Source organism: Enterobacter sp. S-33 (genome assembly GCF_028735835.1).
Taxonomy (GTDB): domain Bacteria; phylum Pseudomonadota; class Gammaproteobacteria; order Enterobacterales; family Enterobacteriaceae; genus Enterobacter; species Enterobacter vonholyi.
Genome location: NZ_CP117838.1, coordinates 2974208 through 3031878 on the forward strand (window position 1 = coordinate 2974208; position 57671 = coordinate 3031878).

Annotated in this window: 50 protein-coding genes, 4 tRNA genes and 1 other annotated feature (2 of these 55 running past the window's edge); of the genes, 28 read left to right on the top strand and 26 right to left on the bottom strand. The window is 55.6% G+C overall.

Translation table 11 applies throughout. The features are described from left to right. Positions 1 to 684, top strand: partial view of a DgsA anti-repressor MtfA gene (gene mtfA / locus PUP35_RS14160; RefSeq protein WP_274240308.1) — the 3' portion only. It extends 114 nt beyond the left edge of the window; the window shows 684 of its 798 coding nt (coding positions 115-798); the start codon falls outside the window, past its left edge; it ends in the stop codon at positions 682 to 684. On the opposite strand, the gene PUP35_RS14165 is transcribed toward mtfA, so the two are convergent. Then, positions 681 to 1892, bottom strand: a complete 1212-nt coding sequence (locus PUP35_RS14165; RefSeq protein WP_274240309.1) for an MFS transporter — start codon at positions 1890 to 1892, stop codon at positions 681 to 683. The genes mtfA and PUP35_RS14165 overlap by 4 nt on opposite strands. A gap of 138 nt (positions 1893 to 2030) precedes the next feature. Here PUP35_RS14165 and PUP35_RS14170 point away from each other — a divergent pair, with 138 nt between their 5' ends. The 6 genes from PUP35_RS14170 (at position 2031) to PUP35_RS14195 (ending at position 10237) form a co-directional block, all read left to right on the top strand. After that, positions 2031 to 3773, top strand: a complete 1743-nt coding sequence (locus PUP35_RS14170; RefSeq protein ID WP_274240310.1) for an IucA/IucC family protein — start codon at positions 2031 to 2033, stop codon at positions 3771 to 3773. Further along, positions 3773 to 4720: a GNAT family N-acetyltransferase gene (locus PUP35_RS14175; RefSeq protein WP_274240311.1), complete on the top strand. Its 948-nt coding sequence runs from the start codon at positions 3773 to 3775 to the stop codon at positions 4718 to 4720. The genes PUP35_RS14170 and PUP35_RS14175 overlap by 1 nt, the downstream gene beginning before the upstream one ends. Further along, positions 4717 to 6459: an aerobactin synthase IucC gene (iucC, locus tag PUP35_RS14180; RefSeq protein ID WP_274240312.1), complete on the top strand. Its 1743-nt coding sequence runs from the start codon at positions 4717 to 4719 to the stop codon at positions 6457 to 6459. The genes PUP35_RS14175 and iucC overlap by 4 nt, the downstream gene beginning before the upstream one ends. Then, a complete protein-coding gene (locus tag PUP35_RS14185; protein ID WP_271369460.1) occupies positions 6456 to 7781 on the top strand; it encodes a lysine N(6)-hydroxylase/L-ornithine N(5)-oxygenase family protein in 1326 nt (441 codons plus the stop codon). Before iucC ends, PUP35_RS14185 begins: the two co-directional genes overlap by 4 nt. Before the next feature lie 26 nt (positions 7782 to 7807). Then, entirely contained in the window at positions 7808 to 9997 is a 2190-nt protein-coding gene (locus PUP35_RS14190) for a TonB-dependent siderophore receptor (protein WP_274240313.1), read from the top strand. 164 nt (positions 9998 to 10161) lie between these two features. Beyond that, a tRNA-Asn gene (locus tag PUP35_RS14195) sits at positions 10162 to 10237 on the top strand. Positions 10238 to 10429: 192 nt separating this feature from the next. Here PUP35_RS14195 and PUP35_RS14200 read toward each other — a convergent pair. Then, entirely contained in the window at positions 10430 to 10819 is a 390-nt protein-coding gene (locus PUP35_RS14200; protein ID WP_115875756.1) for a RidA family protein, read from the bottom strand. Positions 10820 to 10960: 141 nt separating this feature from the next. Between PUP35_RS14200 and PUP35_RS14205 the strand changes: the two genes are divergently transcribed. Further along, on the top strand, positions 10961 to 11881 hold the full coding sequence (locus tag PUP35_RS14205; protein ID WP_274240314.1) for a LysR family transcriptional regulator: 921 nt from the start codon (positions 10961 to 10963) through the stop codon (positions 11879 to 11881). Positions 11882 to 11935: 54 nt separating this feature from the next. Here the strand turns inward: PUP35_RS14205 and cbl are convergent, their stop codons facing one another. Next, entirely contained in the window at positions 11936 to 12886 is a 951-nt protein-coding gene (gene cbl / locus PUP35_RS14210; protein ID WP_111966052.1) for an HTH-type transcriptional regulator Cbl, read from the bottom strand. 96 nt (positions 12887 to 12982) lie between these two features. Further along, positions 12983 to 13900: a nitrogen assimilation transcriptional regulator NAC gene (nac, locus tag PUP35_RS14215; protein WP_111966053.1), complete on the bottom strand. Its 918-nt coding sequence runs from the start codon at positions 13898 to 13900 to the stop codon at positions 12983 to 12985. Between the two features lie 320 nt (positions 13901 to 14220). Between nac and PUP35_RS14220 the strand changes: the two genes are divergently transcribed. Then, positions 14221 to 14296, top strand: a tRNA-Asn gene (locus PUP35_RS14220). A gap of 117 nt (positions 14297 to 14413) precedes the next feature. Here the strand turns inward: PUP35_RS14220 and ldtA are convergent. The 3 genes from ldtA to PUP35_RS14235 all read right to left on the bottom strand — a co-directional run bounded on the left by ldtA (position 14414) and on the right by PUP35_RS14235 (position 18544). Next, the gene (ldtA, locus tag PUP35_RS14225; RefSeq protein ID WP_271369721.1) at positions 14414 to 15310 is read right to left on the bottom strand and encodes a L,D-transpeptidase; all 897 of its coding nucleotides are present in this window, start codon (positions 15308 to 15310) and stop codon (positions 14414 to 14416) included. Between the two features lie 61 nt (positions 15311 to 15371). After that, positions 15372 to 18065 carry a cation-transporting P-type ATPase gene (locus PUP35_RS14230; protein ID WP_274240315.1) on the bottom strand — a complete coding sequence of 898 codons (2694 nt, stop codon included), beginning with the start codon at positions 18063 to 18065 and terminating at the stop codon, positions 15372 to 15374. A 47-nt stretch (positions 18066 to 18112) separates the two neighbouring features. Beyond that, positions 18113 to 18544, bottom strand: coding sequence for a universal stress protein (locus PUP35_RS14235; RefSeq protein ID WP_127731568.1), 432 nt, complete (start codon positions 18542 to 18544; stop codon positions 18113 to 18115). A gap of 396 nt (positions 18545 to 18940) precedes the next feature. Between PUP35_RS14235 and PUP35_RS14240 the strand changes: the two genes are divergently transcribed. The 3 genes from PUP35_RS14240 to PUP35_RS14250 are packed head-to-tail and all read left to right on the top strand — an operon-like array spanning position 18941 to position 24050. Further along, a complete protein-coding gene (locus tag PUP35_RS14240; RefSeq protein WP_274240316.1) occupies positions 18941 to 20026 on the top strand; it encodes an efflux RND transporter periplasmic adaptor subunit in 1086 nt (361 codons plus the stop codon). Continuing rightward, positions 20026 to 23088 carry an efflux RND transporter permease subunit gene (locus tag PUP35_RS14245; protein WP_274240317.1) on the top strand — a complete coding sequence of 1021 codons (3063 nt, stop codon included), beginning with the start codon at positions 20026 to 20028 and terminating at the stop codon, positions 23086 to 23088. Before PUP35_RS14240 ends, PUP35_RS14245 begins: the two co-directional genes overlap by 1 nt. Then, positions 23085 to 24050 carry an acyltransferase gene (locus PUP35_RS14250; RefSeq protein WP_115875764.1) on the top strand — a complete coding sequence of 322 codons (966 nt, stop codon included), beginning with the start codon at positions 23085 to 23087 and terminating at the stop codon, positions 24048 to 24050. Before PUP35_RS14245 ends, PUP35_RS14250 begins: the two co-directional genes overlap by 4 nt. Here the strand turns inward: PUP35_RS14250 and pagP are convergent. Continuing rightward, positions 24047 to 24622 (bottom strand): lipid IV(A) palmitoyltransferase PagP, encoded by a 576-nt coding sequence (gene pagP / locus PUP35_RS14255; RefSeq protein WP_045403108.1) that lies wholly within the window; start codon positions 24620 to 24622, stop codon positions 24047 to 24049. The genes PUP35_RS14250 and pagP overlap by 4 nt on opposite strands. A 254-nt stretch (positions 24623 to 24876) precedes the next feature. Between pagP and shiA the strand changes: the two genes are divergently transcribed. The 3 genes from shiA (at position 24877) to PUP35_RS14270 (ending at position 29509) form a co-directional block, all read left to right on the top strand. Next, the gene (shiA, locus tag PUP35_RS14260; RefSeq protein ID WP_274240318.1) at positions 24877 to 26190 is read left to right on the top strand and encodes a shikimate transporter; all 1314 of its coding nucleotides are present in this window, start codon (positions 24877 to 24879) and stop codon (positions 26188 to 26190) included. Positions 26191 to 26263: 73 nt separating this feature from the next. Next, positions 26264 to 27718 carry an AMP nucleosidase gene (locus PUP35_RS14265; protein WP_274240319.1) on the top strand — a complete coding sequence of 485 codons (1455 nt, stop codon included), beginning with the start codon at positions 26264 to 26266 and terminating at the stop codon, positions 27716 to 27718. Between the two features lie 18 nt (positions 27719 to 27736). After that, positions 27737 to 29509, top strand: a complete 1773-nt coding sequence (locus PUP35_RS14270; protein ID WP_274240320.1) for an aminopeptidase P family protein — start codon at positions 27737 to 27739, stop codon at positions 29507 to 29509. 136 nt (positions 29510 to 29645) lie between these two features. Here the strand turns inward: PUP35_RS14270 and PUP35_RS14275 are convergent. Together PUP35_RS14275 and emmdR are read right to left on the bottom strand one after the other, a co-directional pair. Continuing rightward, positions 29646 to 29721 (bottom strand) — tRNA-Asn (locus tag PUP35_RS14275). A 103-nt stretch (positions 29722 to 29824) separates the two neighbouring features. Beyond that, positions 29825 to 31279 (bottom strand): multidrug efflux MATE transporter EmmdR, encoded by a 1455-nt coding sequence (emmdR, locus tag PUP35_RS14280; protein ID WP_303080055.1) that lies wholly within the window; start codon positions 31277 to 31279, stop codon positions 29825 to 29827. A 161-nt stretch (positions 31280 to 31440) separates the two neighbouring features. Between emmdR and PUP35_RS14285 the strand changes: the two genes are divergently transcribed. After that, positions 31441 to 31516: transfer RNA gene (locus tag PUP35_RS14285), tRNA-Asn, on the top strand. A gap of 53 nt (positions 31517 to 31569) precedes the next feature. Continuing rightward, positions 31570 to 31905, top strand: a complete 336-nt coding sequence (locus PUP35_RS14290; protein ID WP_115875766.1) for a gamma-glutamylcyclotransferase family protein — start codon at positions 31570 to 31572, stop codon at positions 31903 to 31905. A 47-nt stretch (positions 31906 to 31952) separates the two neighbouring features. Here PUP35_RS14290 and PUP35_RS14295 read toward each other — a convergent pair whose 3' ends face one another. The 4 genes from PUP35_RS14295 to dacD form a co-directional block, all read right to left on the bottom strand. After that, entirely contained in the window at positions 31953 to 32288 is a 336-nt protein-coding gene (locus PUP35_RS14295; RefSeq protein ID WP_008499467.1) for a DUF496 family protein, read from the bottom strand. 158 nt (positions 32289 to 32446) lie between these two features. Next, positions 32447 to 33505: an FUSC family protein gene (locus tag PUP35_RS14300; protein ID WP_133294755.1), complete on the bottom strand. Its 1059-nt coding sequence runs from the start codon at positions 33503 to 33505 to the stop codon at positions 32447 to 32449. A gap of 92 nt (positions 33506 to 33597) precedes the next feature. Next, complete coding sequence (gene sbmC, locus PUP35_RS14305; protein ID WP_149367481.1) at positions 33598 to 34071, bottom strand: DNA gyrase inhibitor SbmC; 474 nt, start codon at positions 34069 to 34071, stop codon at positions 33598 to 33600. Positions 34072 to 34190: 119 nt separating this feature from the next. Continuing rightward, positions 34191 to 35357, bottom strand: coding sequence for a serine-type D-Ala-D-Ala carboxypeptidase DacD (gene dacD, locus PUP35_RS14310; protein ID WP_274240321.1), 1167 nt, complete (start codon positions 35355 to 35357; stop codon positions 34191 to 34193). A gap of 198 nt (positions 35358 to 35555) precedes the next feature. Here dacD and sbcB point away from each other — a divergent pair, with 198 nt between their 5' ends. After that, the gene (gene sbcB / locus PUP35_RS14315; RefSeq protein WP_407719099.1) at positions 35556 to 36992 is read left to right on the top strand and encodes an exodeoxyribonuclease I; all 1437 of its coding nucleotides are present in this window, start codon (positions 35556 to 35558) and stop codon (positions 36990 to 36992) included. 122 nt (positions 36993 to 37114) lie between these two features. On the opposite strand, the gene plaP is transcribed toward sbcB, so the two are convergent. From plaP to PUP35_RS14330, 4 genes are all read right to left on the bottom strand, one after another. Then, positions 37115 to 38473 carry a putrescine/proton symporter PlaP gene (plaP, locus tag PUP35_RS14320; RefSeq protein WP_023312362.1) on the bottom strand — a complete coding sequence of 453 codons (1359 nt, stop codon included), beginning with the start codon at positions 38471 to 38473 and terminating at the stop codon, positions 37115 to 37117. Continuing rightward, complete coding sequence (gene yoeI / locus PUP35_RS22030) at positions 38463 to 38525, bottom strand: membrane protein YoeI (protein ID WP_111966150.1); 63 nt, start codon at positions 38523 to 38525, stop codon at positions 38463 to 38465. The genes plaP and yoeI overlap by 11 nt, the downstream gene beginning before the upstream one ends. A gap of 219 nt (positions 38526 to 38744) precedes the next feature. Beyond that, positions 38745 to 39674: a LysR substrate-binding domain-containing protein gene (locus PUP35_RS14325; protein ID WP_115875771.1), complete on the bottom strand. Its 930-nt coding sequence runs from the start codon at positions 39672 to 39674 to the stop codon at positions 38745 to 38747. 41 nt (positions 39675 to 39715) lie between these two features. Beyond that, positions 39716 to 40540, bottom strand: coding sequence for an SDR family oxidoreductase (locus PUP35_RS14330; protein WP_271369710.1), 825 nt, complete (start codon positions 40538 to 40540; stop codon positions 39716 to 39718). A 175-nt stretch (positions 40541 to 40715) separates the two neighbouring features. Between PUP35_RS14330 and hisL the strand changes: the two genes are divergently transcribed. From hisL to hisIE, 9 genes are all read left to right on the top strand, one after another. Beyond that, complete coding sequence (gene hisL, locus PUP35_RS14335) at positions 40716 to 40766, top strand: his operon leader peptide (RefSeq protein WP_001364200.1); 51 nt, start codon at positions 40716 to 40718, stop codon at positions 40764 to 40766. Continuing rightward, positions 40742 to 40865, top strand: a sequence feature (His leader region). It overlaps the preceding gene by 25 nt. Before the next feature lie 45 nt (positions 40866 to 40910). Continuing rightward, the gene (gene hisG, locus PUP35_RS14340) at positions 40911 to 41810 is read left to right on the top strand and encodes an ATP phosphoribosyltransferase (protein WP_000886595.1); all 900 of its coding nucleotides are present in this window, start codon (positions 40911 to 40913) and stop codon (positions 41808 to 41810) included. A gap of 5 nt (positions 41811 to 41815) precedes the next feature. Then, positions 41816 to 43120, top strand: coding sequence for a histidinol dehydrogenase (gene hisD / locus PUP35_RS14345; RefSeq protein WP_274240322.1), 1305 nt, complete (start codon positions 41816 to 41818; stop codon positions 43118 to 43120). Beyond that, the gene (gene hisC / locus PUP35_RS14350) at positions 43117 to 44178 is read left to right on the top strand and encodes a histidinol-phosphate transaminase (RefSeq protein ID WP_115875773.1); all 1062 of its coding nucleotides are present in this window, start codon (positions 43117 to 43119) and stop codon (positions 44176 to 44178) included. Before hisD ends, hisC begins: the two co-directional genes overlap by 4 nt. Beyond that, on the top strand, positions 44175 to 45242 hold the full coding sequence (gene hisB / locus PUP35_RS14355) for a bifunctional histidinol-phosphatase/imidazoleglycerol-phosphate dehydratase HisB (RefSeq protein ID WP_271369709.1): 1068 nt from the start codon (positions 44175 to 44177) through the stop codon (positions 45240 to 45242). Before hisC ends, hisB begins: the two co-directional genes overlap by 4 nt. Beyond that, the gene (gene hisH, locus PUP35_RS14360; protein ID WP_115875775.1) at positions 45242 to 45832 is read left to right on the top strand and encodes an imidazole glycerol phosphate synthase subunit HisH; all 591 of its coding nucleotides are present in this window, start codon (positions 45242 to 45244) and stop codon (positions 45830 to 45832) included. Before hisB ends, hisH begins: the two co-directional genes overlap by 1 nt. Continuing rightward, positions 45832 to 46569, top strand: coding sequence for a 1-(5-phosphoribosyl)-5-[(5-phosphoribosylamino)methylideneamino]imidazole-4-carboxamide isomerase (hisA, locus tag PUP35_RS14365; protein WP_271369708.1), 738 nt, complete (start codon positions 45832 to 45834; stop codon positions 46567 to 46569). The genes hisH and hisA overlap by 1 nt, the downstream gene beginning before the upstream one ends. Beyond that, positions 46551 to 47327 carry an imidazole glycerol phosphate synthase subunit HisF gene (gene hisF, locus PUP35_RS14370; RefSeq protein WP_274240323.1) on the top strand — a complete coding sequence of 259 codons (777 nt, stop codon included), beginning with the start codon at positions 46551 to 46553 and terminating at the stop codon, positions 47325 to 47327. The genes hisA and hisF overlap by 19 nt, the downstream gene beginning before the upstream one ends. After that, on the top strand, positions 47321 to 47932 hold the full coding sequence (hisIE, locus tag PUP35_RS14375) for a bifunctional phosphoribosyl-AMP cyclohydrolase/phosphoribosyl-ATP diphosphatase HisIE (RefSeq protein WP_271369707.1): 612 nt from the start codon (positions 47321 to 47323) through the stop codon (positions 47930 to 47932). The genes hisF and hisIE overlap by 7 nt, the downstream gene beginning before the upstream one ends. A 39-nt stretch (positions 47933 to 47971) precedes the next feature. Here the strand turns inward: hisIE and wzzB are convergent, their stop codons facing one another. Next, positions 47972 to 48952 (bottom strand): LPS O-antigen chain length determinant protein WzzB, encoded by a 981-nt coding sequence (gene wzzB / locus PUP35_RS14380; RefSeq protein WP_182930939.1) that lies wholly within the window; start codon positions 48950 to 48952, stop codon positions 47972 to 47974. Positions 48953 to 49144: 192 nt separating this feature from the next. On the opposite strand from wzzB, the gene PUP35_RS14385 reads away from it, so the two are divergent. After that, positions 49145 to 50149 carry an NAD-dependent epimerase gene (locus PUP35_RS14385; RefSeq protein ID WP_182930940.1) on the top strand — a complete coding sequence of 335 codons (1005 nt, stop codon included), beginning with the start codon at positions 49145 to 49147 and terminating at the stop codon, positions 50147 to 50149. A 48-nt stretch (positions 50150 to 50197) separates the two neighbouring features. Here the strand turns inward: PUP35_RS14385 and ugd are convergent, their stop codons facing one another. The 7 genes from ugd to PUP35_RS14420 form a co-directional block, all read right to left on the bottom strand. Further along, positions 50198 to 51364 (bottom strand): UDP-glucose 6-dehydrogenase, encoded by a 1167-nt coding sequence (gene ugd / locus PUP35_RS14390; protein WP_133294762.1) that lies wholly within the window; start codon positions 51362 to 51364, stop codon positions 50198 to 50200. 226 nt (positions 51365 to 51590) lie between these two features. Next, positions 51591 to 52997, bottom strand: coding sequence for an NADP-dependent phosphogluconate dehydrogenase (gndA, locus tag PUP35_RS14395; RefSeq protein WP_028013772.1), 1407 nt, complete (start codon positions 52995 to 52997; stop codon positions 51591 to 51593). A 167-nt stretch (positions 52998 to 53164) separates the two neighbouring features. Then, positions 53165 to 54535 (bottom strand): colanic acid biosynthesis phosphomannomutase CpsG, encoded by a 1371-nt coding sequence (gene cpsG / locus PUP35_RS14400; protein WP_274240324.1) that lies wholly within the window; start codon positions 54533 to 54535, stop codon positions 53165 to 53167. Positions 54536 to 54602: 67 nt separating this feature from the next. Further along, the gene (cpsB, locus tag PUP35_RS14405; protein WP_210867535.1) at positions 54603 to 56030 is read right to left on the bottom strand and encodes a mannose-1-phosphate guanyltransferase; all 1428 of its coding nucleotides are present in this window, start codon (positions 56028 to 56030) and stop codon (positions 54603 to 54605) included. Positions 56031 to 56036: 6 nt separating this feature from the next. Beyond that, positions 56037 to 57050: a hypothetical protein gene (locus PUP35_RS14410; RefSeq protein WP_274240325.1), complete on the bottom strand. Its 1014-nt coding sequence runs from the start codon at positions 57048 to 57050 to the stop codon at positions 56037 to 56039. Further along, positions 57034 to 57636, bottom strand: coding sequence for a DapH/DapD/GlmU-related protein (locus PUP35_RS14415; RefSeq protein WP_252093225.1), 603 nt, complete (start codon positions 57634 to 57636; stop codon positions 57034 to 57036). The genes PUP35_RS14410 and PUP35_RS14415 overlap by 17 nt, the downstream gene beginning before the upstream one ends. A 2-nt stretch (positions 57637 to 57638) precedes the next feature. After that, positions 57639 to 57671 carry the final stretch of a glycosyltransferase family 4 protein gene (locus PUP35_RS14420; RefSeq protein ID WP_210867538.1) on the bottom strand. The gene runs 1002 nt beyond the window's last position, so the window shows 33 of its 1035 coding nt (coding positions 1003-1035); its start codon lies off the right edge, out of view; it ends in the stop codon at positions 57639 to 57641.

The following is a 57671-nucleotide window of genomic DNA, read 5'->3' on the forward strand; positions in this document are numbered from 1 at the left end:
CTGGTTCAGCTTGCGGATCGTTTTTTACAGCAAAAACGCCTGGTTCCACTGCAGGGTTTCGAGCTGGATCCGCTTAAAAACGCCCGCATCGCCCTGCTTTTCTGTCTTCCGGTGCTTGAGCTCGGCATTGAGTGGCTGGACGGTTTCCACGAAGTGCTTATCTATCCCGCACCTTTCGTGGTGGATGACGAATGGCAGGACGATATCGGGCTGGTGCATAACCAGCGCGTGGTGCAGTCCGGACAAAGCTGGCAGCAAGGGCCGATTATCCTCAACTGGCTCGATATTCAGGACTCGTTCGACGCCTCCGGTTTTAATCTGATTATCCATGAAGTGGCGCACAAGCTGGATACCCGCAACGGCGATCGCGCCAGCGGCGTCCCGCGGATCCCGCTTCGCGAGGTCGCGGGCTGGGAGCACGACCTGCACGCGGCGATGGATAACATCCAGGATGAAATAGACCTGGTGGGCGAAAGCGCGGCCAGCATTGACGCCTATGCGGCAACCGACCCGGCAGAGTGCTTTGCGGTGCTCTCCGAGTACTTCTTCAGCGCGCCCGAGCTCTTCGCGCCCCGTTTCCCGGCCCTCTGGCAACGTTTCTGCCAGTTTTATCAGCAGGATCCGCTACAGCGCCTGCGGCAGAATGAAGCGTCCGGCGGGTATTCGTCCCGCCAGGTCCATTAAGCTTTTTCAGCAGGGGTACGCTCGGTTGACCATACCCCTATGCTCAGGGCTAAAAACAGCAATGCCATTCCCCACGCGGCCACCGTTAAAGACTGCTCCCCGTAAAAGCGCGTCACGACCGGCACAATCAGCGCGCTGACGCCGTAGCCTAACGTGTGGCTGGTGGCGATGACGCCCGCCCCTTTCCCCGTGGTCAGCCGATCGTTCAGCAGCAGCTGGTAGCCCGGCGTGGCCATCGCCGCCCCGAGTGACGTGATAACAATCCCCACGTAGAACAGCGCTAAACCGGCGACAGACATCAGCCCAAGCCCGGCCACCATCAGCACCGCCGCGATGCAAAGCAATGTCACCGGGCTGAAATGCTGCGGGCGGACCACCAGAAACTGTGCCGCGAGCGTGGCCAGCGCGGCCACGCTCAGCAGAAGCGCGACATGATGGCTGATCTCCCGGGCGTTACCGTCCAGCAACGGGCTAAGATGCGGTGACAGGCCAATCTGCATCAGGCTCACCAGCGCCGCCAGCAGCAGCGCCAGCAGCAGGAACGGCAGCATGGAGGCCTGCAGGCGGGTTGCCTGATGGGCTACCGGCGGCAGCGGCGGGTCAGCGACTTCGCGAAGCACCAGCAGCAGAGCGATAAGCGGCGCAACCGCCATCAGCCAGAGCGGCGCCACCGGATTAACGCTGAGCATCAGCGCCGCCAGCGGCGGGCCGAGCAAACGCCCGCAGCTGAGGCCGGAGCTTATCGTCGCCAGCGCCGCCATTCTTTTCTCCAGTCCCGCACGCTGAATCGCCCACGTCTGGGCCGCAGGCACCAGCCCCGAGACCGTCAGTCCGTAGAGCAGGCGCGAGAAAATAAGCCCCGCCAGCCCCCAGACCGCATCCAGCCTTCCGGCCGCCATCGCCCAGACCATCAGCGCCATCACGACAAAACTGGCCAGATAGCCGCCCAGCGAGGCGAGCATCACGTACTTACAGCCCTTTCGCTCGCTTTGACGCCCCCACCAGGGCGATGCGGGTAAAAAAAGCATGGATCCAAACATCAACAGTCCGGCCCAGACCGAGAGCGACAGCCCGGTCAGGTTCACCAGCTGCGGGAGCATCACCAGCAGGCCGTTTTGCCCGATACCTAATAAACCCGCACATAACGCCAGGGGCCAGTTGGCTTTTGAGGTGACGTTTTCGGTCAATATTTCAGAGTCAGCGCGCATGAGAATGTGAACATAGTGTCAATAAATGTGTGGAAATTATGAAGTTTATGAAAACAAATATTGCAAAAATGGTTGCGACTGTAAACAGAATGAATATCATAACGAGAATTATTATCAATCATGGAATGAGGTACATCTATGCGTACTCTGCTCCGCGCCGCCGGTACAGACGTTGCAGCCCAGTGTTTTTTAAACGCCCTGTTGCGCGAAACGAAGGACTGGCGCTATCTCCCCGCTACCGATGCGGATGCGCTATCTGAGATCCATATCCCGCTTTCCCAAACCCAGGCGCTTCGGGTACCGGTACGCTATTTCTCTCCCACCCAGCACCATCAGTACCGTTTCCCGGCAACGCTGATTCATAGCAAGAGTGATAACGGTGACGCCGTCACATTCTCTCAACTGGTTGATTTAATTCTTGAAAAACCGTCCGTAAAAGGCTCGCTGGATGCCGATACGCTGGCGCGTTTTAAGCAGCGCGTTCTCGAAAGCCATGCCCACACCTGGCAGGCGATTGATTTACGCCACAACTGGGCAACACTGCGCGATAAGCCGCTGACGTTTGCCGACGCGGAACAGGCGCTGCTGGTCGGCCACGCGTTTCACCCGGCACCAAAGTCGCACGAGCCGTTCAACGAAGCCGAGGCGCGCCGCTACCTGCCCGATTTCGCCTCCCGCTTCCCGCTGCGCTGGTTTGCCGTTGAGAGCACGCTCGTTGCTGGCGACAGCCTGAACGTCTCCCTGCGCGAACGTCTGCTGCGCTTTGCGGCCCAGAGCGCGCCCGAGCTGCTCGGCCATTTCACCGACACCCGCTGGCTGCTGCCCATGCATCCGTGGCAGGCCGACTATCTGCTGGAGCAGGACTGGTGCCAGCGTCTGGCAGAAAACGGTTCACTGCAGGACCTGGGTGAAGCGGGCGCGCAGTGGCTGCCCACCAGCTCGTCACGCTCGCTTTACAGCGAAACCAACAGCGACATGATTAAGTTCTCTCTCAGCGTGCGCCTGACCAACTCCGTGCGCACGCTGTCGGTGAAAGAGGTGAAGCGCGGCATGCGCCTGGCGCGTCTGGCAAAAACGGAACGCTGGCAGGAATTACAGGCGCGCTACCCGACCATGCGCGTGATGCAGGAAGACGGCTGGGCAGGACTGCGCGATGACAACGGCGCTATTCAGGAAGAGAGCCTGATGGCCCTGCGCGTTAATCTGCTGTTCGATACGCCAGACACCCAGACCAACGTGCTGGTGAGCCTGACGCAGGCCGCGCCGGACGGCGGCGACAGCCTGCTGGCCGCGGCGGTGCGCCGTCTGAGCCAGCGTCTTGATCTCCCGCTCGCCCAGGCCGCCCGCTGCTGGCTGAACGCCTACTGCGACCGCGTATTGCTTCCGCTGTTCAGCGCCGAGGCGGACTACGGTCTGGTCCTGCTGGCGCACCAGCAAAATATCCTCGTTGAGATGCAGCAGGATTTCCCGGTCGGGCTGATCTACCGCGACTGCCAGGGCAGCGCGTGGACCGAAAGCGCCGACGCGTGGCTGAAAGAGGCGGGCGAAACTGAGGTGGAAAACCGCTTTGGCGAGAGCCAGCTGCTGCGCTACTTCCCTTACTACCTGCTGCTGAATTCTACCCTTGCCGTCACCGCCGCCCTCGCCGCCGCCGGTTTCGACAGCGAAGAGAGCCTGATGTCCCGGGTGCGCGACGCGCTGGCAGAACTGCGCCGCACGGCGAAGCAGACCCGCTGCCTCGACTACGTGCTCGACAGCCCGACCTGGAACTGCAAAGGCAACTTCTTCTGCTACCTGCACGATCGCAATGAAAACACCATCGCCGATCCGGCGGTGATCTATTTCGACTTTAGCAACCCGTTCTACAAGGAGAAGGCGTGATGGCTATCGCGAATATCGTCCATTCCGGCTACGGCTTTCACTGCACCGCAACGGATCGCGCCCTGCCGCTGGCGTTGGGTCTCGACGGCAGCGCGGTGCTGGAGCGTCTGAAGGGGATCCCGGACGGCTGGCTGGTGGAAGCCCTGGATCAGCTTTTTGTGGCCGCCCCCGCGCTGACCGGCATTACGTTGCCGTGGGCGGACTGGCAGGATGAACCCCAGGCGCAGGCGCTGTTTGGCCTGGCCCACGGTGATTATCTGGCGCGCGACGCCTTCTGGCAATTGCCGCTGTGGCTGAAGGGCGAACGCCCGCAGGCGAGCGGCGGAATGCAGTTTGACGAGAGCCGTCAACTGTACTTCCCGCTGCGCCCTCGCCGCCCGCAGGGTGAGGTGTATCGCCGTTACGATCCGCAAATTAAGCGTACCCTCAGCTTCCGCGTGGCCGACGTGGCGCTGGACGGCGAGCGTTTTACCCGCTGGATGAATAACCCGCGCGTGAACGCCTTCTGGGAGATGGCGGGCCCGCAGGCCGAGCAGGAAAACTACCTGCGCCGTCAGCTCGACTCGCCCTACTGCTACCCGGTTATTGGCAGCTTCGACGATCAACCGTTTGGCTATTTTGAACTCTACTGGGCACCGGAAGACCGCATTGGCCGCCACTACCGCTGGCAGCCGTTTGACCGCGGGCTACACATGCTGGTGGGGGAAGAGAACTGGCGCGGCGCGCAGTACATCCGCAGCTGGCTGCGCGGTCTGAGCCACTATCTGTATCTCGACGAACCGCGCACCGCGCGCATCGTGGCCGAGCCGCGCTTCGACAACCAGCGCCTGTTCCGTCACCTTTCCTCTGCCGGTTTTGACACGGTGAAAGAGTTCGACTTCCCGCATAAACGCTCGCGCCTCATTATGAGCCAGCGTCACCGCTTCTTCAGCGAGGTGGGCCTGTGAACGCGCTCTGGGAAAAAGTGAACCGCGAGATGGTGGCGAAGATCCTCGCCGAGCTGGAATACGAGCGCACCCTGCGCGCCGAGCCGGTTTCGTCGGACGGCTGGCGCATCGCCATGGGCAACGCGTCCTGGCAGTTTTGCGCCACGCGCGGGATCTGGGGCTGGCTGCATATCGACCCGGACAGCCTGACCACCGCCAGCGGTGCCGCCGTGGAGGCGGAGAGCGCGCTGCTGCAGCTGGCGACGGTGCTGGAGATGAGCGACGCGCAAACGGCAGAGCACATGGAGGACCTCTACGCCACGCTGCGCGGCGACATGCAGCTGCTGCAGGCGCGTGACGCGCTGGATGCGGACGCGCTGATCCACCTCGATCCGGACGAATTACAGTGTCTGATGCGCGGTCACCCGAAGTTTATTTTCAACAAAGGTCGCCGCGGCTGGGGGCTGGACGCGCTGCGCCAGTACGCGCCTGAGTACCGCGGACGTTTTCGTCTGCACTGGGTTGCCGTTCAGCGGGAGCATCTGGTCTGGAGCAGCGACGCCGATTGCGATATCAGCGCCCTGCTGGCGAGCGCCATGGACAACGCCGAGCGCGCCCGCTTTGACGCCCGCTGGCAGGCGCTGGGCCTCGACGAGAGCTGGCTGCCGGTGCCGCTGCACCCGTGGCAGTGGCAGCAGAAGATTGCCATTCATTTCCTGCCGCAGCTGGCGCGCGGTGAGATGGTTGAGCTGGGCGAGTTTGGCGATGAGTACCTGGCGCAGCAATCCCTGCGCACGCTCACCAACGCCAGCCGTCGCGCGCCGTTTGACATTAAGCTTCCGCTGACGATCTACAACACCTCCTGCTATCGCGGTATTCCGGGCAAGTACATTGCCGCCGGGCCGCTGGCCTCGCGCTGGCTGCAGCAGCAGTTTGTCGCCGACGCTACGCTTGCCCGCTCTGGCGCACAGGTGCTTGGCGAACCCGCCGCCGGATACCTGTCGCATCCGGGCTATGCGGCGCTGCCGAAAGCGCCGTACCGCTATCAGGAGATGCTGGGGGTGATCTGGCGCGAGAACCCATCCTGCTATCTTCAGGACGGCGAACAGGCGGTGCTGCTGGCGGCGCTAATGGAAACCGACAACGACGGGCGCCCGCTGATCGACGCGTGGATTAAACGCTCGGGGTTAAGCGCCGAAGCGTGGCTGGAAAAGCTGTTTGAGGCAACGGTGATCCCGTTCTATCACCTGCTCTGCCGCTACGGCGTGGCGCTGATCGCCCACGGGCAGAACGTGACGCTGGTGATGAAGGACTACATTCCGCAGCGCATCCTGCTGAAGGATTTCCAGGGCGATATGCGCCTGGTGGAGGAAGATTTCCCGCAGGCCCAGAGCCTGCCGGAACAGGTGAAGGCCGTCACGGCGCGCCTGAGCGCGGATTACATCATCCACGATCTGCAAACCGGCAACTTTGTGACGGTGCTGCGCTTTATCTCGCGTCTCACGCTGCAAAGCGGCGTCAGCGAAACGCGTTTCTATCAGATCCTCGCCGGGGTTCTGCACCGCTATATGGCCGCGCACCCCGAGCTTGCGGAACGCTTCGCCAAATTCGATCTCTTCAAGCCGCAGATTATTCGCGTGATCCTCAACCCGGTCAAACTGACCTTCTCCGAATACGACGGCGGCAGCCGCATGCTGCCGAACTACGTCACCGACCTAGACAACCCTCTTTTTCTGGCCTCCAGGGAGTCAGCGCAATGAAAACCTATGATTTCATCGGCATTGGTATCGGCCCTTTTAACCTCAGCGTCGCCGCGCTGGCGGAAGGGCTGGACGGCTTTAGCTCGCTGTTCCTCGAGCGTAAACCACACTTCTCCTGGCACCCGGGAATGATGGTGCCGGACTGCCACATGCAGACCAGCTTCCTGAAGGATCTGGTCAGCGCCGTTGAGCCGACCAACCGCCACAGCTTCCTGAACTACCTGGTGCAGCGCAAAAAGTTCTACCGCTTCCTGACCACCGAACAGCGCACCGTTTCGCGGGAAGAGTTTGCGGACTACCTGTGCTGGGCGGCAGACAACCTCACCAACCTCGCCTTCAGCCAGCAGGTGCAGCAGGTGAGCTTTGATGAGAAAAGCGGCCTGTTTGAGGTGGTGACCCAGCGCGACCGCTTCCTGGCGCGCCACGTCTGCGTGGGGATTGGCAAACAGATCAACCTGCCGGACTGCGTCACGACTCAGGACGATACCTGCTTCCACGCCAGCGAGATGATGCTGCGCACGCCGGACCTTACGGGCAAGCGCGTTACCGTCGTCGGCGGCGGCCAGAGCGGCGCCGACCTGTTCCTGAATATTTTCCGTGGCGAATGGGGCCAGCCGCTGAGCCTGAACTGGGTCTCGCGCCGCAACAACTACAACGCGCTGGATGAAGCCGCCTTTGCTAACGAGTATTTCACGCCGGAGTACGTGGACAGCTTCTCTACGCTCGGTGCAGAGGCGCGTCGCCAAATGCTTCACGAGCAGAAGATGACCTCCGACGGCATCACCACCGAGTCCCTGCTGGCGATTTACCGCGCCATGTACCACCGCTTTGAAGTGCTGCGTGAAAAACCCTGGGCGCACCTGATGCCGTCCCGCTCGGTGACGGCCCTGACGCGCCTGGAAAACGGCCAGCGCCTGAGCATACAGCATCACCTCGACGGCGGCCGCGAGCAGCTGGAGAGCGACGTGACGATCTTCGCCACCGGCTATCGCGCCGTGCAGCCTGCGTTCCTCGCGCCGCTGTCTCACCGCCTGCATCTGGATACGGACGAAGCCTTCTGCATCAACAACGATTTCACCCTCGAATGGGACGGCCCGCAGAGCAACCGCCTGTTTGCCGTGAATGCCGGGATGCACCGTCTCGGCATTGCCGAACCCCAGCTCAGCCTTATGGCCTGGCGTGCGGCGCGAATTCTGAATCGCGCGCACGGCGACGAGCCGTTTGAACTGGCTACCACCCCTGGCGTTATCCACTGGCGAAGCACCACCAGCCCGGAGAACAGTCAGGTTTTTAAATCCTTAGCAAAAACCACCGAGTACTGACACACACAATCAGGGTCAACATAACAATGAAACGTTCTCATCTTTGGGTTTTAAATCCTTGCTTGCTTGCAATGCTTTCTACCTCTGCGTGGGCGGAAGAACAAAAGGAAGAAAATATCGTTGTCTCCGCCAGCCGCGCGCACCGCAGCGTGGCGGAGATGGCGCAGACTACCTGGGTCATTGAACGGGCTGAAATTGAACAGCAGGTTCAGGGCGGGAAAGAGATTAAAGAGGTGCTGGCACAGCTGATCCCGGGCATGGACGTCAGCAGCCAGGGGCGTACCAACTACGGCATGAACCTGCGCGGCCGCTCCATGATGGTGATGGTGGACGGCGTGCGCCTGAACTCGTCCCGCAGCGACAGCCGCCAGCTGGACTCTATCGATCCGTTCAACATTGACCGTATCGAAGTCATCTCCGGCGCCACGTCACTCTACGGCGGCGGCAGCACCGGTGGCCTGGTGAACATCGTCACCAAAAAGGGCCAGCCGGAGACCGAGGTCGAGTTCCAGACCGGGACAAAGAGCGGCTTTAATAGCCATAACGACCACGATGAGAACGTGTCGGCAGCGGTCAGCGGCGGCAACGATAACGCTTCCGGTCGTCTGTCGGTGTCGTATCAGCGCTACGGCGGCTGGTATGACGGCAACGGCAACGAGGTGATCATCGATAACACCCAGACCGGATTACAGTATTCTGACCGTATTGACGTGATGGGCACAGGCACCATTAACATCGACGATCATCAGCAGCTGCAGCTGACTACCCAGTACTACAAGAGCGAGTCCGACGGTAAGCATGGTCTGTATCTCGGGAAGAACTTCTCGGCGGTCACGGGGGATGCGACCGCGTACAACAAAGGTAACCTGGACTCTGACCGCGTGCCGGGTACCGAGCGCCATCTGATCAACCTGCAGTATTCCAATACAGACTTCTGGGGCCAGGATCTGGTCGCGCAGATTTACTATCGAGACGAGAGCCTGACCTACTACCCGTTCCCGACCCTGACCAAAGGCGTGGTGAGCAGCATCGGCGCGTCGCAGCAGAAAACCGATTTTTACGGCGGCAAGCTGACGCTGAACAGCAAGCCGGTGGACGATTTAACGCTGACCTGGGGTGTGGATGCCGACCACGAAACCTTCGACGCCAACCAGCAGTTCTTTAACCTGAGCAAGGCCGCGGCGAGCGGCGGCATGGAGCTGGATAACGCCTACAACGTGGGTCGCTACCCGGGCTACAGCATCACCAACCTCGCCCCGTTCCTGCAGGCCAGCTACGATATTGACGCCATCACCCTGAGCGGCGGCGTGCGCTACCAGTACACCGAGAACAAGGTAGACGATTTTGTCGGTTACACCCAGCAGCAGGCCATCGCCACCGGGAAAGCAGCCTCCGCCGACGCGGTGCCGGGCGGTAAAACCGATTACAACAACTTCCTGTTTAACGCCGGGATCCTCGGTCGCCTGACCGAACAGCAGCAGCTGTGGTTTAACTTCTCCCAGGGCTTCGAAATTCCGGACCTGGCGAAGTACTACGGCTCCGGCACCTATCAGCTCAACAACGGTCACTATCGCCTGCTGAACAGCGTCAACGTGAACGATTCGACGCTGGACGGTATCAAGGTCAACGCTTATGAGCTGGGCTGGCGCTACACCGGCGATAACCTGCGCACGCAGGTCGCGGCGTATTACTCGCTCTCGGATAAAACCATCACCATCAACAAGACGGATATGACCATCAACCTGGAAGACGACAAGCGTCGTATCTACGGGGTGGAAGGTCAGGTGGACTATTTCTTCACCGACAGCGACTGGAGCACGGGCGCGAACTTTAACGCCATCAAGTCAGAAACCCGCGAAAACGGGAAATGGGAGAAGCTGACGGTTGACAGCGCCAGCCCGTCGAAAGCCAGCGCGTGGGTCAACTGGGCGCCGGGCGACTGGACCCTGCGCGTGCAGAGCACGCAGACCTTTGACGTGTCAGACTCCGACGGCAAGAAGATTGATGGCTATAACACGGTCGACTTCCTGGGCAGCTACGCCCTGCCGGTGGGTAAAGTCAGCTTCAGCGTGGAAAACCTGCTGGACAAAGACTACACCACCGCCTGGGGCCAGCGCGCGCCGGGGCTGTATAGCCCAACCTACGGTGCACCGGGTCTGTATACCTATAAAGGCCGTGGACGGACGTTTGGTCTGAACTACTCCGTACTGTTCTAATCCTGCGCGCCGCCTGCGGGCGGTGCATTTCACTGTGTAATTTCAACGCAAATTTACTATAAAATCAGCGATTTGCTGAAATTGTCGACAAACGAATGAAAAGTGCGTTTTCACCCTTTGACAAGGCGCAGTGAGGTCGCTACTATGCGCCTCGTTCACACGATTCCTCTGTAGTTCAGTCGGTAGAACGGCGGACTGTTAATCCGTATGTCACTGGTTCGAGTCCAGTCAGAGGAGCCAAATTTGAAAAGCCTGCTTTTGAAGCAGGCTTTTTACTTTTCTGCGTTCGGAAAATTTGCCGGGTGGCGGCTTCGCCTTACCCGGCCCAGGGGACCCTGGGGCACGGTAAGCGCAGCGCCTCCGGGCAATAAACCGCTGCTCTCATCATTTTTCCTCTGTCTTATTTTCGACTGGCGGAAAGACCAGTAATACTCAGGGCAGCCTGGCAATCACCTTAATTTCAAACTGGAACCCGTACAGCCACGTCACGCCGACCCCGGTCAGCGTAGGGTAAGGCGCTTCCCCCCAATATTCTGGCAGGATACTCCAGATTGCGTCGAGGTTTGACTCGGGATCGACGACAAAGAGGGTCACGTCAACCACGTCATCGAACGTGCAGCCCGCAGCCGCGAGGACAGCAATAAGATTATCGAAGGCCAGCCTGACCTGCGCTCTCAGATCGGGCTCAGGCGAACCATCCTCACGACTACCCACCTGCCCCGAGACGAACAAGAAACCGTTGGATTTGATGGCCGGTGAATACCGATTGCGCTCATAGAGCGCCTGGCGTCCGAGGGGAAAAACAGCTTCGCGTGTTGTCATGTTTGTACCTTTGAAATAGGGCGAAATCAGCCCGTTGCACATAAAGACACTTTACAGGTGCAGGTTCGGACGGATAAACAAGCGACTTTGTCCATCATTGTTTGTAATATCCAAACAATCGGTGAAAAGAGAGGACAAGGGATGGATCGTTTCGACGCGATGCGCGCCTTTGCTCGCGTGGTGGAGGCAGGCAGTTTCACAAAGGCTGCCCAAACGCTTCATATGAGCAAAACTACAGTGACGCAGCTCATTCAGCAGCTGGAAGCGCGCCTGCGCGTCAAATTGCTCCATCGCACCACCCGCAGGCTCGGCGTTACTCCTGATGGCGCGGTCTACTACGAGCGCGTCATCCGCCTGCTGGCGGATATGGAAGATGCTGAAAACAGCCTGTCCAGTGCGACGATGACGCCCAGGGGACGCCTGCGGGTAGATGTGCCGACTCCTCTCGCCCGCCTGGTGCTGGTGCCCGCGCTACCGGCTTTTCACGCACGCTACCCTGAAATCCAGTTCGACATGGGCGTGAGTGACCGGGTGGTGGATCTGATCGGCGACAACGTGGATTGTGTCGTGCGGGGCGGCGAAATCAACGACCAGTCCCTGATCGCACGCCATGTCGGTGATTTGCAAATCGGTATTTACGTCGCACCGAGCTATGTGGAACGCCTCGGCGCCCCTGCGCACCCGCGAGAGCTGGAAAATACCGACCATCGCATAGTGGGATTCTTATCCTCACGCACCGGTAAGATTGATCCTCTGGTACTGCGCTGTGAGAGTGAACATATTGAAATCACGGGAAACTATGTGCTTGCAGTGGATGATGGCAACGCCTATCTCGAGGCTGGGCTAGCGGGATTAGGCGTGATTGCGCTCCCCGTCTATATGGCGGCAGCGCATCAGACTGCTGGCTCTTTAATTCCGCTATTTGAAGACTGGCGTATTAAGCCAATGCCCCTGTACCTGGCATTTCCGCCTAACCGCCATGTCAACGCCAGACTGCGCGTTTTTATTGATTGGATCGTTGAGTTGATGCAGCAGCATGTCCCCACTACTTACAACAAGTGACGACATCCCTGCCCCCTGATTCGGCCAGCGCAGCGCCACCGGGCAAACCCGCACCTAAATCTGATAATCAATCGCCACTTCTTCCGGCTCCATGACCTGACGTTTAATCTCATCCACCGACAGCCCGGCATTGCACAGCTCGATAAAGCGCCACACATAGTTGCGCTGCAGCTGTCCGCGCTTCAGGCCAAGCCATACGGTGTTGGCGTCAAACAGGTGACGCGTGTCAAGACGCACCAGGTTACCGTCTTCGCGTTCTCCGCTGGACTGTTCCGCCACCAGCCCAATGCCCAGCCCCAGCTCGACGTAGGTTTTGATCACGTCAGAATCCTGCGCGCTCAGCACGATGTCCGGCGTTAATCCTTTACGGTTGAAGGCTTCATCAATACGCGAGCGTCCGGTGATCCCCTGGCGGTAGGTAATGAGCGGCCATTTCGCAACGTCTTCCAGCGTCAGGGGAGAGACCTGATTGAGCGGATGATCGACCGGGAGTAATAAGCTGTGGTACCAGCGGAACCAGGGGAATGCCACCAGCAGCGGGTCGTTGCTCAGGCGTTCGCTGGCGATACCGATATCCGCCCCACCGTTTTGCAGCAGCACTTCAATTTCCTGCGGCGTGCCCTGAATAAGCTCCAGACGGACGTCAGGGAAAAGTTCGCGGAACGCTTTAATCACCGGCGGCAGGCTGTAGCGCGCCTGGGTGTGGGTAGTGGCAATAGTGAGCACGCCCGAGGCGTCGTTAGTGAAGAGATCCGCCAGACGACGCACGTTGCTGGCCTCGTTGAGGATCCGCTCTGCGATGGTGAGCAAAGCCTTACCCGGCTCCGTCATGCCGAGCAGCCGCTTGCCGCGACGGATAAAGATCTCTATGCCCAGTTCCTCTTCCAGCTCGCGGATATGGCGGCTGACGCCGGACTGGGAGGTATAAAGCATATTGGCGACCTCGGTCAGGTTGTAGTCCCGCCTGGCCGCCTCACGGATGATTTTAAGTTGCTGGAAATTCACGATTCACTCCGGCGCATCTGACATAGCTCTATTGTTAGAGTCTGCCGCGCTGCAGAACAAATAATAAAAACCAGCATCTTATGCTTTTATGGAATATCAGCTCACGAGCTGGAGTTCACGGTTCTCAAGCGACGGCTTGCTTACCAGCGACATCAAAATTTCTTTTACCGCCTGCGCCTGCGGCGACAGCGAACCGCGAGCAGACATGTTCAGCGACAGCGGCAGGCTCATGGAAGGCGTGGTGATCCGCGCCATCCAGCCGTTTGCCGCGCTGCACAGCGAGCGGGCTGCGGATTCCGGCAGCACGGTCACCCCCATCCCGCTGGCAATGGCCGCGGTGAGCGTGGAGATTGAGTCAATTTCACCGATGATTTTGGCCGTCAGGCGGCGCAGGGAGAACGCTTCGTCCACGCGCACGCGCACGGCGCTGTAGTCGCGCGGCAGATAGAGGTTCATCTCTGCCACGGCGGTAAGGTCTACGCTCTGACCCGGACAGTCGCGGGTGCCCACGAGGTAGAGATCTTCTTTCAGCAGCGGCTGGCTGGTGATCCCGGCGACCGGGGAGCGATCGTAAAGAACCGCCATATCTAACTGGCCGTTGAGCAGTTTTTCATTCAGTACGGAACCGCTGTTTTCGTGCAGATAGACCAGAACTTCAGGCAGCTCGGCGCGGACGGCCTGCAGCAGCGGCATGGTAATAGAGGACGCGGCCGTTCCCGGCGCCAGGCCGATAGAAACGTGCCCGCTCAGTGTCTGGCCTACGTTGTTCACCGCCAGCTGCGCCTGTTCACACTGGCGAAGAATGGTGCGTGCGTGGGTATAGAGGATTTTGCCTGCTTCCGTTGGCGTAACGCCGCGTTTGGTACGAATCAGTAGCTGCTGATCCATCTCGCCTTCCAGAGTAGCCACCTGCTGGCTCAGCGCAGGCTGCGCGATATGCAGCACTTCTGCCGCTTGAGTCAGGCTGCCGATATCGACGATTTTTACGAAGTATTTCAGTCGTCTTAAGTTCATTTTGCCCCCTGTTCGAAATGCTGTGCCGGAACCGGCTGTCGTTGTTGAACAGGTTTTGCAATATGAATGCCACTTTTACCAGGCGGTCTGAATTGGGCGCTAAGCGCCTGAAAATAAGGAAACCTAATCATGGAGGGGGGTTTTATTACCGAAACAGCAGTTTATGATCTGCCCCATTAGGGGTATACCCGCACCATGACGGTGCATTCCGCTGCCAAAAACATCACTTTGCCGATTTTGTCAGCAAACGATCAAAAGGCGTAGATCCACCCTTTGACAAGGCGAACGCAGGTCGATAATATGCGCCCCGTTCACACGATTCCTCTGTAGTTCAGTCGGTAGAACGGCGGACTGTTAATCCGTATGTCACTGGTTCGAGTCCAGTCAGAGGAGCCAAATTTGAAAAGCCTGCTTTTGAAGCAGGCTTTTTGCTTTTCTGCGTCGGGTAAAATTGTCGGGTGGCGGCTTCGCCTTACCCGCCCTACGGGACTCGTGTGTCCCCGCACTATGCCTTTACATGCCAAGCTTCACCGGCATCCCGGACCGCCGTTCCAGTTCGGCTCCTGCCCCCTCGTTTATCAGCTGCGTTCGCTGCGCGGCTGAAATGGGCAGCGGCACTTTACTGGTCGATTCAAACTCCGCGCGGTTGCGTGATAATGGCTCGTGAACTTCCACCCAGCGGCTGCCGTCCGGCTCGGTGGTGACTTTAACCGGCCTGTCGATAAGCTGCACGCGGGTTCCTACGGGAACGTTATCGAAAAGGTATTTGATGTCGTTATTGCGCAGACGGATACAGCCCTGGCTCACCCGTAGCCCGATGCCGAAATTCGAGTTTGTGCCGTGAATGGCATACAGCCTGCCAATATAAATCGCATACAGGCCCATCGGGTTATCCGGCCCGGCGGGTACGAATGCCGGAAGCGTTTTCCCTTCTGCCGCATAGGCACGGCGCGTGTTCGGCGTCGGAGACCAGGTTGGCCCCTCCTGCTTACGCTCAACGGCCGTCACCCAGTTACGCGGAGTTTCGCGTCCGGCCTGACCGATGCCGATGGGCAGAACTTCAACGGTATTGCCGCCAGGCGGATAATAGTAGAGACGCATTTCCGCGGCATTCACGATAATGCCCTCGCGGACGGTGTCGGGCAGAATCAGCTGCTGAGGGATCGTCAGCCGGGTGCCGGATTTAGGCAAAAAAGGATCTACGCCCGGGTTTGCTTCCAGCAGGTTGCTCAGCCCCTGCCCGTACTGCGCGGCAAAGGCTTCCAGAGGCAGCGTGTTACCTTCAGGAACGGTGATGATAATCGGGGTTCCCACCAGACGACTGCCTTCCGGCGGTAGGGTATAGGTTACGGCAAACGCGCCGGGTATAGCGGCACACAGCGCAAGGACGAACCAGGTAAGTCGCATCATAATATCCTGTGCTCAAAAAAGAGAAAGCCCGGGCTCAGGCAGGCTTTCTCAGTTTACGCTATTACGCTTCGGTTTTGCGCCACCTGCGCGTCAGCACTTTCTCCGCCTCGACAATAAGGAACATCACAAAACCAATCAGCAAGGTGATGACCCAGTAGCGGAACGGCAGCGCTTCGGTGCCAAACAGCATCTGCATGAACGGTGCGTAGATGATAAGAAGCTGTAGCGCCAGCAGTACGCCGCTCACGATCCAAATCCCTTTATTCGCCAGCAGGCCTTTGCTCAGCGAGAAGCCATCATTAACGCGGCAGTTAAGCATGTAGAACCACTGCGCGGTCACCAGGGTTTGCAGCAGCACGGTGCGGATAAATTCCGCCGAATAGCCGCGCGGCTGTAGCCACGCTTCCAGCACGAAGGCGCTAATGGCAATCATCAGACCGACAAACACCACGCGCCAGATGGCATAGCCATCCATCACATGCAGATTCGCCTTACGCGGTGGGCGGTTCATGATGTCCTTCTCACCCGCTTCAAACGCCAGGCCAAACGACAGCGTTGCCGACGTCGCCATGTTCATCCACAGGATCAGGACCGGGGTGAGCGGGATCAGGTTCCCCGCCAGCAGCGCGATGATGATCAGCAGGGCCTGCGCGATGTTGCTCGGGATAACGAACAGAATGGTTTTTTTCAGGTTATCGTAAACCCGACGTCCCTCGTGCACCGCACTGGCAATGGTGGCAAAGTTGTCATCCGTTAACACCATGTCGGCGGCTTCCTTGGTGACTTCCGTCCCCTTAATCCCCATGGCGATACCCACATCCGCCCGCTTGAGCGCCGGGGCATCATTTACGCCATCCCCGGTCATGCCCACCACTTCCTGTTTACTTTGCAGGGCCTGCACGAGGCGGAATTTATCCTCCGGGCTGGTTCGGGCGAAAATATCGTACTGCTGCGCGGCGTCGCTCAGCTGACGATCGTCCATTGCCTCCAGCTCGCGTCCGGTGATAGCGCTTGCGGCGTTACCAATCCCCAACATTTGCCCAATGCTCATGGCCGTTTGCGGGTGGTCGCCGGTGATCATTTTCACGCGGATCCCGGCCTGCAGACAGTCGGCAATCGCGGTTATGGCCTCCGGACGCGGCGGATCCATCATTCCTGCAATACCCAGCAGGATCACGCCATCATGGAGGTCCGGGTGATCCAGCTCGCGCTGTCCCTCGCGGGCAGGTTTCCAGGCCGCAGCCACCATACGCAACCCTTCCCGGGCATACTCTTCAATCTTTCCTTCCCAGTAAGGCTGATCGAAAGGCTGCAGTCCGTCATTCGTCTGCTGGTACTGGCAGAGGCGGAACAGGACGTCCGGCGCGCCGGTGATTAAAATCGCCTCTTCTTCGCCCAGCCGGTACAGGGTGGACATGTATTTATACTGCGAATCAAACGGGATTTTGCTGCGCATTTCGGTATCAAGCGGTGGAAGCGAAATTTTCGCCGCCAGCACCTTCAGCGCGCCCTCGGTCGGACCGCCGGTGATTTTCCACAGCCCCTGCTCGTCTTTGATCAGCTGGCTGTCATTGCAGAGGTCGATTGTACGCAGGTAGCGTTCCAGCAGGGAACCCTGCGTCACGCTGACGGGCGTCGGGTCATCTACGGGGTGAATATTCCCCACCGGTTCGTAGCTGTCGCCCTCCACGCGATAGGTCGTGTCAGCGGTAATCACCGCTTTGACCGTCATTTCATTCATCGTCAGGGTGCCGGTTTTATCCGAGCAGATGACCGTCATCGCACCCAGCGTTTCCACCGTAGGCAGCTTGCGAATGATGGCCTTGCGTCGCGCCATGGCCTGTACACCAAGCGAAAGGATGATGGAAATGATGGCCGGCAGGCCTTCCGGCACGGCGGCAACGGCGAGGCTGATAAGCGACAGCACCAGTTCAGAAACCGGCATATCCCGGAACAGGAGGCTAAAGACAAACAGCGCCACCATCATGACCAGGATAGTAATAAAGATGGTTTTACCGAGCTTATCCATCTGCACCATCAGCGGCGTGCGGTGCTTTTCAATGTCGGACATCATCTGATTGATGTGGCCAAGCTCGGTCTCGCCCCCGGTTGCCACCACCACGCCTTTACCGCCGCCGGAGCTAACGGTGGTGCCTGAGTAGAGCAGATTATACCGGTCACCTAACGGCCGTTCCCCGCTTAACGCATCGCTGTTTTTCTCAACAACGGTGGATTCGCCGGTCAGGATGGCCTCCTCCACGCGAAGGTTATGCGCTTCAATGACGCGCAGGTCCGCAGGGATACGATCCCCGGCACGGATCACCACGATATCTCCCGGGACCAGCGCCGTGGTGGGGATCGTTTCATGATTCCCCTGTCGTACCACCACGGCTTCGCTGGAGAGCATATTGCGAATACTCTGCAACGATTTTTCAGCATTGCTCTCCTGGATATGGCCAATCAGGGCGTTAATGATGGCAACCCCAAGGATCACAAACATGTCTACCCAGTGGCCCATAAAGAGCTTAAGCAACGCGGCCACCAGCAGAACGTAAATCAATACATCGTTAAAATGCGCAAGGAAGCGCAGCCAGGCGGGTTTGCCCTTTTTTTGCGGCAACGCATTCTCACCATGCTGCTGAAGTCGGGCTGATGCCTCAGTGCCGCTAAGTCCTTCCAGAGTGGAGTGGATATTCGACAGGGTTTCGTCAACGGTTTGTTGATAATACGGACGTTCAGGTTTTCCTGTTTTCATCGTTCCTTCCTCAGGTTCTATTCAGAAATCACCTTGCTTTCATGTAATTAACGAATAACGAAAACAGGAACATGGGCGTAACGGACAATACTTGCCGCCTCCGAACCTAACAAATGGGTTTGAATATTGGGATTTCGAGAGCCGACAATAATCGCGCCAGCAGCAAGTTCATCCGCCAGCTTAATAACCTCATCACGAACATTTCCGCTACGAACATGGAGATGGACACGATCTTCCGGCAGATTCAATTTTTTGACCAGGTCAGACAGTTTTTCTTTCGAATTATTAATCATATATTCATCCATCTTGCGCGCATCTGAAATAAAACCGCGCGTCAGTTCGGCTGAAAATTTGGGCATGACGTGCAGCAAATGAATGTCACCCGATGCGCTTTGCGCCAGAAAATGTGCATGCTGCAACGCTTTATCCGCCAGGCTTGTCTCGTAGACATCCACCGGAACGAGAATGTTTTTATACATATCGAGCATCCTTTTTATAACCAACACGAGAGTGAATGAAGCAAAAAAACGCATTAAATGCAGGGGGTTGCCCTTAATGCCAGTTACGGTAAAAAGAGATGGATGATATTAAACGTAGCACAGGAATATCAGGTTTAGCGCTTGCCCACTGATAATGGTTATTTAACATTTATCTTTTCGCAGACTATGCTCATAGTCAGCCACCGCTTCCGGCTCATGGAGGAATTTATGTATGGTTTAAGCCTGATCCGCCTGGGTATGTTTATCGCGCTTGCTATTATCGCCAGCACGGCGATTGGTTTATTTACCTATATGGTCGTCACTGTTCTGGCTGAATAGTGTCACCCCTGTCCAGGTTATGGAATAAATAAAACAGTTATTTATTAGGGGAATACAGTGAACCGCTACCTCTCTCTTTTACCGTTCGTTTTGTTAACGCTCACGGCGTGCGACCCGAAACCCAAGCAAGCGTCCCCCCTGCCCAGGATGGTAAAAGTGGCGGAGGTGACGGTTCCCGGTCACGCCCAGCAGCGCGTTTTCCCCGCCCGCATTGAATCGGGCGATGCTACAGACCTTTCCTTCAAGCGCGCAGGCCAAATTGAAGTGCTCGATGTACGTCAGGGCGCAGCCGTTAAACAGGGACAACAGCTTGCCAGACTGAACGCCCGTGAAGCCCAGCAGCGGGTTAACGACAGACAAACGGCGGCGACGCTGGCCCAGAGGCAATTCGATCGCTTCCAGACGCTGGCGGGCCGCCAGGCGATTTCGAAAGCAGAAATGGACGTGCAGCGCGCGAACCGCGATTCGGCGAATGCGGCGCTACAAATTGCCCGAGAAGAGTTGAATCAGATGACGCTCGTCGCCCCCTTTAGCGGGACGGTGGCCAGCGTACATGTCCGAAACCATCAGGTGGTGTCAGCCGGTCAGCCTATCGCGACGTTAACCCGCACCGACCTGCTGGACGTTGTGTTTAGTATTCCTGAGAACCTGTTTAAGACCTTTGATATCCGCAACGCGCAGTATCGCCCCGTGGTAAGAATTAACGCCATTCCGGATCGGGAATTTACCGCCGTCTACAAAGAGCACTCGGGCAGCAGCGACAGCAATACCCTGACCTGGCAGGTGATACTGACCATGCCGCGACCAGATGATTTTCCCGCCGTCGGTGGCGTAAGCGGTACGGTGACCATCAATTTAACCAACCTCCCTGCTGGCGCAGGCGCTCAGGCGCTGGTCGTACCGGTTGAGGCCGTCTTTAATCCAGACAACAGCCCGCGCAATGAGCCGCACGTCTGGGTCGTGGCAGGAGAAGGCGACGCGCTCCATCTTGAAGACCGCAAGGTCAGCGTAGGTCAAGTGAGTAGCGAAGGCGTGACGATCGTCAGCGGGCTTAAAGCGGGCGAACGCGTGGTTGCCGCAGGCGTTGGGGAACTCCATGCTAACCAGCCGGTGCGTATCTGGACGCGTGAACGGGGACTGTAATGGATATTTCTCGTCAATTTATTAATAACCCCGTACGCGTCTGGCTAACGATTCTGCTGCTGGGCATCGGGGGTATTTTCGCCCTGTTAAATATCGGCAGGCTGGAAGACCCCGCCTTTACCATCAAAACCGCAGTGGTGGTCACCCACTACCCCGGCGCATCCGCTCAGCAGGTTGAAGAAGAGGTGACGCTTCCGCTGGAGAATGCCCTTCAGCAGCTGCCTTATCTGGACAACGTGAGCTCCATCTCTTCAAACGGTCTGTCGCAAATCACCGTTAACATTGCGTCACGCTATCACTCGAACGAACTGCCGCAGATTTGGGATGAACTGCGCCGCCGCGTGGGCGATGCCTCGCGTCAGTTCCCGCCCGGCGTCGTCACGCCCTTTGTAAATGACGATTTCGGCGACGTATTCGGCTTCTTCTTCGCCATTTCCGGGGATGAATTCAGTAATCCTGAACTGGTGAGATATGCGGAACAGCTGCGCCGCGAGTTAATTCTGGTTCCCGGGGTTGCGAAGGTCGCCATCGGCGGGGCCATTAGCCAGCAGGTCAACATCGATATCTCTCTGACCAAAATGGCCGCGCGCGGCATTACGCTGAACCAGCTTTCCGCTCTGCTCAGCAGACTTAACGTCGTTTCCAGCGCCGGAGAAATCACCTCCGGCAGCGAATCCATTCGTCTGCACCCGACCGGTGAATTCGAGAATCTTGATGAACTGGCGGATCTTATCATCACGCCTTCCGGCACCGGGGCGGCGACGCGTCTGCGGGACATCGCCACGCTGTCGCGCGGGCTAAACGAATCGCCGGCCAGTATCTACCATGTCAACGGCAAAAAAGCCGTCACCATGGGCGTCTCGTTTATTCCCGGCGTGAATGTGATCGACGTGGGCCACGCGCTGGAGGCGAAGCTAAACCAGATGTCGGCGGAAAAACCGGCAGGCATACAGATAGACCTGTTTTACGATCAGGCAGCCGAAGTGGGCCACTCTGTTAACGGTTTTATTATTAACTTCCTGATGGCGCTGGCGATCGTCATCGGCGTGCTGCTGATCTTTATGGGGGTGCGCAGCGGGATAATCATCGCGGTTTCTCTGGCCCTTAACGTGCTGGGCACGCTGCTGATTATGTATCTCTGTGGCATTGAGCTGCAGCGGATCTCGCTCGGGGCGCTGATTATCGCCCTCAGCATGCTGGTGGATAACGCCATCGTGATTGTCGAAGGGGTGTTGATTGCCCGGCAGCAGGGCTCACCGCTGTTAACCGCCGTTAATAATATCATCCGCCGCTCCGCCCTGCCGCTGCTGGGGGCGACTGTGATCGCCATCCTGGCGTTTGCGCCTATCGGGCTGTCGCAGGATTCCACCGGGGAATACTGTAAATCCCTTTTCCAGGTGCTGCTGATTTCCCTGATGCTGAGCTGGTTTTCGGCGCTCACCCTCACCCCGGTGCTGATTAAGTGGTGGTTGTTTAAAAACGACAGCGCGCCGGACAACGCCGACGAGTCAGATCCTTACGACAAACGTCTCTACCGCCTCTACCAGCGCCTGCTTAACACGCTGCTGCACCATAAGGCACCGACGCTGGTAGTGATGGCCGCCCTGCTGGCCGCGTCTGTCTGGGGGTTTGGCGCGGTGCGGCAAAACTTTTTCCCGTCGTCCAACACGCCGATTTTCTTTGTCGACCTGTGGTTACCCTACGGGACCGATATCAAATGGACCGAGAAAATGACCGGTGATATTGAGAAAACCATCACGGGCCAGCCCGGCGTGGAAACCACCGTCTCTACCATCGGTCAGGGGAGCATGCGCTTTATTCTGACCTACAGCGGACAGCGGCAGTACAGCAACTACGCGCAGATCATGGTGCGCATGGATGACCAGCGCAACATCGCCGCTCTGACGCGCTACGTGGATGAGTACATCGCGCGAAACTATCCGCAGGTCAACGCCAGCACCAAACGGGTGATGTTTGGCCCCTCCGGCGACAGCGCCATTGAAGTGCGTATTAAAGGCCCGGATCCTGACAGGCTGCGCCTGATTGCCAGCCAGGTGGACGATATTCTGGCGCGCGACCCGGCCACGGGCAGCGTCCGAAACGACTGGCAAAACCGCAGCAAAGTGATCCGTCCGCAGTACGTCGCCGCGCTGGGACGCGAGCTTGGCGTGGATAAGCAGGACGTCGACAACGCGCTGGAAATGAATTTCTCCGGCAGCCGGGCGGGGTTGTATCGGGAAGGCAGCGACCTGCTGCCCGTGGTGGTGAGGCCCCCGGAAAGTGAAAGGCTGGATGCCAGCCACCTGAACAACGTGCTGGTGTGGAGCCAGGCGCGGCAGCAGTATATCCCGCTGAGTAACGTCGTCAGCAGCTTCTCGCTGGAGTGGGAAGATCCGCTCATCCTTCGACGCGACCGCTCGCGGGTACTGACGGTTCAGACGGAACCGGACCCGCTTAGCCAGCAAACCTCCGGCGATATTCTCGCCCGCGTCAAGCCGCAAGTGGATGCCCTTACCCTGCCACACGGCTACAGCATCGAGTGGGGAGGCGATGCGGAAAACTCCAGCGAAGCGCAGCAAGGACTATTCACAACGCTGCCCCTCGGGTATCTGGTGATGTTTGTCATTACGGTGCTGATGTTCAGCTCTGTAAAAAATGCCGTCGCAATCTGGCTGACCGTACCGCTTGCGCTGATTGGCGTCACGCCAGGATTTTTAATTACCGGCATTCCCTTTGGCTTTATGGCGCTGATAGGTCTGCTGAGCCTGAGCGGAATGCTCATCCGCAACGGCATCGTGCTGGTGGAAGAGATTGAACAGCAGAAAATGCAAAAGGATCAGCACAGCGCGATCGTTTATGCCGCCACCTCGCGCCTGCGCCCTATCCTGCTCACCGCGTTCACTACCGTACTTGGCCTGGCTCCGCTACTGCTGGATGTTTTCTTCCAGAGCATGGCCGTTGTGATTATGTTTGGACTGGGGTTTGCTACAATCCTGACGCTGCTGGTACTCCCCGTGATCTACGCGTGTTTCCATCGTAAGGACGAAGCCAAACAACAATGAATGCGACAGGGCTGAACATTATCAAGACGCTGGGCTGTATGACGGCGGTGACCTTCTTTACCATCTACAATACCTGGGATCATTATGATTATGACTATCACTGGATCCTGGGGTTTTTAACCTTTATCTCGACGATTGCCACACCGCTGTTTTTTGTGGTGTCGGGCTATCTCGACGGACAATCGCGGCACGGCACGCGCTGGCAGCTGGGTAAAATTAAAAGTCTGGTGATTGTTTTTCTGTTCTGGATAACGATCTACTACCTGTGGGAGCCTTATCAGCGCGGGTATTTAATCCAGCCCTGGTTCGTGTTCGCCTTTGTCGTGATTTACACCTTCCACCCGGCGGTGGAGTGGCTTAGCCAGCGAAGAGCGCTGCTCAGCGGCACGATTGCTGCCCTGCTGTTCTTTTCTTATGGCTACGATCTGCTATCGGCGCTTTATCCTGAAACGCACGTCCTTTCTCTTTCACCGCAGTATCGGCTGTGGACGTGGCTGCTGTTTTATCTGACGGGGCAGCTTTTCTGCGACCCTAAAATCGCCGAGTGGATAAGCCGCAAAAATGTAGTCAGGGCGGCGGTTATCGCCATCCCGTTTATCTATCTTTTCACCTGGTTTTACGAGCGCCACTTCTTTTTTGCCCTGTTTAAGGCCGACAGAAACGCCTTTATTCTCACCGGCTCGCAGATCTACATCCTGATTATTGCCCTGGTGATTGCGGCGAACGGCGTGCGCTTTCGCCGCAATGCTGAATTCAAGGAGTCCATTCTTGCCGCCATCAGCAAAACGATGACCGGCGTGTATATTGTGCACTACTCGGTGTTTCATCTGCTGACGGCGCTGATACCGGTGACCTCTCTCGGAATGAAGTTGGCGCTGATTGTGCTTACGTTCGTCACCTCTGTTCTCTTTTCCATGCTGGTATTGTCTAACGCCGTGGCAAAAAAGGTGATCACCCTTTAAAAGCCTAAGCGCAGCCAGGCAAAAAGCACGTTGCCGTTGTTATAGGTTCCAGGAATATAGGTGAACTGGACGGTAACGCGCTTGTAGCCGGCAGAGAACAGCGGGAAAATGAACGGTAGCGGTACATAGTTTGCAAAATCATCTCGCGCCGTGATGCCCGCTGCAGCACCGAGCCCAAGGCGGAAATCTTTGGCATTATCCAGATACCAGCCCTTCTCCCAGCCATAGCCCATCGCGGGCTGCCATTCGTTGTGCGAGTCCTTGAACATCATCGCGAAAAGCGCGCTCCAGTTGCCCTCTTCGTTATAGCGGGAAACGCCCAGGCCACCGCCCCACGGCATTTCGTTGTACTTATCGGTTTTTTCTTTGTCGTACATAAAGCGAGCGTGCCAGCTCAGAAACGGCAGGTACAGATCGTAACGCTGAGGTTGCTCCCAGGTTTGCGAAATATCGTCCGTCAGCGCGTTCCACCAGCCGCTGATACGCTGTTCACCATAGACGTTGGGCTCCGCATGAAGCGGTGCGACGAATAAAAACAGAATCATCCAGAATGCCGAAAAGGTGCGTTGCATCATTATTCCCTCAGCTTAACTCACGCGGCGGTCACTATTACTGTAAACCATTCAGCCTGTAACGGAGCCAGAAGACACAATTATCTCGCTGCAGGCGAAGATGAAATTTATTTATTCAGCACCTTCAGGAAAGATAAAAACGTTTTCTCGGGCGTTTTGTCGCGGTAGTCTCATAGGTTCCGTTTATATGACGGCGCAATGTGAGTGACCTTTTCTTATACCAATAATTAAAAATTAGTACGGACAGGACAACTATGGACTCCACCCTCATCTCCGATCGTCCCAACGAGGAGACCCCTTCGCTCAATCGTGCCCGCCGCGCCGCACTCGGCAGCTTCGCGGGTGCCGTCGTCGACTGGTATGATTTTCTGCTTTACGGCATTACCGCCGCGCTGGTGTTTAACCGCGAATTCTTCCCCCAGGTCAGCCCTGCGATGGGTACGCTCGCCGCGTTTGCCACCTTCGGCGTTGGCTTTCTGTTTCGCCCGCTGGGGGGTGTGATCTTCGGCCACTTCGGCGACCGCCTGGGCCGCAAGCGCATGCTGATGCTCACCGTCTGGATGATGGGGATCGCCACCGCGCTGATTGGCATTCTCCCGTCGTTTTCCGCCATTGGGTGGTGGGCACCGGTGCTGCTGGTGACATTACGCGCCATTCAGGGCTTTGCCGTTGGCGGCGAATGGGGCGGCGCGGCGCTGCTATCCGTTGAGAGCGCGCCAAAAAATAAAAAAGCGTTTTACAGCAGTGGCGTTCAGGTTGGGTACGGCGTAGGGCTGTTGCTTTCCACAGGGCTGGTGTCGCTCATCAGCCAGCTCACCACCGACGAGCAGTTCCTGAGCTGGGGCTGGCGCATTCCGTTCATCTTCAGCATCGTGCTGGTCATTGCCGCGCTGTGGATCCGTAACGGAATGGAGGAGTCGGCAGAGTTCGAAAAGCAGCAGGAAAAACCGGCCGCTAACAAAAGACTTCCTGTCATGGAAGCCCTTGTCCGGCACCCTGGCGCTTTTCTGAAAATTATCGCCCTGCGCCTGTGCGAGCTGCTGACGATGTATATCGTCACCGCCTTTGCCCTGAACTACTCGACGCAGAATCTCGGCCTGCCCCGTGAACTGTTCCTGAATATTGGCCTGCTGGTCGGCGGGATCAGCTGCCTGACTATCCCCTGCTTCGCCTGGCTGGCGGACAGGTTTGGTCGCCGTCGCGTTTATATCACCGGGGCGCTGATTGGAACCCTCAGCGCCTGGCCGTTCTTTATGGCGCTGGAGGCGCAGTCTGTTTTCTGGATTGTTTTCTTTGCCATCATGCTCGCGAACATCGCTCACGATATGGTGGTCTGCGTGCAGCAGCCGATGTTTACCGAGCTGTTCGGCGCCAGCTACCGATACAGCGGCGCGGGCGTGGGCTACCAGGTCGCAAGCGTGGTTGGCGGCGGGTTTACGCCGTTTATTGCCGCTGCGCTGGTGACCTTCTCCGGCGGCAACTGGCACAGCGTGGCGATTTATCTTCTGGCCGGTTGCCTGCTGTCGGCGGCAACGGCGCTGCTGATGAAAGAGACGAGCCACCGCTGATCTCACTTTTGTTTCACAGGCGTGTGACATACTATCGGGTAGAGTCGCACACCTGTGGAACAAGGAGACAGAGATGAATAATAAGGGCTCCAGCCTGACCCCGGCTCAGGCGCTGGAAAAACTCGACGCGCTGTATGAACAGTCCGTCAACGCGCTGCGCAGCGCCATTAGCGAATATATCGAAACAGGGAAACTCCCCGACCAAAAGGCCAGAACCGAGGGCCTTTTTGTTTATCCATCGCTCTCTGTGACCTGGGACGGCAGCGCCAGCAGTAATCCCAAAACCCGCGCCTACGCCCGTTTTACCCACTCCGGCTGCTACAGCACCACCGTCACCCACCCTGCGCTGTTCCGCCCGTATCTTGAAGAACAGCTTACGCTGTTGTACCAGGATTACGGCGCGCACATTTCCGTTGAGCCCTCGCAGCATGAGATCCCTTATCCGTACGTGATTGACGGTTCGGCGTTAACCCTTGACCGCTCCATGAGCGCGGGGCTGACCCGCCACTTCCCGACCACCGAGCTTTCGCAGATTGGCGATGAAACGGCAGACGGGATTTATCACCCGGCCGAATTTTCTCCTCTGTCGCACTTTGACGCCCGCCGGGTCGATTTCTCCCTGGCGCGCCTGCGCCACTACACCGGTACGCCAGTCGAACATTTCCAGCCGTTCGTGCTCTTTACCAACTACACCCGCTACGTTGACGAATTCGTCCGCTGGGGCTGCAGCCAGATCCTCGACCCCGAAAGCCCGTATATCGCGCTCTCCTGCGCGGGCGGGATCTGGATCACCGCGGAGACCGAAGCGCCCGAGCAGGCTATCTCCGATCTGGCGTGGAAAAAACACCAGATGCCCGCCTGGCACCTGATCACCGCCGACGGTCAGGGCATTACGCTGATCAACATCGGCGTCGGCCCGTCAAACGCCAAAACCATCTGCGACCATCTGGCGGTACTGCGCCCCGACGTATGGCTGATGATTGGCCACTGCGGCGGCCTGCGCGAAAGCCAGCTGATTGGTGATTACGTGCTGGCCCACGCCTATCTGCGTGATGACCACGTGCTTGATGCCGTGCTGCCGCCGGATATCCCAATCCCGAGCATCGCCGAAGTGCAGCGCGCGCTGTACGACGCCACCAAAGAGGTGAGCGGCATGCCGGGTGAAGAGGTCAAACAGCGCCTGCGCACCGGTACGGTCGTTACGACGGATGACCGCAACTGGGAGCTGCGTTACTCAGCCTCCGCGCTGCGCTTCAACCTGAGCCGCGCGGTGGCGATCGATATGGAGAGCGCCACCATCGCCGCGCAGGGATATCGCTTCCGCGTTCCGTACGGCACGCTGCTGTGCGTTTCCGATAAGCCGCTGCACGGCGAAATTAAGCTGCCCGGCCAGGCCAACCGTTTCTATGAAGGGGCTATCTCAGAGCATCTGCAAATCGGCATTCGCGCCATCGACCTGCTTCGGGCGGAAGGTGACAGACTGCATTCGCGCAAGCTGCGCACCTTCAACGAGCCGCCGTTCCGCTAATAACGATAAGGAAAAACAATGTCCAGCACATCACCGCTCTCTGCCCTGCGCCACTGGCTTGAGGCCAGCCATCTCGACGGGATGATCGTCCCGCGCGCGGATGCATGGCAGAGCGAATACTGCGCGCCGTACGACGAAAAGCTGGCCTGGCTGACGGGCTTTGACGGCTCTGCCGGCGTCGCGCTGGTACTGAAGGATAAAGCGCTGCTGTTCGTTGACGGGCGCTATCAGGTCCAGGCCCGCGTTCAGGTGAATCTGGACGAGATTGAAATTCACCACCTGCACAACGAGCCGCTGGCTGAATGGCTGGCAGAAAACGTTGAGTCAGGCACGCGCATCGGTTTTGACCCGCTGCTGATGACCCACTCAGAGTTTGAGCAACTGTCCGCCACGCCTTGCGAGCTGGTCCCGCTGAAAGCCTCGCCGTTTGACACGCTTTGGACCGATCGCCCTGCCGCGCCGGCGGGGCTTATCCGGGATATGCCGGTTGAACACAGCGGCGAATGCAGCGCGGACAAACGTCAGCGCGTCGCTGCCGTGCTGGCCGCGAACAATGCCGATTATCTCGCCGTTACCCTGCCGGATAATATCGCCTGGCTGTTAAACGTCCGCGGCGCGGATATCCCTTACAGCCCGGTACCGCTCTCTTTTGCTCTTCTTAGCCGTGACGGCCGCGTTGAGTGGTTTGTTAACGACAGCAAGCTCGGCGCCCTGCCTGAAGACGTCCGCAGTGCGTTCACCATTGCGCCACAGGACGCCTTTGTCGAACGCTGCCAGCAGATTGCTGAAGGCAAACGGGTGATGGTTGATGCCGATTCCGCGCCGGTTGCCCTGCGCTTCGCCATTGAACCACGCGGAGAAATTGTCTGGCGGACGGACCCTATCACCCTGATGAAAGCCACCAAAAACCCGGTAGAACTGGCAGGCTATCGCGAGTGTCATTACCAGGACGGTGCCGCGTGGGTCAATTTCCTCGCCTGGCTGAGCCGCGAAGTGCCGCTTCGCGAGGCGGCAGGAAATCCGCTCACCGAGCTGGAAGTCCAGGCACAGCAGCTTGCGTTCCGCAAACAGCAGCCGGGGTTTATCGAGCAGAGTTTTGCGACCATCTCCGCCTCTTCGAGCAATGCGGCAATGTGCCACTATCATTCGAGCGAGGCCAGCAATAAGCCTATCGGCCATGACCATTTTTACCTGAACGATTCCGGCGGTCATTACGCTAATGGCACCACTGACGCCACGCGCACGCTGGCATGGGGTAAAGTCGCCCCGGAGCAGCGCCTGCACTACACCGCCGTGCTGAGAGGCTTCCTGTCGCTGATTACCCTGCAGTTCCCTTCCGGGACTCAGGGACATCAGCTGGATGCGTTTGCGCGTCGCCCGCTGTGGGAGATGGGGCTGGATTACGATCACGGTACGGGGCACGGCGTGGGGCACCAGCTGCTGATCCATGAGAACCCGCATCGCATCGCCAAAAAGGTCAACCCGTGGCCGCTGGTGGCGGGAAATATCATGACTATCGAGCCGGGCTACTATCTGGGCGATAGCCACGGTATTCGTATTGAAAACCAGGTGGAGATTGTGGAGAGCCGCCCGGGATTCTGCAAATTTGCCTCGCTGACGCTTATCCCGATCGACTTAAGTCAGGTTGAGCTGCATCTGTTGAGCGAGCAGGAAAAACAGTGGCTGGATGCGTATCACCAGCAGGTCCGTGAGGCGCTGTCACCACTGGTGAACAGCGATGCGCGTCCGTGGCTGGTAGAGGCGACGGCACCGGTTCGCGTCAAACAGTAGTTCGGTTTGTTGCCCGGTGGCGCTGCGCTTGCCGGGCCAACAGTCCCGTAGGTCGGGTAAGGCGAAGCCGCCACCCGACAATTTTACCCGGCGCAGAAAAGCAAAAAGCCTGCTTCAAAAGCAGGCTTTTTAAATTTGGCTCCTCTGACTGGACTCGAACCAGTGACATACGGATTAACAGTCCGCCGTTCTACCGACTGAACTACAGAGGAATCGTGTGAACGGGGCGCATATTATCGATGCTCCCCCGGGATGTCAAAGGCAGAATGCATATTTCCGATCGTTTGCCGAATTATTCTCCACTTCGCGCAATTGTCAGGCATTTTTCCGCGGATATTTCCACAGCCAGCGCCCGCTGACCATCCGCCAGTAGAACAGCGCCCCACGTACGGCCCAATCGAGGAACATCCCCAGCCAGACGCCGACCACTCCCCATCCGAGCATTACCCCGAGCGTATACCCCGCCACAACGCGACATCCCCACATGCCGAGCATCGAAACCCACATCGCAAAGCGGGCGTCGCGCGCCCCCTTCAGCCCGGCGGGCAATACCCATGAGGCCGCCCAGATGGGCATAAAGGCCGCGTTGAGCCAGATGAGGATCTTAACGACCTCTTTAACGTCGTCTTCGTGGGTATAAAACGAGGCCATCAGCCCGGCAAAGGGCGCAGTTCCCCAGGCGATCAGCGTCAGTCCAATGGTCGACAGCCAGAAAACATGCCGCAGCTGCCGCTCCGCCTGGCCTATCTGCCCTTTCCCGAGCCGTTTACCGGTGATGATGGTCGATGCCGACCCCAGCGCGTTACCCGGCAGGTTAATCAGCGAGGCGATAGAAAAAGCGATAAAGTTACCGGCTATCACGTCGGTGCCCATCCCGGCGACAAACATCTGCGTCAGCAATTTCCCGCCGTTAAACAGCACAGATTCAATGCTTGCGGGAATGCCGATCCCCATCACTTCCCAGATAATGGCGAAATTAAAGGGGCGGAAATAGCTTTTCAGCGTGAGGCGCAGCGAGGGGGTGATCCCCGCCATCAGTACCCCGATGATGGCTGCCGCACCGATATAGCGTGAAATGGTTAAACCCAGTCCGGCACCGACGAAGCCCAGCCCGTCCCACGAGAACACGCCGTAGATCAGCACGCTGCTGATAATGATATTGAGGATATTCATCCCGCCGTTGATCAGTAGCGGAATTTTGGTGTTGCCCGCCCCGCGCAGCGCGCCGCTGCCAATAAGGGCAATGGCCGCTGCCGGATAGCTTATGACGGTCATCTCCAGGTAGGTCAGCGCCAGGTCTTTAACCTCGTTCGTGGCCTCCCCGGCGACAAAATCGATAATCTCTTTACCAAAATAGTGGATCACCGCCGCCAGGACGACCGAAAAAATGGTCATGATCATCAGCGACTGGCGGGCCGCCTCGCGTGCACGTTTGGGATCCAGCTTGCCGAGGCTAAAGGCCACCACCACCGTCGTCCCGAGGTCTATGGCGGCAAAGAACGAGATCACCACCATGTTAAAGCTGTCCGCCAGCCCAACCCCAGCCATCGCCTCTTTACCCAGCCAGCTCACCAGAAAGGTGCTCAGAACCCCCATCAGCAGAACGCAGGTATTTTCCAGGAAGATAGGCACAGCAAGAGGGGTGATTTCACGCCAGAACAGGACACGATAGCTTTTACGTTTTGCATACCATGGCGTGCGCGTTATCGCCTGGCGTAAGGAGGCAGTGACGTTCAAAATGGACCTTAGCGAGAAAAGTTGAAACTCCATTTCAAATGATGGGGGACAAATGCTAATCCTGCAAAGTATTTTCCAGAAAAAGATGTATGGATTTACAACAAACTGACGACAGAATCAGCAATCGGTCGATTTTCCCTAAGATCAGGTTTGACAAAACTTTTTTCGCCGCTAAGATAAGCCTCCACAACGATTCCTCTGTAGTTCAGTCGGTAGAACGGCGGACTGTTAATCCGTATGTCACTGGTTCGAGTCCAGTCAGAGGAGCCAAATTTAAAAAGCCTGCTTTTAAAGCAGGCTTTTTGCTTTGCGGATGAGGGAAAATGAACGCTCTGTTTGTCTACGGCACGCTGCGCCCGGGCCACTCTAATGCGCATATTCTTGAGAACATCGGCGGCGAATGGCTGGCCGGTTCCGTATCCGGCACGTTTTACGAACGCGGCTGGGGTGCTGCGGCGGACTTCCCGGGGATCGTGCTCCACCCTGATGGTCCCCGCGTCGAAGGCTATCTGTTTATCTCTGATAACCTTGCCGCACACTGGCAAATGCTGGATGAATTTGAAGACGGCTATGACCGGATTGAGGTCGCAGTGACCACCTCTGAAGGCAAGCAGGTTCAGGCCTGGATTTATCAGCTGCAGCCGCGTTCTGAGTCATAAAAAAAAGCTCTCTGTCACCAGAGAGCCTTTTTCACAATCCGCTGCGATTACTCGCTTTTTGCTTCGCCGTTTTTGATTTCGCCCATCACTTTCAGCTTCTTGGAGATGTCGCGACGCTCTTTGGACAGCTCTGCGTTTTTGATGATGTAGTCATCAACGCGGTCTTCATAGTCGCTCTTCATGCTGGCGATGATGCCCTGGATAGCTTCAACGCTCATGCCTGGCTTGATGTAGTCGCTCAGGTTGTCGAGCAGCAGAACACGTTTCTGGTTGTCACGGATCTTCTTCTCAACGTCCTGGATTTCACGCTGCAGTTTGTTTTTGCGGCGGAACAGGCGGACGAATTCCAGAACATCCTGGAACGAAGGCTTGGTAGTTTCCATTTTTACACCCCTGATAATGTGAGAGTCGGATTCGTTAAGGCAACCGTTGTAACAATAACCTTACTGACAGCGGCTGCGAATGACAATGAGTATATCGTTTAAAGCTATCATAACCCCAATTGCTGCTGAATCGAAGCAGCAGCCGTCACATACGCCTTTTATTTGCGCAGCGCCCGGCAAATAAGGTGCGATAACAGCTCAAGCTGCCGCGCCAGTTCCATGCTCAGCCAGACGTAGCCATGAATAGGCGTTTCCGCCACGTTATCGCTCTGGCGTTCATTGATTAACTGCTTCAGCTCCGCGACGATCTCATTCAGTCGCTCGCTGTTGGCCAGTATCGGCTGCGGGTTGCCTTCATAAAGCGCATGGGCGATGGTCAACAGCGTTTGCTGCGTCATCTGCTGAGTCTCTTTGAGGGTCTGCGCATTAAGCATCAACAGATGGCTGGGACGCGAAGCCCAGTGGGCGTTGATTTGCAATTCAAGCATGCAGACCAGGTTGCGGCTTACCGTCTGGATAGCTTCGAAAATCGATTTTTGAATGCGGGTTTCTTTGCTGGCGGGCGTGATCAGGCCGCGCATTTTAACCACGTCGTTAAGGATGGTTTGCAGGTGCTTTTCCAGCCGCGGGCGCTCGACCAGATTAGGGGAAAAACCGGCCTGATAAACGCGGTTAAAGGCGGTAACGTAGTTAGCCATCTGAATACGCCAGTGCAGAAAAGCGCGCTGCGGCCAGATACCGGTAAAAAGCATGGCCAGCAGTGACCCCAGGATGACATCCCCGCTTCGCCACAGCGCCGTGGTCATATCCCCGGCGGGCGCCCCGACAACCACCGCGAGAGTAATACCAATCAGCAGCGCCTGATAGGGCTTTTTGCCCAACGCCAGCCAGCCGCAGAGGAACATAGCGGCACCGCACCATGCCAGCATCACCGGAAATGAGATGAGCTCCAGCTTCAGCGCAATAAGACCCAGGGCCGAGCCAAGAACAGTCCCGCCAATTCGTTCAAAGGCGCGCGGGACCACGTTCCCCCAAAACGAGATGGGCCCCATCACCACCACCAGCGTGATCAGCGGCCACGTCCCTTCCGGAACGTCCAGCAAACGGACCAGTACAAACGTCAATACGAAAGCCAGCGCGATGCGACACCCGTGCACAACGCGGTAATGTTTATACAACCGAATTTCAAAAGGAGTTAATGATTTGTCGGGACGCACACCCGCTCTCCAGCTACACGGCAAACCACAATTGTACTGTGTTTTCAGCCGGGCGGATCGATCCCGGCTGAAAAACCCTTCATTTAGCAGGCTTAAACCGTTTTATGCTCGACGGCGATATACATTTCGATATCCCAGTAACCGTCCGCATTGCCGTCATTGAGATAGCGTTCGAAGCAGGGCTTTAGCGCCATCTGGTATTTATTGTCCTGCAGCAGGGAATTGAAGAACTGATACCAGGGCGTGGCGAAGTCGTAGTTTTCCACGCGAGCCGTCGCCACGGCATAGTCCCCGGCCGCGATTTCCGTCATCATGACGCCTTCGCTGTTTTCCGGAATAACGAAATCGTCCGGTACGGTAACGGCCGTATCACAGCGCAGTTTTTCTGCCGGGACTTCATCCGGGTTATCGTAATAGACCGCCACCCACTCCAGCGGCTCAATGTGACGCCCGTCAACCCACATGACCAGCTGTTCAAAGCCCTGCTTTACCGTGTGTTCCCACGGGCCGACCAAATGAAAACCGGCAATCTTACGTTTCTGTTGCTGCTTAATGCTGTAGTCCATGCTGCCTCCATTTATTACTGTATATTTATACACTATAAAGCTGGATTATCATTATCAGCAAACGAGGAGTGTTTATTATGTGAGCAGACTCGCAACCCTGCCAGTCTGCTCATCTACCGTTAGAGCGTGTGATGCAGGTAATCGCTCAGTCGAGAGAACAGGCCGCCTTTGTCAACGGCTTCCAGCGTTACCAGCGGCCAGTGGGCTACCACTTTATCGCGGTCATAGAGCTGGATTTCCCCGACCCGCTGATGCGCGGCAATCGGCGCTTCCAGCTCTTTTTTATCCAGCACGTATTTGGCTTTGATGTTCGGTACCTCCGCTTTCGGCAAGGCCAGCCAGAAGTCCTGGTCGGTTCCCAGTTTCACCTGTTCCTTGTCGCCGTACCAGATGCGCTCCGTCCCCACTTTTTTTCCGCTATGCAGGATCTGCACCGTATCGAAATTCTGCTGTCCCCAGTGCAGCAGTTTTCGGGCCTGGTCCTCACGCCCTTTCGGGCTGTCCGCCCCCATCACCACAGCGATTAAACGGCGCTCGCCGTCTACGGCAGACGCAATCAGGTTAAAGCCAGCCCCCGAGGTATGCCCCGTTTTAAGGCCGTCCACGTTCATGGTTTTATCCCACAGCAGGCCGTTACGGTTTTGCTGGGTGATCCCGTTCCAGGTCAGGCTCTTTTCGCTGTACATATGGTAAAACTCAGGCTCGCCGTGGATGATGGCCCGGGAGAGTACGGCCAGGTCATAGGCGGAGCTGTGCTGGCCCGGCGCGTCCAGCCCGTGTACGGTTTCAAAATGCGTATCGCGCAGGTTCAGCTTCTGCACGTAGTCGTTCATCATTTTCACGAACTGCGGCTGCCCGCCCGCCACGTGATCGGCCAGCGCCACGCAGGCGTCGTTGCCGGAATCGACTATCAGGCCGCGGCTCAGATCGCGCACGGAGACGCGATCGCCCTCTTTCAGGAACATCAGCGACGAGCCGTCAAAAACCGGGTTACCTTTTGCCCACGCGTCACGCCCTACGGTGACAATGTCGTCCGGCGTAATGCGGTGGCTATCAATGGCCCGATCCACCACATAGCCCGTCATCAGCTTGGTCAGGCTCGCCGGATTACGTTGTTGATGTTCGTTGCCCGCCGTTAAAATCTGACCAGTCGTGTAATCCATCAGCACCCAGGAGCCAGCCTGAATGGCCGGAGGCTGCGGCGAAAAATCCAGTGGTTCGGCCGCAAAAGCAGATGAGACACTCGAAGCGAGTAAAGAAACAGCAATAAACAGACGGCGTTTCAACGGTATATCCTCAGGTCAGTAAAAATCGATGACCTTTTTACGGGAGTTCTGATGTCGTTACCTGGCTTAATTGCAAAAAAATGTGACAGAACGCAGATTTTTCTCTGAAGCTGGCGCGCAAATTTGCCACGCGGCGGTGCTTTTTATTCGGTCTGACCCGCGCGATCGTTTACCATAGTGACGTCATTTTTTAACAGGATGGTATTACTGGTGTCTGACTCTGCCGCTCGCCCGACTTTTTTGTTCCACGACTACGAAACTTTTGGCACTCACCCGGCGCTGGACCGACCGGCGCAGTTTGCCGCCATCCGTACCGACGACGAATTCAACATTATTGGCAAGCCCGAGGTCTTTTACTGCAAGCCTGCGGATGACTACCTGCCGCAGCCCGGCGCGGTCATGGTTACCGGCATCACCCCTCAGGAAGCGCGGGAGAAAGGCGTTAACGAGGCAGAGTTCGCCCGACGCATTCACGATCTGTTTACCGTTCCCAATACCTGCGTGGTTGGTTACAACAACATCCGCTTCGATGACGAAGTGACGCGCAATATCTTTTATCGCAACTTCTACGATCCCTATGCCTGGAGCTGGCAGAACCGCAATTCACGCTGGGATTTGCTCGACATCATGCGCGCCTGCTACGCCCTGCGTCCTGAAGGCATTAACTGGCCGGAAAATGAGGAAGGGCTGACCAGCTTCCGGCTGGAACACCTGACGCGCGCCAACGGTATCGAGCACAGCAACGCCCACGACGCGATGGCGGACGTCTATGCCACCATTGCCATGGCGAAGCTGGTGAAAAGCGCACAGCCCCGGCTGTTTGAGTATCTGCTAAGCCATCGCAGCAAGCAGAAGCTTATGACCCTTATCGACGTACCGCAGATGAAGCCGCTGGTGCATATTTCCGGCATGTTTGGTGCATGGCGCGGCAATACCAGCTGGGTTGCCCCGCTGGCGTGGCATCCGGACAACCGTAATGCGGTCATCATGGTGGACCTGGCGGGCGATATTTCACCACTGCTGGAGCTCGACAGCGATACCCTGCGCGAACGTTTGTACACGCCGAAAAATGAACTCGGCGATCTGCCCGCGGTGCCGGTCAAACTGGTGCATATCAATAAATGTCCGGTCCTGGCGCAGGCGAACACGCTGCGCCCGGAAGATGCTGACAGGCTGGGCATCAACCGCCAGCACTGCCTCGATAACCTGAAAGTGCTGCGCGAAAACCCGCAGGTGCGCGAGAAAGTGGTTGCTATCTTTGCCGAGGCGGAGCCATTCGTGCCGTCTGAAAACGTGGATGCCCAGCTCTATAATGGTTTCTTCAGCGATGCCGATCGCGCGGCCATGAATATCGTTCTGCAAACCGAGCCGCGTAACTTACCGGCGCTTGATATCACCTTCGCCGATAAGCGCATCGAAAAGCTGATGTTTAATTACCGCGCGCGTAATTACCCGGGAACCCTGGATGAAGCAGAGCAGGAACGCTGGCTGCAGCACCGTCGCAACGTATTTACCCCAGAGTATCTGCACAGCTACGCTCAGGAGCTGGAAATGCTTTATGGCCAGTATGAAGGGAATGCTGAGAAACAGGCACTGTTGAAATCCCTGTTCCAGTACGCGCAAGAGATAGTCTGAAAGTCAGAAATAAAAAAACCGGAGGCGATGGTCTCCGGTTTTTTTTGCCCTGCGGCGCTGCGCTTACGCGGGCTTACGGGTTATGTAGGTCGGGTAAGGCGTAACCGCCACCCGACACAGTCTTACGCGACGTCTTCGTACTGCGGAACCGGGTTACGGAAGCTCTTCGTAACGCAGGCCAGGTAAATCAGGCCGATACCCGCCCAAATCAGGCCAAGCACCATCGAGCTCTCTTCCAGGTTAACCCACAGCGCGCCCACGGTCAGGGCACCACACATCGGCAGGAACAGATATTGGAAGTGATCTTTCAGCGTTTTGTTACGCTTTTCACGGATCCAGAACTGAGAGATAACCGACAGGTTAACAAAGGTAAACGCCACCAGCGCACCAAAGTTAATCAGCGCCGTTGCCATCACCAGGTCAAAGTTAATTGCCAGAAGCGCAATCGCACCGACCAGGATGATGTTCATCGCCGGGGTACGCCAGGTTGGATGCACGTAGCCGAAGAAACTTTTCGGGAATACGCCATCGCGGCCCATTACGTACATCAGACGCGCAACGCCTGCATGCGCGGCCATACCGGATGCCAGTACGGTGATGGTGGAGAAGATCAGCGCGCCAACCTGGAACGCTTTACCCGCCACATACAGCATGATTTCTGGCTGAGACGCATCCGGATCCTTGAAGCGAGAGATATCCGGGAAGTACAGCTGCAGGAAATAGGTCGAGAAAATAAAGATCAGACCGCCAATCAGCGCCGTCAGGAAGATGGCACGCGGGATCACGCGCTCTGCATCCTTCGTTTCCTCGGACAGGTTGCTGATCCCGTCAAAACCGGTAAAGGAGAAGCACAGAATGGTTGCCCCGGTAATCATCGGGATCACATGCGCATCACCAGACCAGAACGGTTTGCTGCTCGCCAGCGTACCAGCGCCTTCGCCGTGGAACACGCCATAGATCACCATGCCAAGAATAACGGCAATCAGGACAACCTGAAGCACAACGATAACGGAGTTAAAGTTGGCAACAGACTTAATGCTGCGCAGGTTAAAGGCCGTCATAAAGGCCACCAGCGCCACGACGAACATCCAGGATGGAATCGATGGCACCAGCGCTTCAAAATAGATTTTTGCCAGCAGAATGTTGATCATCGGCGCGAACAGGTAGTCGAGCAGCGAAGACCAGCCCACCATAAAGCCAACCGTCGGGCTGATGGATTTCTGTGCATAGGTGTAGGCGGAACCGGCAGACGGATAGCGGCGAACCAGCTTACCGTAGCTCAGCGCGGTAAAGAGGATCGCAATCAGCGCGAAGCCGTAAGCCGTCGGCACATGACCGTCTGTGAGGCCTGATACGATACCGAATGTATCGAACAGCGTCATCGGTTGCATATAGGCCAGGCCCATCATAACAACCGGAATCAACGTAAGCGTTTTACGTAATTCCACGCGAGAGGTGTTTGGAGTTGCGTTATGCGACATAGTTATTCTCCTTTAAGGTGATAACCGCCACGTAAGCGAAAAATTGCCCCATTTGTTTCTTCCTCAGCGACAACAACTGTCGGATTTTAGTAAATATCTATCCGGTACGAAGCCCGGCCTCTTGGTTTTTAGTTTCGTTTCGTACATGCAAAAAAAAATAACCGACGCCTTTTATATCGTCGATTATTCATTTGGTTGCAGCGGCGGCATTTTGCCCCACATCGGATACAAAAGGCAATACTTTGCAACGCAGCGGGTAATTTTCTTTTTGCTAACTGGCTGATTTCTCGACGCTGCCCTGAGCATAAACAGCGGCGATAGCACTATTTGCTAAAATTTCGTCGCGCCACCAGGCACTGGCCAGCCCGGCGGTCTGTTCATTCCAGCCCACCCACACCGACTCATGGCTGTTTTGAGCAAGTACCTGTTTTTCAACAAGCGCACCGCTGTCAATAAACCGCTGCGCCAGATAGCGGGGCAAATAGCCGCAGCCCAGGCCGCTTATTTGCAGCTCCAGCTTGGTTTTAAAGTCGAAAACGGTGATGGCCTCCTGCTCATCAAGCAGCTGTGAGGAGGCCGAACATTCCGGACGAGAGCTGTCCCCCACCACAATCGCGCGGTAGCCTTTAATCACGCGGCGGTTAAGCGGCTCAGGCTCCTGAGCCAGGGGATGATGGGGCGCCACGGCAAATACCTGCTCCAGCACGCCCAGCCGGGCAAAACCAAAATCGCTCAGCTGGGGAGGCTCATGGAGTGCACCGACAAAAATATCCGCCCTGCCCTGGGTTAAAGCATCCCAGGAGCCACCCAGCACGCCATTTATAAAGATAAGACGGGTCACGCTGTGATGTTGATAAAAAGCTTCAATCAGCGGCGTCAGGAGAGAAAATGGAAAGGTATCATCCACGCCAATAACCAGCTCGTTTTCCCATCCCTGATGGAGCTTAACAGCCTGTTTTTCCAGCTCGCGAACGGTATGCAGAACTTCGCGGCCTTTTTCCAGCAGCATCTGTCCGGTTCGGGTAAAACGTGCGCGGTGCCCGGAGCGATCGAGGATCTGAATATTGAGATCGCTTTCCAGTTTTTGAACGGTATAGCTCAACGCAGACGGGGTTTTGTAGAGCTTTGCCGACGCAGCGGCAAAGCTCCCCTCTTTTTCCAGTGCATCCAGAATAATAAGAACATCCAGCAGCGGTTTCATGCTCGCCCCCTTCTGGTGTGCGATCGTCTCCGCTGCTGGTCTTATTCCATGGGCATCACCAGCGGATCGGGATACTGATACTCAAACCCCAGCTCATGACAAATGCGATTGCCATCAACAATTTTGCCTTTGCTGTCATCTTTTGCCTCACTAAAGACCGGCGGAGCCAGGCCAAGCTGACGTGCCATCAGCGGGTAAAAGGTGCTGCGCGCTGGATGAGACGGTGCACATATATTATAGATGTGTCCGCCTTTCGGAGCCTGTAAGAGTAACTCAATCGCGCCAATAACATCCTCAAGATGGACAAGATTCACGCCGTGCTGGCCGTCTGGCGCCGTCTTTCCGGCAAAAAAGCGTCCCGGATGGCGTCCAGGCCCCACCAATCCCGCCAGACGAAGGATATCAACCTGCGTGCCGGGAAGATTATGCAGCCAGTCTTCCAGCTCTTTCAGGACCTGACCGCTCGCCGTAACGGGACGGCGCTCGGAGCTCTCTTTTACCACACCTTCAGCATCGCCATAGACCGACGTCGAGCTGGTGAAAACAATGCGCGGTACGTGATGCGCCAGCGCGCTGTCGACAATCTCCTGCATCGCCTGCAGATAAAATGATTCGCCCGGTCCGCTGCGCCGCGCGGGTAGCGTAATCACCAGCGCATCCACGTTCATCAGCGTGTCCAGATCGTCCGCATCACACACCAGCTCCGGCTCCAGACGCAGTTCAACGCCATCAATACCGCACATGCGCGCCGCTTCGACCCCATCTCGGGTGGTCTTGCTCCCGGTCACCTGCCAGCCTTTCGCGGCTAATGACATCGCCAGCGGCATTCCCAGCCATCCTAAACCGACAATCGCGACCTTTTTCATGCGAATTCTCCTGACTCTCACTCGTCTTTCATAAGGCTACGCCAGCCCGGCAGAACACACAATTCATAGCATCAATATGAAATGAATTAATGATCAAAAAAAGCCCTTGCAATATGTCGTACAACTGGTTTAGGTTAAAAGACATCAAATGAATAAGCATTCATCGAGAATTTATATGACACGCGTTCAATTTAAACACCACCATCATCACCATCATCCTGACTAGTCTTTCAGGCGATGTGTGCTGGAAGACGTTTGGATCTTCCAGTGGTGCATGAACGCATGAAAAAGCCCCCGGAAGATCTTCTTCCGGGGGCTTTTTTTTGGACCAAATTCAGACAGGTTAAAACAGGTTAACGAGGAATAAAGAATGTTAGATAACTCACGTTTACGCATAGCTATTCAAAAATCAGGCCGTTTGAGTGACGATTCACGCGAACTGCTGGCCCGCTGCGGGATTAAAATTAACCTGCACACCCAGCGCCTGATTGCTCTGGCTGAAAACATGCCCATCGACATTCTGCGCGTGCGTGATGACGATATTCCCGGCCTGGTCATGGATGGCGTCGTTGACCTCGGCATCATCGGGGAAAACGTGCTGGAAGAAGAGCTGCTGACCCGCCGCGCGCAGGGCGAAGATCCGCGTTACTTCACCCTGCGTCGTCTGGACTTCGGCGGCTGCCGCCTGTCGCTGGCAACGCCGGTTGATGAAGCCTGGGACGGTCCGGCCGCGCTGAACGGCAAACGTATTGCCACCTCCTACCCTCACCTGTTAAAGCGTTATCTGGATCAGAAAGGCGTGCAGTTTAAATCCTGCCTGCTGAACGGCTCCGTTGAAGTGGCGCCGCGTGCGGGTCTGGCGGACGCCATCTGTGACCTGGTCTCTACCGGCGCGACGCTGGAAGCGAACGGCCTGCGCGAAGTGGAAGTGATCTACCGCTCCAAAGCGTGCCTGATTCAGCGCGACGGGGAGATGGCGGATGCCAAGCAGCAGCTGATTGACAAGCTGCTGACCCGCATTCAGGGCGTCATTCAGGCGCGTGAATCCAAATACATCATGATGCACGCCCCAACCGAGCGCCTGGATGAAGTGATTGCCCTGCTGCCGGGCGCCGAGCGCCCAACCATCCTGCCGCTGGCGGGCGATCAGCAGCGCGTGGCGATGCACATGGTGAGCAGCGAAACCCTGTTCTGGGAAACCATGGAAAAACTGAAGGCGCTGGGCGCAAGCTCCATCCTGGTGCTGCCGATTGAGAAGATGATGGAGTAATGGCCATGAGCTTTAACACAATCATCGACTGGAATACCTGTAGCGACGCACGGCAGCGCGAACTCCTGATGCGCCCGGCGATTTCCGCCTCTGAAAGCATCTCGCGCACCGTGGCTGAGATCCTGGATAACGTCAAAGCCCGTGGCGATGACGCGCTGCGTGAATACAGCGCGAAGTTTGATAAGACGGAAGTCGGCGCATTACAGGTTACCGAGCAGGAAATCATTGATGCCAGCAATCGTCTGGGTGACGACATCAAGCAGGCAATGGCTGTTGCGGTGAAAAACATTGATACCTTCCACACCGCGCAGAAGCTGCAGACCGTAGATGTCGAAACCCTGCCCGGCGTGCGTTGCCAGCAGGTAACGCGCCCGGTTGCGTCCGTCGGCCTCTATATTCCCGGCGGCTCTGCGCCGCTTTTCTCCACCGTACTGATGCTGGCGACTCCCGCGCGGATTGCCGGCTGTCAGAAAGTGGTGCTGTGCTCGCCGCCACCGATTGCCGACGAGATCCTCTACGCGGCGAAGCTGTGCGGCGTGCAGGCGGTCTATAAAGTGGGTGGCGCGCAGGCGATTTCTGCCCTGGCGTTCGGCACGGAATCCATTCCGAAGGTCGACAAAATCTTTGGTCCGGGCAATGCGTATGTGACCGAAGCTAAGCGCCAGGTCAGCCAGCGTCTGGACGGCGCGGCCATCGATATGCCTGCCGGCCCGTCTGAGGTGCTGGTGATTGCCGACAGCGGCGCAACGCCGGATTTCGTGGCATCCGACCTGCTTTCACAGGCGGAACACGGCCCGGACTCGCAGGTCATCCTGCTGACGCCGGACGCCAATATGGCAAAACGCGTGGGCGAAGCCGTTGAGCGTCAGCTTGCCGACCTGCCTCGCGCCGAAACGGCACGCCAGGCGTTAGCGGCCAGCCGCCTGATTGTGGCGCGCGATCTGGAGCAGTGTATTGCCATCTCCAACCAGTACGGTCCGGAGCACCTGATCATTCAGACCCGCAACGCGCGCGATCTGGTCGACAGCATTACCAGCGCGGGCTCGGTGTTCCTCGGCGACTGGTCACCGGAGTCAGCGGGCGATTACGCCTCCGGCACCAACCACGTGCTGCCCACGTACGGCTACACCTCAACCTGTTCCAGCCTCGGCCTGGCGGATTTCCAGAAGCGCATGACCGTGCAGGAACTCTCCCGCGAAGGGTTTGCCTCACTGGCCTCGACCATTGAAACCCTGGCTGCCGCCGAGCGCCTGACCGCCCACAAAAATGCCGTTACGCTGCGCGTTGCAGCCCTGAAGGAGCAAGCATGAACATTGAAGAATTAGCCCGCGAAAATGTCCGTCGCCTGACGCCTTACCAGTCTGCGCGTCGTCTGGGCGGCAAAGGGGATGTCTGGCTGAATGCTAACGAATTCCCGACTGCGGTGCAGTTTGAGCTGTCGCAGCAAACGCTGAACCGTTATCCGGAGTGTCAGCCGAAGGCGGTAATCGAAAACTACGCGCAGTATGCTGGCGTGAAGCCAGATCAGGTGCTGGTCAGCCGCGGCGCGGATGAGGGTATTGAGCTGCTGATCCGCGCGTTCTGCGAGCCGGGCAAAGACGCCGTCATGTACTGCCAGCCGACCTACGGCATGTACAGCGTCAGCGCGGAAACCTTCGGCGTGGCGTGCCGCAACGTGCTCTCACTGGAGAACTGGCAGCTGGATCTGCAGGGCATTGCCGACAATCTTGAGGGCGTTAAAGTCGTCTTTGTCTGCAGTCCAAACAACCCGACCGGGCAGATTATTAACCCGCAGGATATCCGCACCCTGCTGGAGATGACGCGCGGTAAAGCGCTGGTGGTGGCCGACGAAGCCTATATCGAGTTCTGCCCGCAGGCGACGCTGGCTGGCTGGCTGGAAGAGTATCCGCACCTGGTGGTGCTGCGTACGCTGTCGAAGGCTTTCGCCCTTGCGGGCCTGCGCTGCGGCTTTACGCTGGCGAATAAAGAGGTCATCGACCTGCTGCTGAAGGTGATCGCTCCGTACCCCCTCTCGACGCCGGTAGCCGATATTGCGGCACAGGCGCTGACGCCTCAGGGGATCAACGCGATGCGCGAGCGCGTGGCGCAAATCCTGGAGGAACGTCAGTATCTGGTGACTGCCCTGAAGGATATCCCGTGCGTGGAGCAGGTGTTCGACTCGGAAACCAACTACATCCTGGTACGCTTCACCGCATCGAGTGCCGTATTTAAATCTTTATGGGATCAGGGCATTATCTTACGAGACCAGAATAAACAACCTTCTCTGAGCGGGTGCCTGCGCATTACCGTCGGCACCCGCGCAGAGAGCCAGCGCGTAATTGACGCCCTGAAAGCGGAGAAAGTATGACCCAGAAGATCCTTTTTATCGATCGTGACGGCACCCTTATTTCGGAGCCACCAGCCGATTTTCAGGTCGATCGATTCGACAAGCTGGCCTTTGAACCGGACGTGATCCCGGTGCTGCTCAAGCTGCAAAAAGCCGGATACAGGCTGGTGATGATCACCAATCAGGACGGTCTGGGTACCGACAGCTTCCCGCAGGCAGACTTTGACGGCCCGCATAATTTAATGATGCAGGTGCTGACCTCTCAGGGCGTGGTATTTGATGAGGTGCTGATTTGCCCGCACATGCCGGCCGACGAGTGCGACTGCCGTAAGCCAAAGGTGAAGCTGGTTGAGCGCTACCTGGCTGAAGATGCGCTGGATAAAACCAACAGCTATGTTATCGGCGATCGCATCACCGATATTACGCTGGCGGAAAACATGGGCATCGCGGGACTGCGATACGACCGCAACAACCTGAACTGGACGATGATTGGCGAGCAGCTGACAAAACGCGACCGCTACTCGCACGTTGAACGTAACACTAAAGAGACGCAGATTGATGTGAAGATCTGGCTGGACCGCGAAGGCGGCAGCAAGATCCACACTGGAGTAGGTTTCTTCGACCACATGCTCGACCAGATTGCCACCCACGGCGGTTTCCGCATGGAAATTACGGTAAAAGGCGATCTCTACATTGACGATCACCACACCGTGGAAGATACCGGCCTGGCGCTGGGTGAAGCACTGAAGCTTGCGCTCGGTGATAAACGCGGCATCAACCGTTTTGGCTTTGTCCTGCCGATGGACGAGTGTCTGGCGCGCTGCGCCATGGACATCTCCGGTCGCCCGCACCTGGAATATAAAGCAGACTTCAATTACCAGCGCGTGGGCGATCTGAGCACTGAAATGGTGGAGCACTTCTTCCGTTCATTGTCTTATACCATGGGCCTGACGCTGCACCTGAAGACCAAAGGTAAGAACGACCACCACCGCGTTGAGAGTCTCTTCAAAGCCTTTGGTCGTACCCTGCGCCAGGCAATTCGCGTGGAAGGTGACGCCCTGCCCTCATCAAAAGGAGTGCTGTAATGAATGTGGTGATTCTGGATACCGGATGCGCCAACCTTAACTCCGTAAAATCGGCCATTGCGCGCCACGGCTACGAGCCGGCGGTGAGCCGTGACCCGGACGTGGTGCTGCGTGCCGACAAACTCTTTTTACCGGGCGTAGGTACCGCGCAGGCTGCAATGGATCAGATTCGCGAACGCGATCTGATCGATCTGATCAAGGCCTGTACCCAGCCGGTGCTGGGCATATGCCTGGGCATGCAGATCCTGGGCCGCCGCAGCGAAGAGAATAACGGCGTTGACCTGCTGGGCATTATTGACGAAGACGTGCCGAAAATGACTGATCACGGTCTGCCTCTGCCTCATATGGGCTGGAACCGCGTGTACGCCAAAGCGGGCGACAGGCTGTTTCGCGGCATCGAAGACGGCGCGTATTTTTACTTCGTGCACAGCTACGCCATGCCGGTGAACGTGAATACGATCGCCCAGTGCACTTACGGCGAGGCGTTTACGGCAGCCGTACAGAAAGACAATTTCTTCGGCGTGCAGTTTCACCCGGAGCGCTCTGGCGCCGCGGGCGCGCAGCTGCTGAAAAACTTCCTGGAGATGTGATGATTATTCCCGCGTTAGATTTAATTGACGGTACGGTTGTCCGTCTGCATCAGGGTGATTACGGGCAGCAGCGAGACTACGGAAACGATCCGCTGCCGCGTCTGCAGGATTATGCCGCCCAGGGTGCGCAGGTACTGCATCTTGTGGATTTGACTGGCGCGAAAGACCCGGCGAAACGCCAGATCCCGCTGCTTAAACAACTTATTGCGGGTGTTGATGTGCCGGTACAGGTTGGCGGCGGCGTGCGTACGGAAGATGACGTCGCGGCGCTGCTGGACGCTGGCGTGGCCCGCGTGGTGGTAGGTTCAACCGCCGTTAAAGATCCTGAGACGGTGAAGGGCTGGTTCCGCCGCTTTGGCGCCGACGCCCTTGTACTGGCGCTGGACGTGCGTATTGACGAACAGGACAACAAGCAGGTGGCCGTCAGCGGCTGGCAGGAAAACTCCGGCGTGACGCTGGAAGAGCTGGTTGATATCTATCTGCCCGTTGGCCTGAAGCACGTGTTATGCACTGACATCTCCCGCGACGGCACGCTGGCTGGCTCCAACGTCTCGCTTTATGAAGAGGTTTGTGCGCGTTATCCGCAGATAGCGTTCCAGTCTTCCGGCGGTATCGGTGATATAGGCGACGTAGCCGCGCTGCGCGGTACCGGTGTGCAGGGTGTGATTGTGGGCCGGGCTCTGCTGGAAGGTAAATTTACTGTGACGGAGGCTATTCAATGCTGGCAAAACGGATAATCCCTTGCCTGGACGTACGTGACGGCCAGGTCGTGAAAGGCGTGCAGTTCCGCAACCACGAGATCATTGGCGACATCGTTCCGCTGGCAAAACGCTATGCTGATGAAGGCGCAGACGAGCTGGTGTTCTACGATATTACCGCGTCCAGCGATGGCCGCGTGGTCGACAAAAGCTGGGTGGAACGCGTGGCGGAAGTGATCGACATTCCGTTCTGCGTGGCGGGCGGAATTAAGTCCGCTGACGACGCCGCCAAAATTCTCTCGTTTGGCGCCGACAAGATTTCCATCAACTCCCCTGCCCTGGCCGACCCGGAGCTCATTACCCGCCTCGCCGATCGTTTTGGCGTTCAGTGTATTGTGGTCGGGATCGACACCTGGTATGACGCCGCAACGGGCAAGTATCACGTCAACCAGTACACGGGGCATGAAAGCCGCACGCGCGTGACGCAGTGGGAAACGCTCGACTGGGTGCAGGAAGTGCAAAAGCGTGGCGCTGGCGAGATTGTCCTCAACATGATGAATCAGGATGGCGTGCGTAACGGGTATGACCTCGAACAGCTGAAAAAAGTTCGTGAGGTCTGCCACGTTCCGCTGATTGCCTCCGGCGGCGCGGGCACCATGGAACATTTCCTGGAAGCCTTCCGCGATGCGAACGTGGACGGCGCGCTGGCCGCTTCCGTGTTCCACAAGCAGATTATTAATATTGGTGAGTTAAAAACGTACCTGGCCGACCAGGGCGTGGAGATCAGGGTATGTTAACAGAGCAACAACAGGCGCAGCTGGACTGGGAAAAAACGGACGGATTACTGCCGGTGGTTGTCCAGCATGCCGTCTCAGGCGAAGTGCTGATGCTGGGGTATATGAACCAGGACGCGCTGGCGAAAACGCTCGGCAGCGGCAAAGTGACCTTCTACTCCCGCACGAAACAGCGCCTGTGGACCAAAGGCGAGACCTCGGGTCATTTCCTGAATGCAGTGAGCATTACGCCAGACTGCGATAACGACACCCTGCTGGTGCTGGCAAACCCAATCGGCCCAACCTGCCATAAGGGCACAAGCAGCTGCTTCGGCGAGGCGAGCCACCAGTGGTTGTTCCTGTATCAACTGGAACAGCTGCTGGCAGAGCGTAAAACGGCTGACCCTGAAAGTTCGTATACCGCGAAGCTGTACGCCAGCGGAACCAAGCGTATTGCGCAGAAGGTGGGTGAAGAAGGCGTGGAAACCGCGCTGGCCGCGACGGTGCATGACCGCGAGGAGCTGACGAATGAAGCATCGGACCTGATGTATCACCTGCTGGTGCTGCTGCAGGATCAGGAGCTGGATTTGACGGCGGTGATTGAAAATCTTCGCAAACGGCACAAATAAAAAAACCGGGGAATATCCCCGGTTTTTTTTATCTGCAAATCAGGCTTTTGGTTTGTAGTTGCGCAATGCGTTGCGGCCAAGCACCACTCCAGAACCAATTATTCCACCCAGCAGCACGGCCAGAATTAGAACTATCGCATTTTTCGGGCTGTCACGACGTACAGGGAGTTCCGGCTTCATAACATAACGGTAAACGTGGATCGTTTCCGGGTTTACGTTCAGATTCTGGATGTCCAGTAGATTTCGCCTGGTCTGATAATAGGCTCTTGGGAAGACCAACGGGAGAGAAGCTTCGTTGTCAATCATTGATTTCAGCCCCTCACTTCCCAGCAGGAACATCGTTTCCTGAGTCACTTCCTGGGTTTGCTGAAGCTGCGGCGAGGTAATTTTTGCCGCTTCTGCGTTCTTCAACGCCTCAGCAATCTGTTTTATACGCAGATCTTTTTGCTCCTGAGCTACCCTCTCTTGGTTTTTCAGAGAATCCTTCAGGGTCTTGATCTGCTCCTTAATATTGTCATTAAGGTCAGCGGCGAGCTCTTTAGCTGTTTGCTCATCAACCTGCTGAATGAACTGCGCCAGCTGCTTTTGCGCAGCGTCTGCAGAAGTACTGGTATAAGAGACACTTAACGGGAGCGGCTGCCCTTTAACCGTTGACTCAATGATAAGTTTTTCAGGCACAGCCTGATTTTCGAGCGCCTGTGACAATGCCGAGAATGAGGCGTTAAAACGGCCAATTGCGCGCGTTTGGTTGTCAACCATTGTAGGTGCTGCGGTACCATACAGGATATTTAACGCATTAGAATAGCTGGCAATCTGAGCCGCATCTGGTTGCGTAATAATCGCACTTGAGGTCCATTTTTCCTTTGCGACAGAGATATATCCAATTGCCAGGGCGATACAAACAACAACAAAGGCTGCTATCACCCACTTCCCACGCCACAGCTGGAACACTAAATCAAGTAAATCAATTTGCTCAGGATCATTGCTTCGGATGACCTGGCTATTATTGTTTTGCGTCATACAATCCCTAACTGATAAAAAAAGGGCAAACATAATTAAGTTTGTATAGTTTAACGATTACTGGCGATTTTTCTATAAGAATCCGATGAGTAATATCGGAAAGATGGGTTATGTAAACAACCCCCTTCGCGCTATCATAGATGCCATGTGATGCGTTACGGCATCTAAAGAATAGGGTTTATGAGGGAAGCTATGAAATTTTTGGTCACGGGTGCCGCAGGTTTTATCGGTGCGAATGTCAGTAAACGCCTCCTTGAGGCTGGTCATCAGGTTGTCGGTATCGATAACCTCAATGAATACTACGATGTCAACCTGAAGCTGGCACGCCTGGAACTGTTAAAATCTGAGCGTTTCACCTTTCACAAGCTGGAATTAGCCGACCGGGAAGGTATGGCCACGCTTTTCGCGGCTGAGAAGTTTGACCGTGTGATTCATCTTGCCGCGCAGGCGGGTGTGCGTTACTCCCTGGAAAACCCGCACGCGTATGCTGATGCCAACCTTATTGGGCATCTCAACGTGCTGGAAGGCTGTCGCCATAACAATGTTCAGCATCTTCTGTATGCCTCGTCGAGCTCCGTATACGGTCTCAACCGCAAGATGCCTTTCTCCACTGACGACTCCGTGGATCATCCGGTCTCGCTCTATGCCGCGACTAAAAAAGCCAACGAGTTGATGTCGCACACCTATTCGCATCTTTACAACTTGCCGACCACCGGGCTGCGCTTCTTTACCGTGTATGGTCCATGGGGCCGTCCGGATATGGCACTGTTTAAATTCACCAAAGCGATGATTGAAGGCAAAAGCATCGACGTTTACAACTACGGCAAAATGAAGCGCGACTTCACATACATCGACGACATCGCCGAAGCCATTATTCGTCTGCAGGATGTCATTCCTCAGGCTAATGCAGACTGGACCGTTGAGACCGGTTCCCCGGCGACCAGCTCCGCGCCGTATCGCGTTTACAACATTGGTAACAGCTCGCCGGTCGAACTTATGGACTACATTACCGCGTTGGAAGAAGCACTGGGTACAAAAGCAGAGAAAAACATGCTGCCTCTCCAGCCAGGGGATGTTCTGGAGACCAGTGCCGATACCCAGGCTCTTTATGAGGTGATCGGATTTAAACCGCAAACCTCGGTTAAGGATGGAGTGAAAAACTTCGTTAACTGGTACCGCGAGTTTTACAAAGTCTGAAAATAAAAAACCCGGCTTATCCGCCGGGTTTTTTATGGAGCAAGAGAATTAGTCGCTACCGAAGAGATCTCGGGTATAGACTTTGTCCGCTACGTCAGCCAGTTCTTCAGCCATGCGGTTTGAAATGATGACATCGGCTTCTTTCTTGAATGCATCCAGGTCGCGGATCACACGAGAATTGAAGAACTGATCGTCCGGCATGGCAGGCTCATAGATGATAACCTCAACCCCTTTGGCTTTAATGCGCTTCATGATCCCCTGAATAGAAGAGGCGCGGAAATTATCGGAACCGCTCTTCATGATCAGACGATATACGCCCACCACTTTGGGTTGACGCGCGAGGATGGAGTCAGAGATGAAATCTTTACGGGTACGGTTCGCATCAACAATCGCCGAAATGAGATTATTCGGCACCGCCTGATAGTTTGCCAGCAGTTGCTTAGTGTCTTTTGGCAGGCAATAGCCACCGTAGCCAAATGACGGGTTGTTATAGTGGTTGCCAATGCGTGGGTCGAGACATACCCCTTCAATAATCTGACGGGTATTCAGTCCGAGGCTCTCTGCGTAGCTGTCCAGTTCATTGAAATAAGCCACTCGCATTGCCAGATAGGTATTCGCGAAGAGCTTGATCGCCTCAGCTTCAGTGGAGTCGGTAAACAGCACCTGAATATCTTTCTTCAGCGCCCCTTCCTGTAGCAACGCAGCAAAACGTTCAGCGCGCTCAGAACGTTCGCCAATAACGATACGCGAAGGATGCAGGTTATCGTAAAGCGCTCTCCCCTCACGCAGGAATTCCGGCGAGAAGAAGATATTATCAATACCGAATTTTTCTTTAATGGATTTGGTAAAACCGACAGGGATGGTCGATTTAATCACCATCACCGCATCAGGGTTGATCGCGATAACGTCTTTGATTACCGCTTCTACCGTTGAGGTGTTGAAATAGTTGGTTTTAGGATCGTAGTCAGTAGGCGTCGCAATGATGACGTAATCCGCATCGCGGTATGCATCTTCTTTATCTGTCGTGGCGCGGAAATTCAGCGATTTATTGCTGAGATAGTCCTGGATTTCTTTATCCACAATCGGCGATTTTTTCTGATTGAGCATATCCACTTTGGCCTGCACGATATCCAGCGCAACCACTTCATGATTCTGGGCAATCAGAATGCCGTTAGAAAGACCGACATACCCTGTTCCGGAGATTGTTATTTTCATTCGCTAATGACTTCTGTGAGTTAACTGTACTGATGGCCACCAGACCATCGCGATAAACATAACTGTTGGGCTTTGTACCTCCTGGCAAACTGAACTGTCAAGGCAAACCAGGAGTAATCACTACGAGCGGGGCGAGATTCAGACTACTTCGAATAACAGGCGACATTTTTTGCATAAAAAAACCCGGAGACAGGCTCCGGGTTTTGATGACAGCGAGTAAGTTAACTTATTCCATCCATTCGGTATGGAACACGCCTTCTTTATCGGTACGTTTGTAAGTATGCGCACCGAAGTAGTCACGCTGTGCCTGAATCAGGTTAGCTGGCAGAACAGCCGCACGGTAGCTGTCGTAGTAGGCTACTGCAGCAGAGAAGGTCGGAACCGGGATACCGTTCTGGACAGCGTAGGCAACCACATCACGCAGCGCCTGCTGATATTCGTCAGCAATTTTCTTGAAGTACGGTGCCAGCAGCAGGTTGGCGATACCGGCGTTTTCAGCATAGGCATCGGTGATTTTCTGCAGGAACTGCGCACGAATGATGCAGCCCGCGCGGAAGATCTTCGCGATCTCACCGTAATTCAGATCCCAGTTGTTCTCGTCTGATGCCGCACGCAGCTGAGAGAAGCCCTGCGCGTAAGAGACGATTTTACCCAGGTACAGTGCACGACGCACTTTTTCAACGAATTCGGCTTTATCACCCGCTGGTTTAGCCTGAGGGCCAGACAGCACTTTAGATGCCGCAACGCGCTGCTCTTTCAGGGAAGAGATGTAACGCGCGAAGACGGATTCGGTGATCAGTGACAGCGGTTCGCCCAGATCCAGAGAGCTCTGGCTGGTCCATTTACCGGTGCCTTTGTTCGCTGCTTCGTCCAGAATCACATCAACCAGGTATTTACCTTCTTCATCTTTTTTAGTGAAGATATCTTTGGTGATGTCGATCAGGTAGCTGTTCAGTTCGCCTTTGTTCCACTCGGTAAAGGTTTCAGCCAGCTCTTCGTTAGAAAGGTTAAGACCGCCTTTCAGCAGGGAATAAGCTTCAGCAATCAGCTGCATGTCGCCGTATTCGATGCCGTTATGCACCATTTTCACATAGTGACCGGCACCGTCAGGACCGATATAAGTCACACACGGCTCGCCATCTTCTGCAACAGCAGCGATTTTAGTCAGAATAGGCGCAACCAGTTCGTATGCTTCTTTCTGGCCGCCAGGCATGATGGATGGGCCTTTCAGAGCGCCCTCTTCACCACCGGAAACACCGGTACCGATGAAGTTAAAGCCTTCAGCAGAAAGTTCACGATTACGACGAATGGTGTCCTGGAAGAAGGTATTACCGCCATCAATGATGATGTCACCTTTTTCGAGGTAAGGCTTCAGGGAGTCGATAGCTGCATCGGTACCTGCGCCAGCTTTCACCATTAACAGGATACGACGAGGCGTTTCCAGAGACTCAACGAACTCTTTCACCGTATAGAAAGGAACCAGTTTCTTGCCAGGGTTCTCGGCAATGACTTCTTCGGTCTTATCACGGGAGCGGTTGAAAACGGAGACGGTATAACCACGGCTTTCGATGTTCAGCGCCAGGTTGCGCCCCATCACTGCCATACCGACAACGCCGATCTGTTGCTTGGACATTACATACTCCTGTCAGGTGTGGTCACCACGGCTTATGCGCGGCTTGAAATGTGGTTGAGATGTTAACTCAGTATTAGGTGACATGAATAGCTTTTGCTGATCTATGTCACACTGATTGCACAATCCAGGTACAGTCAAGCCGCCAGATATACGCTGGCGGCAGACCCTCACTTCCGGAGCAAAGCCAGAATTTCTTGCGTCTTCTCTTCCATCAGCGCCGTGTCAGCGCGGGACTCCACGTTCAGGCGCACCACCGGCTCGGTATTGGACGAGCGCAGGTTAAAGCGCCACTGCGGGAACGCCATGCTGATGCCGTCGGTACGGTCAATTTCCAGCGCGTGAATCGCAAAGTGCTGCTCCACGCGGGCAATCGCCTCGGCCGGCTCCGCCAGCTTGCTGTTGATCTCCCCGCTCGCCGGGAACGCCGCCATACGGTCGCGCACCAGCTCGCCCAGCGTCTGTCCCTTCAGGCACAGCAGTTCGGTCACCAGCAGCCACGGGATCATCCCGCTGTCGCAGTAGGCAAAGTCACGGAAGTAGTGGTGGGCGCTCATCTCGCCGCCGTAGATGGCGTCTTCTTCGCGCATGCGCTCTTTGATGAAGGCGTGGCCGGTTTTGGACATCACCGGCGTGCCGCCCGCCGCTGACACCACGTCGACGGTGTTCCAGGACAGGCGCGGGTCATGAATGATTTTCGCACCCGGGTTTTTCTCAAGGAACGCTTCCGCCAGCAGGCCGACAATGTAGTAACCCTCGATGAACTGCCCTTTCTCGTCGAACAGGAAGCAGCGGTCGAAGTCACCGTCAAAGGCGATGCCCATGTCCGCGCCGTGCTCAATCACCGCGTTGCGGGTGTCGTCGCGGCACTCCGGCAGCAGCGGGTTAGGAATACCGTTCGGGAAGTTGCCGTCCGGGGTGTTGTGCACTTTCACGAAGGTCACCGGCACGTTCAGGGCCTTAAAGCGCGCTTCCAGGGCATCGACAACCGGGCCGGCCGCGCCGTTGCCGGAGTTAATCACCAGCTTCAGCGGCTTCAGGTTTGCCACGTTGATGTAGCCCAGCAGGTGGTCGATGTACTCTTTCTGCAGGTTGATTTTTTTGTAGCTGCCGCGCTTCGCCTCGTTCACCGGCGGGAAATCGTTGGCTTCCGCCAGGCGCTGCACGTCACGCAGGCCGGTGTCGCCGCTGATAGGACGGGCGCCCTTGCGCACCAGCTTCATCCCGTTGTAGTCCATCGGGTTGTGGCTGGCCGTCACTTCGATACCGCCGTCCACGCCCAGGTGGAACGTGGCAAAGTAAATCTCTTCGGTTCCGGAAAGGCCGATATCCAGCACGTCCACACCCGCATCCTGCAGCCCTTTCGCCAGGGCCAGCTTCAGGGATTCGCTGGTCAGACGCACGTCGCCGCCCAGCACGATGGTCTGCGGTTTTAAGTATTCGCCGTACGCGCGGCCAATGCGCCACGCGATGTCTTCATTCAGCTCTTCGCCCAGCCTGCCGCGAATATCGTAGGCTTTAAAACAGGTTAATTTTTTCATAGGCTTCGCTCCTTCGGAGAATCATGTCCATTTCAAATATGTAGTTAATGGCATGGATTAATGGTAATCAGATTCGCCCGTAGCGATCTTTAAAACGAACGATATCATCTTCTCCAAGATACGTTCCGGAACGCACTTCAATGATATTAAGAGGTATTATTCCTGGATTTTCGAGGCAGTGACGAACTCCCTGAGGGATATAGATAGACTCATTTTCTCGGAGCAATTTCACTTCCTCACCCAAAGTTACCTGGGCAGTACCTGAAACCACAATCCAATGCTCAGCTCGGTGATGATGCATCTGTAAAGACAATCCTTCACCTGGCTTCACAGTCAGTCTTTTCACTTGATACCCATTACCCGTATCGATCGAGTCATACTTGCCCCACGGACGGTATACTTCGCGGTGAATGTGGTGCTCGTGGCGGCCATCCGCCTTGATCTTCTCCACCACTTTTTTAACGTCCTGCACGGCGTTACGATCGGCAATCAGCACAGCGTCTTTGGTCTGGACAACCACCAGATCTTTCACCCCAACCGTAGTCACCAGGCCAGACTCAGCGTAGACGTAGCTATTTTCCGTTGCATAGCTGATGACATCGCCATGATGAACATTGCCGCTGAGATCTTTATCACTGATATCCCATAATGAAGACCAGGAGCCAACATCGCTCCAGCCTGCATTCATTGGCACGACCACCGCATCAGCAGTTTTTTCCATAACGGCATAATCAATTGACTCGTCAGGACAGGCCAGAAATGCCTGTTCGTCTACCCTGACAAAATCCAGATCAGGGTCAACGCCAGCGATTGCCTCTTCGCAAGCGGCCAATATATCAGGTCGGAACTTCGCCAACTCTTCCAAATAACGTGATGCGCTGAACAAAAACATGCCACTATTCCAGTAATAATCACCACTGGCAATATATTCCTTAGCCGTAACCAAATCTGGTTTCTCAACAAATTGAGCTACATCAAAGGCAAATTTAAAGTTATTTTCAGATACGCATGTACCACGACGAATATAACCGTACCCCGTTTCAGGTTGATTAGGAACAATACCAAATGTGACTAACTTTCCCATCTCTGCAAGAGGTATTGCACTACTAACAGCTTGACGAAAAGCATCTTCATTCTTGATGACATGATCTGCAGCAAGAACAAGAATAAGAGAATCCTCAGACTGCGTAGTACGTAAGATGGTTAGAGCAGCTAGTGCTATAGCAGGAGCAGTATTTCTTCCTGTTGGTTCAAGAATGATATTCTGAGTTAGTTTATCAAGCTGACGCAACTGCTCAGCAACAATAAAACGGTGATGCTCGTTACAAATCACAATCGGGTTTTCACATGCAATACCATTAAGACGATTAATGGTTGTTTGCAGCATAGTCAGCTCCCCTGTTAGACAAAGAAACTGTTTCGGATAAAGCTCACGAGAACGCGGCCACAACCTACTACCTGCTCCCCCAGCCATAATTACTGGAAAAAGACTCATATATAATCAACCCTTTGTTAACAACGCATCAACCCATTCAGATAAAGATAAACATCCTGAAATTTTAACACGTTCATCTTCACTAATAAGATTTTTAATATATTTATCACATTGCTCGGTAGACCACTCTAGCCCTGTATCTCGATCAATAACCGTAACATTATGGCTATTAATATGTGCCAGCACTGTTGGGTTAGTTGTCACGAGCTTGCTATTACTTTGGAGTGTTTCCCATGTACGCATCGTCAGACCCGTTTGTTTCTGATGATGGATATCAATAGTATGATGACTTACAGCAGTAATTTCTTCTAGTTTTTTTCTTGAGATTGGTTTAAAAGTTACCCATTCTTTTGGACAAGAACGCAATGCGGGATTTAAGAGGTAATAAAAAATGTACTGCAATCGACTTTGGAAATATATCTTAACATAAGACTTGATTGTTTTTTTAGGACCTAAAAAACGAGAAAGCACATTTACACGATCACCATGATAGCTACCAATGAAGCAATAGTCGAATATTGTTTTTTTATCGTGATCATGTTGTTCATCATGATGACATGAATTATAAAATAGAGGTAAGTATGGTATTTTATATTTTTGACTATCTTTTAAATCAAAAGTATAAGTATAGTTAGATAATTTTGAAAGTGTAATAAACGTTTTAATATTGGATATAGAATCCCAGGTGTAAGTCGTTATATTAATATTATGATTACTACTTCGGAGTTTTTGTAAGAAAGAAGGAGTAATACAAGTTCCTTTTATTATTATAACTTCAGATATGGAAGATAAATCATTGACTACAGAATCATAAATATCCCTGCAATATTTTTCTGAGAGTCTAGAAGCATAGATTGGAAAGTTATATTTAAAAAGGGCTTTGGAAATTGATGAACATACAGGCCTGTCAGAAAAGCTATGGACTTTATCGAAATGTTTGCTTAACTCCTCTTCTATCAATTTTTTATAATCAAAAAAATTGGGGCAGATAAACAACACAGAATTAATTTTTGCCATCATACTTAACCCATTCGTTTTTATCAAAATCATATTGCTTTATAATTTTAACAGGGTTACCAACAGCAATTGAATATTCGGGAATACTTTTAGTAACTACCGAATTGGCCCCTATGATTGAAGACTTACCAATACGTACCCCAGGTAAAACTACAACCCCTTCACCTAGCCATACATTTGATTCAATATATACTGGATCGGTATGTAACTCTCTTTCTCTACAGATTGTATCGGGATGCGAATGATTGTTGCCGGCATATTGACCATGATTTAAGTCTGTAATAAATACCCTACTTGCAATCAATACGTTTTCTCCAAGACTGACACATTCCCCTGCAACAATATGGACTGAATCATTGATTTGACAATCAGTACCAATAATCAAAGCAGGTGTTTGCTTTTCACCATGTGCTTCAAGACGGCAGTAACGTCCGGTTGTAAAACCGCTACCTATTATGATCTTATCTTTACCGCGGATATCAAAAGGATGCCGGATAATGCGAGCATCACGACAAATTAGAAAAGTTAATAATTTATCTATAAATAAACGTAAAACACCGAATATACCGTACCGACGTAAAAAAGACATTATTACAAGAGCTCCTTATAAGCAGATAAGGTATC

Bases quoted from the DNA above. Each gene is read 5' to 3' on its own strand.
- PUP35_RS14385 (WP_182930940.1), top strand. From the start codon at position 49,145: ATGAAATTTTTGGTCACGGGTGCCGCAGGTTTTATCGGTGCGAATGTC.
- PUP35_RS14170 (WP_274240310.1), top strand. From the start codon at position 2,031: ATGCGTACTCTGCTCCGCGCCGCCGGTACAGACGTTGCAGCCCAGTGT.
- PUP35_RS14265 (WP_274240319.1), top strand. From the start codon at position 26,264: ATGAATAATAAGGGCTCCAGCCTGACCCCGGCTCAGGCGCTGGAAAAA.
- PUP35_RS14290 (WP_115875766.1), top strand. From the start codon at position 31,570: ATGAACGCTCTGTTTGTCTACGGCACGCTGCGCCCGGGCCACTCTAAT.
- hisB (WP_271369709.1), top strand. From the start codon at position 44,175: ATGACCCAGAAGATCCTTTTTATCGATCGTGACGGCACCCTTATTTCG.
- PUP35_RS14165 (WP_274240309.1), bottom strand. From the start codon at position 1,892: ATGCGCGCTGACTCTGAAATATTGACCGAAAACGTCACCTCAAAAGCC.
- ldtA (WP_271369721.1), bottom strand. From the start codon at position 15,310: ATGATGCGACTTACCTGGTTCGTCCTTGCGCTGTGTGCCGCTATACCC.
- PUP35_RS14325 (WP_115875771.1), bottom strand. From the start codon at position 39,674: ATGAAACCGCTGCTGGATGTTCTTATTATTCTGGATGCACTGGAAAAA.
- PUP35_RS14235 (WP_127731568.1), bottom strand. From the start codon at position 18,544: ATGTATAAAAACATTCTCGTTCCGGTGGATGTCTACGAGACAAGCCTG.
- PUP35_RS14185 (WP_271369460.1), top strand. From the start codon at position 6,456: ATGAAAACCTATGATTTCATCGGCATTGGTATCGGCCCTTTTAACCTC.
- shiA (WP_274240318.1), top strand. From the start codon at position 24,877: ATGGACTCCACCCTCATCTCCGATCGTCCCAACGAGGAGACCCCTTCG.
- gndA (WP_028013772.1), bottom strand. From the start codon at position 52,997: ATGTCCAAGCAACAGATCGGCGTTGTCGGTATGGCAGTGATGGGGCGC.
- sbcB (WP_407719099.1), top strand. From the start codon at position 35,556: ATGGTATTACTGGTGTCTGACTCTGCCGCTCGCCCGACTTTTTTGTTC.
- PUP35_RS14270 (WP_274240320.1), top strand. From the start codon at position 27,737: ATGTCCAGCACATCACCGCTCTCTGCCCTGCGCCACTGGCTTGAGGCC.
- nac (WP_111966053.1), bottom strand. From the start codon at position 13,900: ATGAACTTAAGACGACTGAAATACTTCGTAAAAATCGTCGATATCGGC.
- PUP35_RS14205 (WP_274240314.1), top strand. From the start codon at position 10,961: ATGGATCGTTTCGACGCGATGCGCGCCTTTGCTCGCGTGGTGGAGGCA.
- hisG (WP_000886595.1), top strand. From the start codon at position 40,911: ATGTTAGATAACTCACGTTTACGCATAGCTATTCAAAAATCAGGCCGT.
- PUP35_RS14175 (WP_274240311.1), top strand. From the start codon at position 3,773: ATGGCTATCGCGAATATCGTCCATTCCGGCTACGGCTTTCACTGCACC.
- hisA (WP_271369708.1), top strand. From the start codon at position 45,832: ATGATTATTCCCGCGTTAGATTTAATTGACGGTACGGTTGTCCGTCTG.
- hisIE (WP_271369707.1), top strand. From the start codon at position 47,321: ATGTTAACAGAGCAACAACAGGCGCAGCTGGACTGGGAAAAAACGGAC.
- PUP35_RS14250 (WP_115875764.1), top strand. From the start codon at position 23,085: ATGAATGCGACAGGGCTGAACATTATCAAGACGCTGGGCTGTATGACG.
- emmdR (WP_303080055.1), bottom strand. From the start codon at position 31,279: ATGGAGTTTCAACTTTTCTCGCTAAGGTCCATTTTGAACGTCACTGCC.
- hisH (WP_115875775.1), top strand. From the start codon at position 45,242: ATGAATGTGGTGATTCTGGATACCGGATGCGCCAACCTTAACTCCGTA.
- hisD (WP_274240322.1), top strand. From the start codon at position 41,816: ATGAGCTTTAACACAATCATCGACTGGAATACCTGTAGCGACGCACGG.
- PUP35_RS14410 (WP_274240325.1), bottom strand. From the start codon at position 57,050: ATGATGGCAAAAATTAATTCTGTGTTGTTTATCTGCCCCAATTTTTTT.
- cpsB (WP_210867535.1), bottom strand. From the start codon at position 56,030: ATGAGTCTTTTTCCAGTAATTATGGCTGGGGGAGCAGGTAGTAGGTTG.
- hisC (WP_115875773.1), top strand. From the start codon at position 43,117: ATGAACATTGAAGAATTAGCCCGCGAAAATGTCCGTCGCCTGACGCCT.
- sbmC (WP_149367481.1), bottom strand. From the start codon at position 34,071: ATGGACTACAGCATTAAGCAGCAACAGAAACGTAAGATTGCCGGTTTT.
- pagP (WP_045403108.1), bottom strand. From the start codon at position 24,622: ATGCAACGCACCTTTTCGGCATTCTGGATGATTCTGTTTTTATTCGTC.
- PUP35_RS14415 (WP_252093225.1), bottom strand. From the start codon at position 57,636: ATGTCTTTTTTACGTCGGTACGGTATATTCGGTGTTTTACGTTTATTT.
- PUP35_RS14330 (WP_271369710.1), bottom strand. From the start codon at position 40,540: ATGAAAAAGGTCGCGATTGTCGGTTTAGGATGGCTGGGAATGCCGCTG.
- PUP35_RS14200 (WP_115875756.1), bottom strand. From the start codon at position 10,819: ATGACAACACGCGAAGCTGTTTTTCCCCTCGGACGCCAGGCGCTCTAT.
- hisF (WP_274240323.1), top strand. From the start codon at position 46,551: ATGCTGGCAAAACGGATAATCCCTTGCCTGGACGTACGTGACGGCCAG.
- PUP35_RS14230 (WP_274240315.1), bottom strand. From the start codon at position 18,065: ATGAAAACAGGAAAACCTGAACGTCCGTATTATCAACAAACCGTTGAC.
- PUP35_RS14190 (WP_274240313.1), top strand. From the start codon at position 7,808: ATGAAACGTTCTCATCTTTGGGTTTTAAATCCTTGCTTGCTTGCAATG.
- PUP35_RS14295 (WP_008499467.1), bottom strand. From the start codon at position 32,288: ATGGAAACTACCAAGCCTTCGTTCCAGGATGTTCTGGAATTCGTCCGC.
- cpsG (WP_274240324.1), bottom strand. From the start codon at position 54,535: ATGAAAAAATTAACCTGTTTTAAAGCCTACGATATTCGCGGCAGGCTG.
- PUP35_RS14245 (WP_274240317.1), top strand. From the start codon at position 20,026: ATGGATATTTCTCGTCAATTTATTAATAACCCCGTACGCGTCTGGCTA.
- ugd (WP_133294762.1), bottom strand. From the start codon at position 51,364: ATGAAAATAACAATCTCCGGAACAGGGTATGTCGGTCTTTCTAACGGC.
- wzzB (WP_182930939.1), bottom strand. From the start codon at position 48,952: ATGACGCAAAACAATAATAGCCAGGTCATCCGAAGCAATGATCCTGAG.
- plaP (WP_023312362.1), bottom strand. From the start codon at position 38,473: ATGTCGCATAACGCAACTCCAAACACCTCTCGCGTGGAATTACGTAAA.